Origin of the sequence: Altererythrobacter litoralis, assembly GCF_036324225.1 — a bacterium.
Taxonomy (GTDB): Bacteria; Pseudomonadota; Alphaproteobacteria; order Sphingomonadales; family Sphingomonadaceae; genus Erythrobacter; species Erythrobacter litoralis_A.
This window is the reverse complement of record NZ_JAZDQV010000007.1, coordinates 1-57051: the sequence shown is the minus strand read 5'-3', so window position 1 is coordinate 57051 and position 57051 is coordinate 1. Positions and strand designations below refer to the sequence as shown.

The 57051-nt window shown below is 58.0% G+C and carries 56 protein-coding genes and 1 pseudogene (1 of these 57 only partly in view); 38 read left to right on the top strand and 19 right to left on the bottom strand.

From position 1 onward, the window contains the following. The 4 genes from VRS74_RS08450 to VRS74_RS08435 form a co-directional block, all read left to right on the top strand. Positions 1-602, top strand: the 3' portion of a protein-coding gene (locus tag VRS74_RS08450) for a UDP-2,3-diacylglucosamine diphosphatase (RefSeq protein WP_354144816.1). Its footprint begins 331 nt before the window's first position; only the last 602 of its 933 coding nucleotides appear in the window; the start codon falls outside the window, past its left edge; it ends in the stop codon at positions 600-602. Further along, positions 599-1669 (top strand): glycosyltransferase family 4 protein, encoded by a 1071-nt coding sequence (locus tag VRS74_RS08445; protein ID WP_354144815.1) that lies wholly within the window; start codon positions 599-601, stop codon positions 1667-1669. The genes VRS74_RS08450 and VRS74_RS08445 overlap by 4 nt, the downstream gene beginning before the upstream one ends. A gap of 135 nt (positions 1670-1804) precedes the next feature. After that, positions 1805-2515, top strand: a complete 711-nt coding sequence (locus VRS74_RS08440; protein WP_354144814.1) for a DUF1013 domain-containing protein — start codon at positions 1805-1807, stop codon at positions 2513-2515. Positions 2516-2576: 61 nt separating this feature from the next. Further along, positions 2577-4250 (top strand): long-chain-fatty-acid--CoA ligase, encoded by a 1674-nt coding sequence (locus VRS74_RS08435; RefSeq protein ID WP_354144813.1) that lies wholly within the window; start codon positions 2577-2579, stop codon positions 4248-4250. Between the two features lie 71 nt (positions 4251-4321). Here VRS74_RS08435 and VRS74_RS08430 read toward each other — a convergent pair whose 3' ends face one another. Continuing rightward, the gene (locus VRS74_RS08430) at positions 4322-4732 is read right to left on the bottom strand and encodes a bactofilin family protein (RefSeq protein ID WP_354144812.1); all 411 of its coding nucleotides are present in this window, start codon (positions 4730-4732) and stop codon (positions 4322-4324) included. A 4-nt stretch (positions 4733-4736) separates the two neighbouring features. Further along, complete coding sequence (locus VRS74_RS08425; RefSeq protein WP_354144811.1) at positions 4737-5900, bottom strand: M23 family metallopeptidase; 1164 nt, start codon at positions 5898-5900, stop codon at positions 4737-4739. A 248-nt stretch (positions 5901-6148) separates the two neighbouring features. Here VRS74_RS08425 and VRS74_RS08420 point away from each other — a divergent pair, with 248 nt between their 5' ends. From VRS74_RS08420 to VRS74_RS08370, 11 genes are all read left to right on the top strand, one after another. Further along, entirely contained in the window at positions 6149-7426 is a 1278-nt protein-coding gene (locus VRS74_RS08420) for a glutamate-5-semialdehyde dehydrogenase (RefSeq protein ID WP_354144810.1), read from the top strand. Between the two features lie 34 nt (positions 7427-7460). Further along, positions 7461-8111: a nicotinate-nucleotide adenylyltransferase gene (locus VRS74_RS08415; protein ID WP_354144809.1), complete on the top strand. Its 651-nt coding sequence runs from the start codon at positions 7461-7463 to the stop codon at positions 8109-8111. Positions 8112-8189: 78 nt separating this feature from the next. Beyond that, positions 8190-8615, top strand: coding sequence for a ribosome silencing factor (gene rsfS, locus VRS74_RS08410; protein ID WP_354144808.1), 426 nt, complete (start codon positions 8190-8192; stop codon positions 8613-8615). Between the two features lie 60 nt (positions 8616-8675). Continuing rightward, positions 8676-9098 carry a 23S rRNA (pseudouridine(1915)-N(3))-methyltransferase RlmH gene (locus VRS74_RS08405; protein ID WP_354144807.1) on the top strand — a complete coding sequence of 141 codons (423 nt, stop codon included), beginning with the start codon at positions 8676-8678 and terminating at the stop codon, positions 9096-9098. A gap of 5 nt (positions 9099-9103) precedes the next feature. Next, complete coding sequence (locus VRS74_RS08400; protein WP_354144806.1) at positions 9104-10351, top strand: murein hydrolase activator EnvC family protein; 1248 nt, start codon at positions 9104-9106, stop codon at positions 10349-10351. 113 nt (positions 10352-10464) lie between these two features. Then, the gene (locus tag VRS74_RS08395) at positions 10465-11841 is read left to right on the top strand and encodes a S41 family peptidase (RefSeq protein WP_354144805.1); all 1377 of its coding nucleotides are present in this window, start codon (positions 10465-10467) and stop codon (positions 11839-11841) included. An 18-nt stretch (positions 11842-11859) separates the two neighbouring features. Continuing rightward, complete coding sequence (locus VRS74_RS08390; protein WP_354144804.1) at positions 11860-12348, top strand: disulfide bond formation protein B; 489 nt, start codon at positions 11860-11862, stop codon at positions 12346-12348. 10 nt (positions 12349-12358) lie between these two features. After that, positions 12359-12895: a demethoxyubiquinone hydroxylase family protein gene (locus tag VRS74_RS08385; RefSeq protein ID WP_354144803.1), complete on the top strand. Its 537-nt coding sequence runs from the start codon at positions 12359-12361 to the stop codon at positions 12893-12895. Between the two features lie 94 nt (positions 12896-12989). After that, on the top strand, positions 12990-13571 hold the full coding sequence (locus VRS74_RS08380) for a hypothetical protein (RefSeq protein ID WP_354144802.1): 582 nt from the start codon (positions 12990-12992) through the stop codon (positions 13569-13571). 148 nt (positions 13572-13719) lie between these two features. After that, positions 13720-15234 carry an EAL domain-containing protein gene (locus VRS74_RS08375; RefSeq protein WP_354144801.1) on the top strand — a complete coding sequence of 505 codons (1515 nt, stop codon included), beginning with the start codon at positions 13720-13722 and terminating at the stop codon, positions 15232-15234. Between the two features lie 162 nt (positions 15235-15396). Beyond that, positions 15397-15819 (top strand): PilZ domain-containing protein, encoded by a 423-nt coding sequence (locus VRS74_RS08370; protein WP_354144800.1) that lies wholly within the window; start codon positions 15397-15399, stop codon positions 15817-15819. A 338-nt stretch (positions 15820-16157) separates the two neighbouring features. Here VRS74_RS08370 and VRS74_RS08365 read toward each other — a convergent pair whose 3' ends face one another. From VRS74_RS08365 to nusG, 11 genes are all read right to left on the bottom strand, one after another. Next, positions 16158-17171 (bottom strand): GDP-mannose 4,6-dehydratase, encoded by a 1014-nt coding sequence (locus VRS74_RS08365; protein WP_354144799.1) that lies wholly within the window; start codon positions 17169-17171, stop codon positions 16158-16160. A gap of 698 nt (positions 17172-17869) precedes the next feature. Further along, positions 17870-18424 (bottom strand): hypothetical protein, encoded by a 555-nt coding sequence (locus tag VRS74_RS08360; RefSeq protein ID WP_354144798.1) that lies wholly within the window; start codon positions 18422-18424, stop codon positions 17870-17872. Positions 18425-18672: 248 nt separating this feature from the next. Further along, positions 18673-18972 carry a hypothetical protein gene (locus VRS74_RS08355; protein WP_354144797.1) on the bottom strand — a complete coding sequence of 100 codons (300 nt, stop codon included), beginning with the start codon at positions 18970-18972 and terminating at the stop codon, positions 18673-18675. A gap of 74 nt (positions 18973-19046) precedes the next feature. Continuing rightward, a complete protein-coding gene (locus tag VRS74_RS08350) occupies positions 19047-20261 on the bottom strand; it encodes a hypothetical protein (RefSeq protein WP_354144796.1) in 1215 nt (404 codons plus the stop codon). Then, complete coding sequence (locus VRS74_RS08345; RefSeq protein WP_354144795.1) at positions 20261-22492, bottom strand: GumC family protein; 2232 nt, start codon at positions 22490-22492, stop codon at positions 20261-20263. The genes VRS74_RS08350 and VRS74_RS08345 overlap by 1 nt, the downstream gene beginning before the upstream one ends. A gap of 30 nt (positions 22493-22522) precedes the next feature. Next, a complete protein-coding gene (locus VRS74_RS08340; protein ID WP_354144794.1) occupies positions 22523-23257 on the bottom strand; it encodes a polysaccharide biosynthesis/export family protein in 735 nt (244 codons plus the stop codon). Between the two features lie 7 nt (positions 23258-23264). Then, the gene (locus VRS74_RS08335; RefSeq protein WP_354144924.1) at positions 23265-24662 is read right to left on the bottom strand and encodes an O-antigen ligase family protein; all 1398 of its coding nucleotides are present in this window, start codon (positions 24660-24662) and stop codon (positions 23265-23267) included. Positions 24663-24823: 161 nt separating this feature from the next. Next, positions 24824-25039: a hypothetical protein gene (locus VRS74_RS08330; RefSeq protein WP_354144793.1), complete on the bottom strand. Its 216-nt coding sequence runs from the start codon at positions 25037-25039 to the stop codon at positions 24824-24826. 442 nt (positions 25040-25481) lie between these two features. Next, the gene (locus VRS74_RS08325) at positions 25482-26771 is read right to left on the bottom strand and encodes a sugar transferase (RefSeq protein ID WP_354144792.1); all 1290 of its coding nucleotides are present in this window, start codon (positions 26769-26771) and stop codon (positions 25482-25484) included. An 11-nt stretch (positions 26772-26782) separates the two neighbouring features. Beyond that, entirely contained in the window at positions 26783-27166 is a 384-nt protein-coding gene (locus tag VRS74_RS08320) for a VanZ family protein (RefSeq protein ID WP_354144791.1), read from the bottom strand. Between the two features lie 2 nt (positions 27167-27168). Continuing rightward, on the bottom strand, positions 27169-27708 hold the full coding sequence (gene nusG, locus VRS74_RS08315; protein WP_354144790.1) for a transcription termination/antitermination protein NusG: 540 nt from the start codon (positions 27706-27708) through the stop codon (positions 27169-27171). A 257-nt stretch (positions 27709-27965) separates the two neighbouring features. On the opposite strand from nusG, the gene VRS74_RS08310 reads away from it, so the two are divergent. The 18 genes from VRS74_RS08310 (at position 27966) to VRS74_RS08225 (ending at position 46622) form a co-directional block, all read left to right on the top strand. Continuing rightward, positions 27966-28334, top strand: coding sequence for a MarR family EPS-associated transcriptional regulator (locus tag VRS74_RS08310; RefSeq protein WP_354144789.1), 369 nt, complete (start codon positions 27966-27968; stop codon positions 28332-28334). 13 nt (positions 28335-28347) lie between these two features. After that, positions 28348-29169 (top strand): class I mannose-6-phosphate isomerase, encoded by an 822-nt coding sequence (locus tag VRS74_RS08305; protein ID WP_354144788.1) that lies wholly within the window; start codon positions 28348-28350, stop codon positions 29167-29169. A gap of 3 nt (positions 29170-29172) precedes the next feature. Beyond that, positions 29173-30222, top strand: coding sequence for a mannose-1-phosphate guanylyltransferase/mannose-6-phosphate isomerase (locus tag VRS74_RS08300; protein ID WP_354144787.1), 1050 nt, complete (start codon positions 29173-29175; stop codon positions 30220-30222). Between the two features lie 390 nt (positions 30223-30612). After that, complete coding sequence (locus VRS74_RS08295; protein WP_354144786.1) at positions 30613-31926, top strand: nucleotide sugar dehydrogenase; 1314 nt, start codon at positions 30613-30615, stop codon at positions 31924-31926. Positions 31927-31930: 4 nt separating this feature from the next. Then, complete coding sequence (locus tag VRS74_RS08290) at positions 31931-33163, top strand: glycosyltransferase family 4 protein (protein ID WP_354144785.1); 1233 nt, start codon at positions 31931-31933, stop codon at positions 33161-33163. A gap of 110 nt (positions 33164-33273) precedes the next feature. Then, positions 33274-34293: a UDP-N-acetylglucosamine 4,6-dehydratase (inverting) gene (pseB, locus tag VRS74_RS08285; protein WP_354144784.1), complete on the top strand. Its 1020-nt coding sequence runs from the start codon at positions 33274-33276 to the stop codon at positions 34291-34293. Next, positions 34293-35441, top strand: a complete 1149-nt coding sequence (pseC, locus tag VRS74_RS08280) for a UDP-4-amino-4,6-dideoxy-N-acetyl-beta-L-altrosamine transaminase (RefSeq protein ID WP_354144783.1) — start codon at positions 34293-34295, stop codon at positions 35439-35441. The genes pseB and pseC overlap by 1 nt, the downstream gene beginning before the upstream one ends. Next, positions 35441-36163 carry a pseudaminic acid cytidylyltransferase gene (gene pseF / locus VRS74_RS08275; RefSeq protein WP_354144782.1) on the top strand — a complete coding sequence of 241 codons (723 nt, stop codon included), beginning with the start codon at positions 35441-35443 and terminating at the stop codon, positions 36161-36163. The genes pseC and pseF overlap by 1 nt, the downstream gene beginning before the upstream one ends. Continuing rightward, entirely contained in the window at positions 36144-36767 is a 624-nt protein-coding gene (locus tag VRS74_RS08270; protein WP_354144781.1) for a pseudaminic acid biosynthesis-associated methylase, read from the top strand. Before pseF ends, VRS74_RS08270 begins: the two co-directional genes overlap by 20 nt. Positions 36768-36771: 4 nt before the next feature. Beyond that, positions 36772-37923 (top strand): N-acetyl sugar amidotransferase, encoded by a 1152-nt coding sequence (locus VRS74_RS08265; protein ID WP_354144780.1) that lies wholly within the window; start codon positions 36772-36774, stop codon positions 37921-37923. Between the two features lie 8 nt (positions 37924-37931). Further along, positions 37932-38555 carry an imidazole glycerol phosphate synthase subunit HisH gene (hisH, locus tag VRS74_RS08260; RefSeq protein ID WP_354144779.1) on the top strand — a complete coding sequence of 208 codons (624 nt, stop codon included), beginning with the start codon at positions 37932-37934 and terminating at the stop codon, positions 38553-38555. 16 nt (positions 38556-38571) lie between these two features. Beyond that, positions 38572-39342, top strand: coding sequence for an imidazole glycerol phosphate synthase subunit HisF (hisF, locus tag VRS74_RS08255; protein WP_354144778.1), 771 nt, complete (start codon positions 38572-38574; stop codon positions 39340-39342). Further along, positions 39329-40939 (top strand): UDP-2,4-diacetamido-2,4,6-trideoxy-beta-L-altropyranose hydrolase, encoded by a 1611-nt coding sequence (gene pseG, locus VRS74_RS08250; RefSeq protein WP_354144777.1) that lies wholly within the window; start codon positions 39329-39331, stop codon positions 40937-40939. Before hisF ends, pseG begins: the two co-directional genes overlap by 14 nt. A 26-nt stretch (positions 40940-40965) precedes the next feature. Then, positions 40966-42015 carry a pseudaminic acid synthase gene (pseI, locus tag VRS74_RS08245; protein ID WP_354144776.1) on the top strand — a complete coding sequence of 350 codons (1050 nt, stop codon included), beginning with the start codon at positions 40966-40968 and terminating at the stop codon, positions 42013-42015. Positions 42016-42056: 41 nt separating this feature from the next. Next, positions 42057-42809 (top strand): phytanoyl-CoA dioxygenase family protein, encoded by a 753-nt coding sequence (locus tag VRS74_RS08240; protein ID WP_354144775.1) that lies wholly within the window; start codon positions 42057-42059, stop codon positions 42807-42809. A gap of 78 nt (positions 42810-42887) precedes the next feature. Further along, a complete protein-coding gene (locus tag VRS74_RS08235; RefSeq protein WP_354144774.1) occupies positions 42888-44069 on the top strand; it encodes a hypothetical protein in 1182 nt (393 codons plus the stop codon). Next, positions 44062-45297: a hypothetical protein gene (locus tag VRS74_RS08230; protein WP_354144773.1), complete on the top strand. Its 1236-nt coding sequence runs from the start codon at positions 44062-44064 to the stop codon at positions 45295-45297. The genes VRS74_RS08235 and VRS74_RS08230 overlap by 8 nt, the downstream gene beginning before the upstream one ends. A 2-nt stretch (positions 45298-45299) precedes the next feature. Then, complete coding sequence (locus tag VRS74_RS08225) at positions 45300-46622, top strand: hypothetical protein (RefSeq protein WP_354144772.1); 1323 nt, start codon at positions 45300-45302, stop codon at positions 46620-46622. Between the two features lie 68 nt (positions 46623-46690). Here VRS74_RS08225 and VRS74_RS12670 read toward each other — a convergent pair. After that, positions 46691-46809, bottom strand: a pseudogene (locus tag VRS74_RS12670) (IS630 family transposase); the annotation flags it as partial. 80 nt (positions 46810-46889) lie between these two features. Between VRS74_RS12670 and VRS74_RS08220 the strand changes: the two are divergent. From VRS74_RS08220 to VRS74_RS08210, 3 genes are read left to right on the top strand one after another with little or no spacing between them, the layout of a single operon-like run. Further along, positions 46890-47486 (top strand): sugar transferase, encoded by a 597-nt coding sequence (locus tag VRS74_RS08220; RefSeq protein WP_354144771.1) that lies wholly within the window; start codon positions 46890-46892, stop codon positions 47484-47486. Beyond that, positions 47483-48118 (top strand): acetyltransferase, encoded by a 636-nt coding sequence (locus VRS74_RS08215; RefSeq protein WP_354144770.1) that lies wholly within the window; start codon positions 47483-47485, stop codon positions 48116-48118. The genes VRS74_RS08220 and VRS74_RS08215 overlap by 4 nt, the downstream gene beginning before the upstream one ends. A 30-nt stretch (positions 48119-48148) precedes the next feature. Then, positions 48149-49249, top strand: a complete 1101-nt coding sequence (locus tag VRS74_RS08210) for a DegT/DnrJ/EryC1/StrS family aminotransferase (protein WP_354144769.1) — start codon at positions 48149-48151, stop codon at positions 49247-49249. 67 nt (positions 49250-49316) lie between these two features. Here VRS74_RS08210 and VRS74_RS08205 read toward each other — a convergent pair whose 3' ends face one another. The 3 genes from VRS74_RS08205 to VRS74_RS08195 all read right to left on the bottom strand — a co-directional run bounded on the left by VRS74_RS08205 (position 49317) and on the right by VRS74_RS08195 (position 52807). Beyond that, a complete protein-coding gene (locus VRS74_RS08205) occupies positions 49317-49706 on the bottom strand; it encodes an NUDIX domain-containing protein (protein WP_354144768.1) in 390 nt (129 codons plus the stop codon). A gap of 86 nt (positions 49707-49792) precedes the next feature. Next, positions 49793-51718, bottom strand: coding sequence for a polysaccharide biosynthesis protein (locus tag VRS74_RS08200; RefSeq protein WP_354144767.1), 1926 nt, complete (start codon positions 51716-51718; stop codon positions 49793-49795). 180 nt (positions 51719-51898) lie between these two features. Beyond that, positions 51899-52807 (bottom strand): tyrosine-type recombinase/integrase, encoded by a 909-nt coding sequence (locus tag VRS74_RS08195; RefSeq protein WP_354144766.1) that lies wholly within the window; start codon positions 52805-52807, stop codon positions 51899-51901. A gap of 35 nt (positions 52808-52842) precedes the next feature. On the opposite strand from VRS74_RS08195, the gene VRS74_RS08190 reads away from it, so the two are divergent. After that, positions 52843-53109: a helix-turn-helix domain-containing protein gene (locus tag VRS74_RS08190; RefSeq protein WP_354144765.1), complete on the top strand. Its 267-nt coding sequence runs from the start codon at positions 52843-52845 to the stop codon at positions 53107-53109. On the opposite strand, the gene VRS74_RS08185 is transcribed toward VRS74_RS08190, so the two are convergent. Then, positions 53079-53618, bottom strand: a complete 540-nt coding sequence (locus VRS74_RS08185) for a hypothetical protein (protein WP_354144764.1) — start codon at positions 53616-53618, stop codon at positions 53079-53081. The two genes, VRS74_RS08190 and VRS74_RS08185, sit on opposite strands and share 31 nt — an antisense overlap. Further along, positions 53611-54189: a hypothetical protein gene (locus tag VRS74_RS08180; protein WP_354144763.1), complete on the bottom strand. Its 579-nt coding sequence runs from the start codon at positions 54187-54189 to the stop codon at positions 53611-53613. Before VRS74_RS08180 ends, VRS74_RS08185 begins: the two co-directional genes overlap by 8 nt. A 565-nt stretch (positions 54190-54754) precedes the next feature. Between VRS74_RS08180 and VRS74_RS08175 the strand changes: the two genes are divergently transcribed. Continuing rightward, positions 54755-57051 (top strand): invasin domain 3-containing protein (locus VRS74_RS08175; RefSeq protein WP_354144762.1); only part of this gene is annotated, 2297 nt, incomplete at its 3' end.

Sequence of the window (57051 nt, the reverse complement as noted above, 5' to 3'; positions counted from 1 at the left end):
CGCGGATCGTCTACATTCCCGGCAATCACGACGAGATGTTCCGCCAGTTCACCGGGCTCAGTTTCGGCGGAGTCGAGATCCGCCGCGTCGCGTTCCATGACACCGCCGACGGCCGCCGCCTGATGGTGCTGCATGGAGACGAATTCGATGCGGTGATGCTCGCGCACCGCTGGCTCGCCTTCGTGGGCGACGCGCTCTATCATTTCATCATGGGGCTGAACCACTGGGTCAACCTCGCGCGCCGCAAGCTCGACCTGCCCTATTGGTCGCTGTCGAAGATGGCCAAGCACAAGGTCAAGAACGCGGTCGAATTCATCGGAAGGTACGAACAGGTCGTGGCCAAGGCCGCCGCCGAACGCGGGGTCGACGGCGTCGTCTGCGGCCATATCCACACCGCCGAATTCCGCGAGTTCACCCAGCACGGCAAGTCGATCGAATATTGGAACGACGGCGACTGGGTCGAGGGCTGCAACGCGCTGGTCGAACATTTCGACGGGCGGATGGAGATCCTCCATTGGCCGGACGAAGTGGCGCGCCGCGAGGCCGATGAAGCGCCGGTCGAAGCCGATCCCGAACCCGCCGCGTGCAGGGAAGCGGCATGAACATGCTCTGGTCGCCCGAAGCGCCAACGCGCATCGCAGTCGTCACCGACGCATGGCACCCGCAGATGAATGGCGTGGTGCGCACGCTGGCGACGACGTGCGAGATCCTGCGGCGCTGGGGGCACGAGGTCACGGTTATCTCGCCCGACAATTATCGCTCGATGCCGTGCGCGACCTATCCCGAGATTCGGCTGGCGCTGACGCTACCGGGTTCGGTCGGGCGGCGGCTGGCGCGGCTTGCGCCCGACGCGGTCCATATCGCCACCGAAGGCCCGCTAGGTCTCGCGGCGCGCAATTTCTGCGCCCGGCATGGCGTGCCCTTCACCACCGCCTATCATACGCAGTTTCCCGAGTATCTCGCGCGGCGCACAGGCCTCGCGGCGAAGCATTTCTGGCCCTACATCCGCTGGTTCCACCGCCCCGCGCAGCGCGTGATGGTGGCGACCGAGACGATCCGCCAAGAATTGCGCGAGCAAGGCATCGGGCCGCTCCATCACTGGAGCCGCGGGGTCGATCTCGACTGTTTTTCGCCCGATGCGCCGCCGCCACCCGAATATGCCGGGCTCGAAGGCCCGATCCTGCTTTATGTCGGGCGCGTTGCGGTCGAGAAGAATATCGAGGCATTTCTCGGCTGCCACTATCCGGGCACCAAGGTGGTGGTGGGTGACGGCCCCGCGCGCGCCGATCTCGAGGAGCGCTTCCCCGATGCGCTGTTCCTCGGCAAGCGGACCGGACGCGAGCTCGCCGGCTGCTATGCCGGGGCCGATGTGTTCGTCTTTCCCAGCCGCACCGACACTTTCGGCCTGGTGATGATCGAAGCGCTGGCTTGCGGCACGCCGGTTGCGGCGTTTCCCGTAGCAGGGCCGCTCGACATCGTGACCGACGAGGTCGGCGCGCTGTCCGACAAGCTCTATCGCGCGATCGACGCGGCGCGCTATTGCGATCGCAAGGACTGCGCCGCCTATGGCGCCGGCTTCAGCTGGGAAGCGGCCAGCGCGCAGTTCCTGCAGGGGCTGGCGGCTCTAGAGGAAGAGACCGGACAGCTCGCGGGTGCGCTCCCGGCCTGAGCCCCGGATTCACTCGCGGCGGCCATTCCGCTTGCCGAATCCGCCACTCTCCCCTATCTACCCTGCCATAACGGCCGCTCCGTAAGGGGCGGCCCTTCTATTTTTACGCCCAATTCAATCGATGGGAGCTTCATCATGGCCCAGCCCACTCCGCTGATGCCGCACGCCACCGCCACCTGGCTGGTCGACAACACCGCACTGAGCTTCGAGCAGATCGCAGACTTCTGCGGCCTGCATATCCTCGAAGTGCAGGCGATGGCCGACGATCTCGCCGGCAGCAAGTACACTGGGCGCGATCCGGTGCATTCGGGCGAGCTGACTCAGGCCGAGATCGAGCGCGGACAGGCCGATCCCGAATACCGGCTGCAGATGCAGCAGGCCCCGGTCGAGGTCACCCGCACCAAGGGCCCGCGCTACACCCCGGTGTCGAAGCGGCAGGACAAGCCCGACGGTATCGCGTGGATCCTGCGCAACCACCCCGAAGTGTCGGACGCGCAGGTCTCCAAGCTGATCGGCACGACTCGCAACACCATCACCGCGATCCGCGAGCGGACCCACTGGAACATCCAGAACATCCAGCCCAAGGATCCGGTTACGCTGGGCCTGTGCTCGCAGCGCGAGCTGGACGCCGTGGTCGCCAAGGCCGCCAAGCGCGCCGGCATCCAGGCTGAAGACGTCGTAGGCGGCGATACCCGCAGCGATAAGGAAAAGCTGATCGAGGAACTGCGCGCCGAGCGCAATGCCGCCGAATCCGCCGCCACCGAAGCCGCTCAGGAAGCCGAAGCCGAGGCATGGCTCGCCGCCAAGCGCGCCGCCAAAGCCGACGAGGCAGCGGGCAGCGAATAAGCTACGGCAAAATCTCGGCTTTTCGCTTGTGCACTAGCGGGGGATAGGTCATCCTGCTTACATGGATGTAAGCAGGTCGCACTACTGTCATCCCACCCCGTGGGACACGCATTTCGAGCCGCTCACCCTGCCTGAGCTGTTCGAGCGGGCAGTTGCGTGGCGGGGAAGCGCGCGTTTCCTCAATTTCCTCGGCCGCGACTATTCCTATCGCGATATCCATTTGGAGGCGTGCCGGTTTGCCGCCGGCTTGCGCGATATGGGGATCGGCAGCGGCGACCGGGTGGGCCTGTTCCTGCCCAATGTCCCGATCTACGCCTCTGCCTATTACGGCGCGATGATGGCGGGCGCGGTGGTGGTCAATTTCTCGCCGCTCTACACGATCGAGGAACTCAGCCACCAGGTGGCGGATTCGGGCACAAGGCTGCTGGTGACGCTCGACGTCCCCGAGCTTTACCGTACGGCGCATCAAGTGCTCGAGGAGTCCGCGCTTGAAACGCTGGTGGTCGGCTCGCTGGCGCATATGCTCCCCTGGTACAAGGGGTTGGCGCTCAGCACGCTGGGCCGCAGCAAGATCGCAAAAGTCGACTATGGCCCGGCGGTTCGGCGCTGGAGCGAAGCACTCGCCAAGCCCGGTTCGCCCCGGCCCGAAGTGGCGATCGAGCCCGGCGATCTCGCACTGCTGCAATATACCGGCGGAACCACCGGCGTGCCCAAGGGCGCGATGCTCACCCACGCCAATCTTTCGATCAACGCGCGGCAAGTTACGGCGATCAATCCCTTCGCGAACCCCGAAACCGAAGTATTCATGGGCGCGCTGCCTTTCTTCCATGTTTTCGCCAACACCGCGCTGCTCAACCATGCGGTGGCGAGCGGGGCGTCGATCGCGATGGTGCCGCGGTTCGAGGCCGGGCAAGTGCTGGCGACGATCCAGCGCTATCGCGCAACCGGCTTTCCGGGCGTGCCCACCATGTTCCAGGCGCTGCTCGATCATCCCGATTTCGGACGTACGAATTTCTCCTCGCTCAAAGTCTGCATTTCGGGCGGCGCGCCGATGCCCGCGCCGGTGCATGCAAAGTTCGAGGAATTGAGCGGGGTCCGGCTGGTTGAAGGCTATGGCCTTACCGAAAGTTCGGGCGTGGTGTCGGTCAATCCTTATGAGGGGCTGCGCAAGCGCGGCACCATCGGCCAGGTGCTGCCGGGCACGGAAGTGATCCTGCTCGACAGGGGCGATCCCGCGCAGCTCGCGCCCGAAGGGGAGCCGGGCGAGTTGGCGGTGCACGGGCCGCAAGTGATGCGCGGCTATTGGAACCGGCCTGAAGCTACCGCCGAAGTGCTGATCGAACGCGACGGCAAGATTTGGCTGCGCACCGGCGACGTAGCTGTGATCGATGAGGACGGCTTCCTCAAGATCGTCGACCGGATGAAGGACATGATCGCGGTGGGCGGGTTCAAGGTTTTTCCGAGCCAGGTGGAGGACGTGATCCTCGAACATCCAGCGGTGAAGGAGGCCTTGGTGATCGGCGTGCCGGATCCCTATCGCGGCGAGATGCCGCGCGCCTATATCACACTGTCGGGCGAAGAAAGCGCCAGTGCCGAGCAATTGCGCGACTGGCTCAATGCGCGGGTCGGCAAGCATGAGCGGGTCGACGAAGTGGTGATTCGCGACAGCCTGCCGCGCACGATCATCGGCAAGCTCGACCGCAAGGCGCTTCGCCGCGAAGTGATGGGTGGCTGAAGAAGCAGTGCGCCAAATGAAAAGGGCGCCCTTTGCGGGGCACCCTTCACTCCCGAAACCAGACGGAAAAACTAGCGGACGAGGCCCAGTTTGGGCTCGTCGGCGGAAGCGGGCTTGCCGCCTTCAGGGGCAATCTTGGCCGCATCGGTCACGCGGTTGCGCGCGCCATGGGCGAAGCGCCCGTCAACCTGTGCGCCCTGTTCAATGGTCAGCGCTTCGTAATGCACATCGCCTTCGATCTGCGCGCTGCGCAGGATCACCAGTTCGCGCGCACGGATCGATCCGGTCACCTTTCCGGCAAGCCGGGCGGATTCGGCGGTGATGCCACCGGTGATCTTGCTGCTTTCGCCCTGAACCAGCGAAGCGCAGGCGATGTCGCCTTCGATCGTGCCATCGACATGAAGGTCTGCCGAAGCGCTGATGTCGCCCTTGATGGTGACGTCGCTTCCGATCACGGAAAATGTGGAGCTGTTGCTGGCCATGGGTTTAGCTGGTCCGGTTGGCCGCGTCGGTTCCGCGGGCTTCTTTGAGAACATCTTGCGCTTTCTCCAGGAAGGGGCGCGGATCGACCGCGCGGTCGTTGGTGCGCACTTCGAAATGCAGGTGCGGGCCAGTGGAACGGCCAGTATTGCCGAGAGCGGCAATGACATCGCCTGCCTCGACGCGGTCACCCACCTTGGCCGCGAAACGCGACAGGTGGGCATAACGGGTCATCACGCCATTGCGGTGGCTGACTTCCACGACATTGCCATAGCCGGGCTTGCGGCCGACGAAGCTGACGTGGCCCTTGGCGGCGGCATAAATCGGCGCGCCGATCGGTCCTTTGAAGTCGAGCCCGTAATGCATCGCGCCGCGGCGAGTGAAGGGATCGCGGCGATAGCCGAAGCCCGAAGAAGCCTTGGTCTGGCTGCGGCTGGTCGGGCGAACCTGCGGGATCCCGTCGAGGCTTTCTTCGAGCGCGGCCATGCGCGCGAGGCTCAGGCCGAGCCGTTCGAAGCGCGGGTCGATTTCGCCATTGGCCGATGTGGCGAGGATTTCGAGCGGGCCACCCATCGCCCGCCGTTCGGCGCGGCGCAGCATGGCCTGCGGGTCGAGGCCGAGCTTGCGGATTGCCTGCTCGGCGCGCTTGGCGCGGCGGTCCGCATAGCGGGTCAGCCGTTCTGCGAAAGCGAGCTGGCGGGCTTCGATCTCGGCCAAGCCGCGCGCTTCGGGGAAGAATGCGCCGACCTTGTCGACCGTGGCGGCGGCTTCGCTCGACGAATCGCTGACGGTCTCGTCGGCGACAACGTCTTCGGGCAGCATGGGAACCATTGCCTCGAGGAAATCCTGGCGCTTGCGCAGGTCTTCCTCCACGCCCTTCAGGTCCGCGCCATAGACGTCGAGCCGTTCTTGCGCCGTGGCAACCTTGGCTTCGCGTTCGAGCAGCTGCATGCGATCGGCCTGCGCGCGATATTGCGACCAGGCCATTGCGCCCATCGACACGCCCCAGCCGACCAGCAAGGCCAGTGCCAGGCCGGCGGCAGCCATCTGCACGCGCGAAGAAATCTTGATGAAACGGACCTGGCCCTGCGATCGCATGAAGAATTCGCGATCCGGGAACCAGCGCCGCAGGCGTTCGCCCCATCCGCCAGCGGGAATGAAGTTATGCAATGCGACCCCTCTCGTGGATTACCACTGTCTTGACTCGATTCGCGGGCTAGCAAAGCCGGGGCGGCAGGTCGAATCGACTCATTAATCCGAGGGGCGAGTCGAAGCCAAAGTGCGATGAATCGTTCCATCCGGTGGAAAGATTAAATTTACCACGCGAAAACTTTACCAAGTTCGGGGCAATTTCTCCTCTTCGGACATGCCATTTGGACTATCCTGACAGCTTGGCGCAGCGGTGCTAAAGGGGCCTCATGGCATCGCTTGCAGACACCCGCACTGAAGACCCTGTCGCGCTGGTCGAACGACTGGCGCGCAAGGCGCGCGCCGCGCAGCGCGCGCTCGCTGCGATGCCGGGTGACGCCAAGGCGGCGGCGCTGATGCATGCCGCTGCTGCTTTGCGCGAGGATGCTGAAATTATCCTCGCCGCCAATGCCCGCGACATTGCGGCGGGCGAAGCAAGCGGACTTGCACCTGCCATGCTCGACCGCTTGCGGCTCGATGAAGCGCGGCTTGAAGCCATGGCCGCCGGGGTCGAGGCGGTGGCGCAATTGCCCGATACCGTCGGGCAAGTGATCGACACTGTCGAACGCCCCAACGGCCTCATCCTCAGCCGCATCCGCGTACCGATCGGCACCATCGGAATCATCTACGAAAGCCGTCCCAATGTGACTGCGGACGCCGCGGCGCTGTGTGTGCGCGCCGGGAATGCCGCCTTGCTGCGCGGCGGCAGCGAAGCGGTCCATTCGAACCGGGCGATCCATGCTGCGCTGGTGCGCGGATTGGCCGCGGGAGGTATCCCGCCTGAGGCGGTGCAACTGGTCCCGACGCAGGACCGCGCAGCGGTGGGCGCCATGCTCAAGGCGGCGGGCCTGATCGACATGATCGTGCCGCGCGGGGGCAAGGGGCTGGTCGCACGGGTCCAGGCCGATGCGCGCGTGCCGGTGCTCGCCCATCTCGACGGGATCTGCCACACTTACGTCCATGAAGCGGCCGATCCTGCGATGGCGCGCGAAGTGGTGCTCAACGCCAAGCTGCGCCGCACCGGCATTTGCGGCGCGCTGGAGACGCTGCTGGTCGATTGCCGCTATCCCTTCACAGGCGAACTGGTCGGCGCATTGATCGATGCGGGCTGCGAAGTGCGCGGCGATGCCCGTATCCAGGCGCTCGATCCGCGCGTTCTGCCAGCCAGCGATAATGATTGGGACACTGAATATCTTGCTGCAGTGGCTTCGGCCGCGATGGTCGACGGGCTCGAAGAAGCGATGGCGCATATCGCGCGCCATTCCTCTGCGCATACAGACGCGATCGTCACATCCGACCAGACGGTGGCAGAGCGTTTCCTCGCCGAAGTCGACAGCGCGATCGTGATGCACAATGCTTCCTCGCAATTCGCCGATGGAAGCGAGTTCGGGCTTGGGGCGGAAATCGGCATCGCCACCGGGCGGCTGCATGCGCGCGGCCCGGTCGCACTCGAAGGGCTGACGACCTATAAATGGCAGGTGCGCGGCACCGGCCAGGCGCGCCCGTGACTTTGCCGCAGCGAAAGCCCTGACCCTGCGCGGCATGGTTCCCGTTCGCACCGGACTTCTCGGCGGCAGCTTCAACCCCGCACATAGCGGGCATCGCCGCATCACGCGCTTCGCAATAGACGCACTCGGGCTCGATGAGGTCTGGTGGCTGGTTTCCCCAGGCAATCCGCTCAAGCCCCGGCAAGGCATGGCGCCGCTCGGCGCGCGGCTCAAATCGGCGCACCGGCAGGCACGGTTTGCTCCCATCGTGCCCAGTGCGATCGAGCGCGAACTCGGCACTCGCTACACGGTCGATACCTTGCGCGCGCTCATCAGGCGCTATCCCAAGCGTCGGTTCGTCTGGATCATGGGAGCGGACAATCTGGCGCAATTCCATCGCTGGCGCGACTGGCGCAGCATCGCGCGCATGATGCCGATTGCGGTTGTCGCGAGGCCGGGTTATGATGGCGCTGCCTTGGCGAGCCCCGCCATGGCCTGGTTAAGGCGCTATCGTGTGCCGGTCGCCAGCTTGTTAGACGGGGGCAGATGGAGCGCACCGGCCCTGGTGTTATTGCGTTTTGATCCTGATCCACGCTCGGCCACGGCCATTCGCCGCGCCGATCCGGACTGGGTTTTGCGCTATTCCGGCCACCCACCTCGAGACAGGTTGACCCATCATCTTGTCGCCCAAGAGGAGGGCGCATGAGACGCATTTTCCGCGTTTCCGGCCTTTCCGCGATCCATCGCTTGCATATCCCCACGCACAGGAGAACCGAAACCGCCTATGAACCAGGCGCAAACCCTGTCGGCTGCTGCCGACATCACATCCCAGGCCCCGCGGGCTGTGGCTAAGGCGGGCAAGACCGCTGAGGCGCTGCACGAACTCGTGCTGGGCCAGCTCGATGACGACCAAGCGCAGGAAGTCGTCTCGATCCCGCTTCAGGGAAAGAGTTCGATTGCCGATCACATGGTGATCGCTTCGGGCCGTTCGACCCGCCAGGTCGCGGCCATGGCGCAGAAACTGGCCGAGAAGATCAAGCAGGAAGGCTTCGGCTCGGTCCGCATCGAAGGGTTGCCGACGGCTGACTGGGTCCTGATCGATGCCGGCGACGTCGTCGTCCACCTGTTCCGCCCGGAAGTGCGCAGCTTCTACAATCTCGAGCGGATGTGGGGCTTCGGCGACAGCAACGCTGCCACCGGCACAGCATAGCGATTGAGCCGCGCCGGCGAGGGAAATCGTCCCTGCGCAGCGCGGACGCGAAACCTGACCATGCTTCTCCACGTGATTGCACGCGGCAAGATTGCTCGCTCGCCCGAAGCGGAACTTGTCGCGCGCTATGAGAAGCGGCTGGCATGGCCGGTGAAGCTCACCGAACTTCCCGACAGTGGCGGGCGCATTCCCGATCCGCAGATGCACTGCAAGACGGTGCTGCTAGACGAACGCGGCCGCAACCTGACTTCGGAAGAATTCGCAGACATCCTTGGCCGCTGGCGCGACGACGGCATGCGCGAAGCGCGTTTCGTGCTTGGCGCGGCGGACGGGCACAGCGAAGAAGAGCGCGCCGACGCCGATTTGCTGCTCGCCTTTGGCGCAGCGACCTGGCCGCATTTGCTGGCGCGCGCGATGCTGATGGAACAGCTCTACCGCGCAACGACGATCCTTGCGGGGCACCCCTATCATCGGGCAGGATAGGGCCGATGCCCGCCTTTCGCCTTCTTGCACTGACCGGACTGGTCACCGCGCCAATCGCGATCGGGCTGCTCTTCGCCTGGCCGGTGGCGGGCGCCAGCGACGTGTTGGCTGTAGGAGCGCAATTTGGCGATGCCGGTTCTGCCCGCGAGGCCTATGCGTGCGCCCGGCGCGCTGCCGCAGATGCCGAACGCCGCGCCCAGCGGTTAGACCGCGAAGCGACCAAGGCGCACGAAGCGGCTGATCGCTCGGCGCGTGAGACAGCGGCGCTCGCCGCGCGAATCCAGCAGGCCGAAGCCGATATCCTTGCCGCTCAGGCCCGGCTTGCGCTGATCACCGACCAGCGCCGCGTGCTCGATGCCCGGCTGGCGGAGCAGCAGCAGCCGCTGGTGCGGCTCACCGCTGCGCTGCAGAATATGGCGCGCCGTCCGCTGGTGCTCTCGGCGTTGCAGCCGGGAACGCTCAAGGACACGGTCTATGTCCGCGCCGTGCTTGAGACGACCATGCCCGAAATTCGCGATCGCACGGTGGGCTTGCGCAGCGAACTGGCTCGCGGGCGCGAACTCGAGCAGGAAGCGGGCGAAACCCTGGCCAGCCTGCGCATGGATGAGGGATTGTTGCTGGAGCGGCGGCGCGCTCTCGAAACGCTGGCCGCGCAGCAGCGCCTGGCATTGCGCGAAGTGCGTCAGGTGGCACAGCGCGAAAGCGAACGGGCGCTCGAGTTCGCAGAGAATGCGCGCGACCTCAATTCGCTGGTGGTCGAACTGAGCCGAGCCGGCGCCTTGCGCGCGGAACTCGCAGCACTTCCCGGCCCGCTGGTCCGCCCACCGCGCCCGGGCGCTTCGCAAGTGCTCGATGCCAAGCGATCCAGCCCGACGCCGCGCCCGACTGCGCTGCCGGCATCGCTCCAATTGCCGGTGCAGGGCCGCACTTTGGCCGGCTTCGGTGAAAGCGATGCAGCAGGCCTTCCTGTCACCGGCTTGCGGCTCGCGCCCGGCCCGGGGGCGCAGGTGATCGCACCGGCTGCGGGCCGAGTGGCGTTTGCCGGGCCCTATCGGGGGTATAGCCAGATCGTGATCGTCGAACACGGCAATGGCTTTACCAGTCTCGTTACCGGCCTAGCGAAGGCTGACGTCGCGGCAGGCGACGAAGTGATCGGCGGGAGCCCGATCGGCAGAGCCGCGCGGCGCGACCCGGCGATTACGCTCGAACTGCGGCGCGACGGCCAGCCTGTCAATCCGCTCGACCATATGTGAGTTTGTCTTTTCGCGGCGGACCGCACCGCATCGGGACGCCTCCACGCTCTCATCTGGCATTCAGCCGCGCGGCGTTATAGAATCGTCACCGGAACACAGGAGTAGATCACTTCATGCGAATCGCCGACTTGCTGCGCAGCGCCGCCCTCGTCACCGCCGTCGCGCTCATTCCGGTCACCACTGCCGGCATGGCGCAAGTAGACGGGCGCATTGGTCCGCAATTTGCGAAGTTCTTCGCCGCTTACCAGCAGGTGAAGGCCAATTACGTTGAGCCGGTCGAGGACGAAGTGCTGATCCGCGGCGCGATCAACGGGATGCTGGCAGAGCTGGACCCGCATTCCTCCTATGTTGATGGTAGCGCGCTGCAACGCCTCGAAACACTGATCGACGGCAATTATTCGGGCCTCGGCCTGTCGGTCGTGATGGATGACGGTGCAGTTAAGGTCGTTTCCCCCTTCCGCGGGAGCCCGGCTGAACAGGCAGGCGTCAAGGCGGGTGATTTCATAACCCATCTCGATGGCGAGCTGATCTATGGCGGCGATCTCGATGAAGCGGTGGCGCGCATGCGGGGTCCGGAAGGCACGTCGATCAAGCTGACGATCTATCGCCCCGGCCGCGACGAGCCGCTCGAGCTTTCCGTAACGCGTGGCGTGATCGAGCTCGAGCCGGTCACTTACAAGCTCGAAGCGGGCAAGGTCGGGGTCATCACTGTCAACGAATTCTCGACCAATGTCGGGCGCGACGTATTCACAGCATGGCAGGCATTGCAGCGCGAAGCGGCCGGTCGTGTCAGCGGGCTGGTGCTCGACCTGCGCTCGAACCCGGGCGGATCGCTCGACGAGGCAGTGGCGCTGAGCGATCTGTTCCTGAGCCAAGGCCGCATTGTCAGCCAGCGCGGCCGTGCGCGCGGCGAGAACATCCATTACGATGCGGACGACTGGACCAACTATCGCCACATGACGCGCCAGGAAGGGCAGAAGTTCATGGGCCAGATCGCCGAGAGCGTGCCGCTGATCGTGCTGATTGATGCGGGCTCTGCTTCGGCTTCTGAAATCGTTGCGGGCGCGCTGCAGGATCACCGCCGCGCGCTGGTGATGGGCGATCGCAGCTTTGGCAAGGGCAGCGTGCAATCGCTGCTTCCACTGGGCCGCGATGCCGCGCTCAAGCTTACCACTGCACGCTACTACACCCCCGCTGGGCATTCGGTACAGGAAGGCGGGATCAAACCCGACATCGAAGTTCCGCAGCTGTCCGATCCGGACCTGGAGAAGCGCAACAAGTATGTGATGCGCGAAAGCGACTTGCGCGGCCACCTGGTCAACGAGTTGGGCCTCAAGGACGATGCGCTCGAAGCGGACAAGCAGATCGATCCGCGCTTCCAGTTGACCGCGGCCCAGCTCAAGGATCAGGGCGTCAGCGACTTCCAGCTGCATTATGCGCTTGAGACGTTGCGGCGCACCACGCGCGCAACAGTGGCGCTGCGCCGCTGAATCGGCTAGCCGGGGACTATGAATACACTATCGGGCAGACGCCCAGCAGATCTCATGGCACAAAAATTGGCGTTGGGTGTGCCGGCGCTGTTGCTGGGCGGTGCCTATCTCGCGCAATACGGCTTTGGCCTGTACCCTTGCGAGATGTGCTGGTGGCAGCGTTATCCGCATTTCGGGGCACTGGGGCTGGCGGGCCTGTCGTTTGTGGCGCCGCCGCGCAACCTTTGGGTCGCACTGGCCGGTCTTTCCATCTTTGTTTCGGGAATGATCGGCGGATTTCATGCCGGGGTCGAATATGGTTGGTGGGAGGGGCTCACCGCCTGTTCCACAACCGTTGAGGTCAGCGGCGATCCGCTGGCTGCGATCATGAATGCGCCGTTGATTCGCTGCGATTCCGCGCCGTGGGACCTGTTCGGCATTTCGCTGGCGGGGTGGAATTTCCTGATCTCCTGCGGAGCTGGCATCGCGATCTGTGTGTTGCTGCGCCGCGGCGCGAAAACGACCTGAGGCTGGAAACATGAGTACTGGCAGCATTTCGCGTGATGAACTCCACCGGATGATCCGCGTCGACCAGGCTGGCGAATATGGCGCCACCCGCATTTATGCGGGGCAGTTGGCGGTGCTGGGCAATCGCGGCCCGCACGCGCAGGAAATCCTCCACATGGCCGAGCAAGAGGCCGGCCATCGCGCCCGGTTCGATGCGCTGATGGCCGAGCGCGGGGTTCGGCCCACCGCGTTGCAGCCCTTCTGGTCGGTCGCCGGATATGCGCTGGGCGCCGCGACTGCGTTGATCGGCCCCGAAGCGGCGATGGCCTGCACGGCGGCGGTCGAAGAAGAGATCGACCGGCACTATTCGCAGCAGCTTGACCGGCTCGCAGAGGATGACAGCAACCCCGAGCTGGCGGAAATGATCCATGAATTCCGCGAAGACGAGCGCTCCCATCGCGATGCCGCGCTGGCTGCAGGAGCTGAGCGCGCGCCAGCCTATCCACTGCTGTCGGGCGCGATCCGGCTGGGCTGCCGTGCCGCGATCAGACTGGCCGAGCGAATTTGAGCGTGATCAAGGCGCGCCTTGGTCCGCTTCATATGCTATTCAACCGAAAGGCGCTGTAACTGCGCTTCAAAAGCTACTTGTTCGAGGTATCACCATGCTCCGCCGCACTATCGCCGCTTCGCTTTTCGCCGCCGCTCCCTTGTTTGCGCTGGGGGCGCCTGTCGCTGCGCAGGATGACGCGGGCGACAAGGTCAACATGGTGATCGTCTATGGAGATGACGACTGTCCGACCCCGGCTGATGGCGAAATCACCGTTTGCGCGCGGAAGGAAGAGGGTGAGCGCTATCGTATCCCGGAAAACCTGCGCTTCAGCGACAGCACGCAGAACGTTGCATGGACCGAGCGGGTCGAGCGTTACGAGATGGTTGGGTCCTTCGGCGCCCTGTCCTGCGAACCGGCGGGGGCCGGCGGCTGGACTGGCTGCACCCAGCAGATGATCAACGCCGCCTATGCCGACAAGCGCGAAGGGCAGAACGTTCGCTTCGGTCAGCTGATTGAAGCGGCGCGGGCCGAGCGCCTTTCGAATATCGATGCCGATGCCGCTGCACAGCAGGCGCGGGTCGAGCAGATCGAGCGCGAGTATATGGAGCGGCTTGAGCGTGAGCGGGAACAGGCACTGCCCGGTGAAGAGGCATTGCCGATGCCGCCTGAACAAAGCGAACCCGAAGGCCAGTAGGCCTTCGAGCCAGCTTGTTTTGCTGGATTTGATGCGAATGCCGCGCGGCTGTGTTGGGTCTCGACTGATTTTCGGGCCCGCTTGGTAAACGTCGCGTTTACCAAGCGAAGAGACGTTGGATTTACCAAACCCGATTATCTAAGCCGCCATGGATTTAGGTAAGCACTCTTTGGCGTCTATTCTGGTCGCGGCTGGCACCGCCATGGTGGCGCTGACCGGCCTAGCGGTTGTAGCCGTTACGTCTTCAGCCGATGGCTTGCCTGCAGACGACTGGAAGCAGCTCTCCCTAATGATGTGCAGCTCGAGCTGCGCGACAATCTTTGTTCTCAGCTTGCTACATGCCGATCTAAAAAAATTCTACGCGCAACTTGCAGATCGTGAACGCTTCGCTCGACGGGAGGCCCGGCTTGACGGCTTGACCGAACTGGCAAATCGCAAGGCCCTTTACGAGGATCTCGCAAGTATTACGGAAACCACCTCTTCGGCGGAACCGGGTTGCCTGGCAATCCTTGACCTGGATGAGTTCAAAAACGTCAATGACATGCTGGGGCATGGAATAGGCGACCACTTGTTAATCGAAGTGGCTTCGCGCCTGCGTTGCGCGCTGCCACAAAATAGCTGGGCCTATAGGCTTGGTGGCGATGAATTTGCGATCATCTTCCATGGCTACGGCCTTGGGGAGGCAAAGCAGGCATGCGAGAAAATTCGTGAGGAATTGACAAGGGACTACTTCGTGGCAGGCCTTCATGCTGCAGTGGGCTGCAGCGTTGGGGCCGCTGAGATCAAGGCGGGGGGCTCTCTTTCGGAGGTCATGCGACGATCCGATCTTGCGATGTACGAAGCCAAGTCAGAAGGCAATGGAGTTGCTGTATTCGATGATCGCATGGAACGAGAGTTGAGCAGGAGCACTGAACTTACTGTACGCCTGAGAGAATCTCTCGAGAACAAAGTCGACATATCGACAAAATTTCAGCCCATCTTCAACCGAGAGATGGAGTTGGTGTCGCTCGAGGGACTGTTCCGTTGGTGCGATAGGGAATTTGGCGAGGTTCCGGCCTGCGAGGCAATTCAAATTGCCAAGAAAAGCCGCCTGCTAAATCACATCAGTCTTTTCGTTGCTCAGATTGCCTGTGATCAAGTCGGGCGTCTTGATCGCATCAGGCTATGCCTAAATCTCGAAGTTGTGCAGCTCTTTGATGCTAATTTCATGAAAGAATTGAGCGAGATGATCCACGCCAGTTCAATTGGTGCAGCGCGCGTTCAATTGGAATTCTCCGAGAGAGATCTCGTAGACTACTGGGACAAGATCAAACTCCCGTTGCATGGTTTGGTTGAACAGGGCTTTCTTGTAGCCGTCGATGATTTCGGGTCGAGCAACGCTTCGCTCACTCGCTTGGCAAGCCTTGGCGTATCTGGAGTAAAGCTCGATCCATCTGTGCTCAGGTTCGCTCAAGAATCGGGAAATATCTCGGTTATGAGAGCAAAGACAAACCTCGCGCATAGTTTGGGGATGTCAGTGACGTGCAATGGGATTTCAACCGCGGAGGAAGAGGACATTGCTCACCAGTCCGGGTGCGATTTCCTGCAGGGATATCGCCTTGGTCGGCCCCACCCTCTGGGCGTGTTTGCCGCGCAAACAAAAAGAGCCTTGGCTGCTGCATGATCGTCAGCGCCATGCTTCTTGGCGGTCAGCCATGCGCATTTAGAGCACTTTGACTACTTCCCCACTGTATGTCCGGAGCTCGCCCTTCTCAATTTGGCGCCCTCTAGCCGCTAGGGTTTATTCGAAGCGTCAAGGCGCTATCCAATCTATCACAAATGCCCCATGGCAGGAAAAAGCTCAATTTTCATCGGCTTAAAGCGGACGCGAGGAGCCAGGCCAAGAGGGTGTCAAGAGGTGGGGAGCCAGATCAGGGATGAGGCGCCTGAGGGCGAAGGCGTGCAGCCGCTCGATCGTCGCGGATCTGCGCGCACGGTCACACTTTTCCGGCCAGGCTCGATTGAAACTTCCAAGTTTCGATCGTTTTGCTTGATTAGGAACATCTCTCCATCAGGGCTGATGGCCGCCACTCACGCGCCATTGCTTCGCGGCGAGCCAGCAACGGTACGCTTCAGCGAGACCGGCCAGGTCGAGGGGAAAGTCGTTTGGCAGCGCGATGACCGGACTGGCATCGAGTTTTCAGAGGAAGTCGACGTGTCCAGTCTCCTATTCCGGATCAGTCAAAATGTCGAAGACAAGGGTCGCTAACGTCCGCCTCGACTTGTGATCCGGGAAAGCGCCAATTTTATCGTGCGCGATACGGCGAAGGTGTTTGAAGTCTGAGAAATTTCCCAAAGAGGGTTAAGGGCCTCGGCTAACTGCACCATGTTCATTGCAGGCCTTCAGCCCCGTACAGCCGTCGTTCGCTGGGTTCAGGATGATATGGCCAGCTTCTATTTAATCGATCCGACCCCGTTTCCCGAGCTTGGTCAGTAGACGCTTTTTCATCATGAAGTCGGCAGGACGGTGCCAGGACCGGCTCACCTTGAAATGCGCTGCTCGCTCAAGCTTCAATATTTAAACGCCCACCCTAGGAGAGTGGGTGCCTAAATTTCGTAATAGGCGCGATACCATGCGACGAAGTGCTCGATCCCCTCTTCTATGCCAGTTTCGGGCTTATAGCCGGTCAAGTCGCGCAGCAATCCATTGTCAGCCCAGGTCGCTGGCACATCGCCCTCCTGCATCGGCTTGAAATTCTTCACCGCATCGCGCCCGCAGGCGCGCTCGATTGCCGTGATGAAATCGAGCAGGCGCACCTTCTCGCCATTGCCGATATTGACCACGCGATAGGGTGCCGCTGGCGAAATACTGTCATGCGGTAAGAGCTCGCCCCGTCCTTTCGGCGGGGGAGGGCGTGCGTCGAGCAGCAAACGAATTCCATGAACCAGATCGGTTATAAAAGTAAAATCCCGATACATGTCACCATTGTTGTATAAGTCGATTGGCGAACCCTCGAGTACCCCTTTGGTAAATTTGAAGGGAGCCATGTCGGGTCGACCCCACGGCCCGTAGACGGTAAAGAAGCGAAACATGGTGGTCGGCAATCCCCACAAATGCGCATAGCTGTGCGCCATCGCTTCATTTGCCTTCTTGCTCGCAGCGTAGAGGGATAAGGGGGTGTCGCATTTGTCGAGTTCAGTGAAGGGCATCGTGCTGTTGGCGCCATAGACTGAGCTGGTCGAAGCAATCAGCAGGTGCTCGACCTCCAGTTCGCGCGCCACCTCCAGCACATTGAAGCTGCCGACCAGGTTCGCATCGACATAGGCGCGCGGGTTTTCGAGGCTGTATCGCACGCCCGCCTGCGCCGCGAGGTGGACTATGATGTCGGGGCAAGTGTCGAGCGCCAGTTTCCGCAGTCGTTCGAAATCCTCCAGCATGCCGATTTCGGCGCGGAAGTGCTGGTGCTGCATCAGCATCTGGTGCCGCCGCCGTTTCAGGCGCACGTCGTAATAGTCGGTCATCCCGTCATAGCCGACCACCGCAAAGCCCTCGCCGAGTAGCAGTTTCGAGAGGTGGAAGCCGATGAAGCCAGCCGATCCGGTGACGAGGACTGTTCGCATTGGGAAGCGTTAGCGTTCTCGCTCACGCTTGGCGAGGGGTAGGCGGGCAAGGGCCCGATAGTTTTCGGTGGCGACAGTTATTGAATGGTACGCCTTTCGCGCACTCGGCCTCGGACGGCTAATGAAGCTTGCAAAGGCAACGCCACTGTCCGACTTCAGGAACGTCTACAGTCCCGTCGACATCTTTTCTAAAGGCTTCAATTATGAAAGCATCGGACGGACTTGAGCATTGAATTTATTGCCAATGGAGCGCGCCAGCAACGCACCTTTGGTGAGGGTGAGTAGTCTGCCGTCTCTCGCTCCTTCCAAAAAACTCTTACAAGGAAGGCATCCCAACACGGCCACAAATCACTGATCAATTACCCACTTGGATCGCCTGGGGTCCTTCCTCACGCGCCTGCCGCAGTTTGCGCATGTGCCAACCCAGCCATTGCCGTCATGTTTAACGCGCCTTTTGTCTGGCGAGTGCAGCCCCCTGCTGCATCGCGCAAAACACAAAATCAGACGTAGCATCTACCAGCCCTTACGCGCTTGCCAAGCCCAGCCCGATTGCGAAAGCCAGCAAGTAAAGGACAAGCCCAGTCACAAATTTTCCATCCGTCCGCATGGCTACCTCACTTAGCTTCGCTTTTACGAGCTCAAGCCTTAGCAAGATATTTCAAAAACGAAAGGATAGGTTTTTCGTAAATGCAATAAAATCACGCTCTGCGGGTTGGCGCTATGGCATGAAGGGCCATCTTTATGGCGTAGATCATGCACCAAATGCCAAGAGCGTCGCCGACTACGATGGACAGGTAGTCTGGCATGAGGGCCTTTTCGAAAGCCACAATTTCAAGGCCAACTCTCATTGCCGCCGCATTTGCCGAGGAGCAGGCAACGGACAAGATGAGGAGGTCCTTCGCGCTGACACCTTCCAGGCTGGGGTTAATTTTCAAGGCCCTCGACGCTGCGTCTGCTCCTGCGAATGCCGCACTTATGCTGAGGACTGCGAGGACAATCCTGGCACTGGGATCAACGCCAAAGTCGATGCATACAAACGCGGCGGCAATTATCCATGGCAGGGCCCAATAGCCCACCAAAAGGAATGCAAACAATTTGATGAATGCAGGCGGATAAAATAGCCAAGGATTAAAGGCTATCAGGCCTTGATAGACCCCAAGCCCCTGAAAAAATCTATAAACGGCGACGTATAACAGAGCGAGCGCGATCGATGTGGCAGTTGCCTCTAATGCGCGGCGCTGGTCGATGGCCACAAGCTAGCCCCTCTGAATGGTAACGTTAAAATCTTTGACATTAATTCCCGACGCCGACAAGCAATTTTCGATCATCGAAAGGCCGCTTTCGCTAAATTTGTTTCAGCAACGAGAATTTGCGGGCCACTTTGTCTTCGCCAAGGCTCGATGCCCTCGCCTGAAGTCATTCAAGGAGCATATTGTCATACGCGTAGTTTCATGGAGAAGATTGCGGGTCGGGCTATTTCCGCAACGCCTTGATGCGAATTTCAGCCGATCGCTGAGAAGAGGTCATGCGCTGTGGAGGTAAAGTTCACGCGGCGCTTACGCCTGTCATCATTGTCGACTTGAACGTCAAGCAGGCCCTTTTCCTTAAGGGCCACTAAATTACGATACGACGTTGCCGCAGACTTGCCTTTTGCAAGGTCGTATACGTCTGCCACGGTCAGCGATCCCTTGCGGTCGTAAAGCATCTTAAGTTCGAACAGAAGCCGCTCCTGCTCTCCCGTCAATTCAGACAGGGGAGGAAGGCGGCGCAAACTTACGAGCAAGTTGATGAGTTTCAGCATGCCATCACGCTACACACTTTCCTCCAGGCAGGGCAAACTAATGTATTCTAAAAATGCCAGCTAAATGGATAGGGTCATTTGGCGCTGAATGCAAATTCGGAAATCGAGACCTGTGCCGACTGCTGGCCGTCTGGCCCACTTCCATCAAGCGTGAGGGACAGCATTGTGCACTCCGAAGGCAATGTGATGGAAGACCTATACGTCGCAGCCTTGCCAGAGGCGGGAATGGTTTGATCCCAAACTCGAATTGCGCGTGAATTGTCTGCCCTCACGCATTCTCCCCGCCATGCGATGCGTGCACCACCCTCGCCGTCGAAGGAGACCCTCTGCAGCAATTCATACGCCTTGCCGCCAATGACCGGAAATGTTCGCCTGGCGATCTGGCCGCGAGACAGAGGACGCAGCAACACCTCCACTCCGCCGCCTTGACCAATGCGGCCCTCAATTCCGTCTCCATCTGCGACGTACCAGGCAAGGCCTCTCAGCCTCTTGTCAGCCGTCGCATCATTGAATGCCGCCTCGGCAAATTCGGCCGCATCAAAATTGCTCCAAACTGCCTCAGCCACAGACATGGCCCTGTCCCACTCACCCGCCTCCGCAACGCGGAATATGGACCTCGCCACACTCGCCTCAAATTTTTCGCCTGACACCGACCTTCCGGCAGGCTCAACAACGCTGATCAGGTCATCGATGTCAGCATCACGCGACGCGCGATCCAGAAATCCCGGCATCCACCTCGCCTCGCGCTGCGCGTATGGCGTTATTGCATTGCGCAGCCTGACATCGCCCATTTCGCCCACAAGTATGGGGTGCAGCAGCGGCCCAAGTTGAGGCGTGACAGACACGGCGGCATCATAATGGCGCATGATGTCGCCTGCGTCGTTTCTGGCAGCAGCCCTTTCGAGGAGCCACACCTGCGCCATCGTGTCGCGCCTCGACACGCGGTCGGACAAAGCCATGGCCTCAAGGGCGCGACTGCCGTCGCCCTCCATGTCTGCATTTGCTCCAATGATCCTGAGGGACGAACGGCTCAAGGGATTGCGTGTGAGGGACAGCATCGCATCACGCACGTCTTCCCTGCTCGCGGCGTATTTGCCCGCCTCCTCAATCCTTCTGCTTACAGACGAGGACAATGCCAAAGCATCGCCAGGGCTGCGATCAAGCGCAGCCTGAGGGTCAGACATCCTCAAATTAACGACAAACGCGAACTGATACGCTTGCCACGCCGCAAAAATTGTCAGCAGCGCAATGGTGGCGGCCTTGGCAGGATTGAGGCGCCTCGCCTCCACTATCCCTTTGCCCCCTCATGCTCCTCGCCGTAGCGCTTGCCGTAGCCATAGCCGTAGCCATAGCCGTAGCCGTAGCCGTAGCCGTAGCCGTAGCCATACCCGCTCGATCCGCTTCCGACCTTCGTCAGGATGACGCCGAAGATGTGGGCATTGACCATCTTGATGCGCTTGATCGACGCTCTGATGCCGCGCACGGCTGCCCCAGCAGACTGCACGACGTATACTACGCCTTCAACTGCGCTGGCGATGAGCGGCGCGTCTGTCATGCCCAAAACAGGCGGACTGTCGATGACGATGTGATCAAATTGCTCAAGGCCCTCCCTCACAAATTGGCCCAGCCTGTCGCCGCTCAGCAGCTCTGCCGCGCTTGGCGGAATGGGACCAGCAGCTATGATGGCAACGCCTTGCCTGCCTGTCTCCTGCACCAGCGCAGACCAGTCCCCGTCTCCCGCCAGATAATTGCTGAAGCCCTTCTCATTCGATCGCTCGAAGAAGGAGTGTATCGATGGCGACCTGAGGTCTGCGTCGACCAGCAGCACGCGCTTGCCTGTACGCCCAAGGACACTCGCAAGAGCCATAGCGCTTGAAGACTTGCCCTCGCCCGGGCGCGTACTTGTAACAGCAATCGACTTGGGAAAGCCGTGGCTCGTCGTAAATGCCAGGCTCGACCTGATGGAGAAGTATGCGTCGTAATAATTAGACTTAACGTCTTCTATCTCCTCCGCCACGCTGTCTTCATCAAGCATCGGAGTAAGCCCAAGCAGCGGCAGCTTGAGCAGCGCCTCCACCTGCCCAGGCTCACGCACGCCCTCATCGATCTGCTCGAGGGCGAATGCCACCGCGCCAGCAAGGCCCACGCCCAACAGCAGCGAAATCGCTAAATTGATGAGGAGTACGGGCGATGACGGTGAAGATGGCGCAATCGCCGGCTCGACGATGGCTATGTTGTTGACGCCAACCGTGCCAGCAACGCCGATTTCCTTGTAACGCTGCAGCAGCGCGTCATACAGCTCGCGGTTTGTGTCCGCCTCCCTCTGGAAAATGGCATACTGAATGTTGGCTCTGTTCTGAGCGTCGAGGTCGCGCTTGAGTTCTGCCACCTTGCCCTGCAGCTCTCGCTCGCGCGACAGCGCCTCCTTATACTCCTGCGAACGAGCCTTCGAAATGCGCGACGTTTCTGCTGCAATCGCTGCGTCAATTGCGTCAATTTGCCCCTCAAGCTCGATGACTGCAGGAAATTCTGGAGCAAATTGCACCGACAATTTGGCAAGCTGCGCTGCAGCTGCCGCACGCTGCTGCTTGAGGCTCGACAGCGTTCCGCTGCCCACTGCCTCTGCCGTATTCTCGCCCGCCACGCCCGAACGCGCCTGAGCAGCAATCCTCTGAGACGTCGCATCATTAAGTTCGCGCGCCAGCTGCTCAAGGCTTGCCCCCGTCAGCGTGCGGTTGGCAATGGCCCGCCCATTGGGGTCGCGTATTTGGTCAAGCGTGACGATGCCCGTCTCAGAGCCATACACCACGACTTGCTTTTCTGATTCCTCAAGCCTGTCCTTAAGCGTCGCAAGCCGCTCTTCTAGGAAGTCGCGCGCGTCAGCCGTTGAAGCAAACTGCCTCTCCATGCTGAGGTCGACAAATGCAGAAGCCCACTGATTGGCGATGCGCGAAGACAGATCAGCATCCCTGCTCGTGTAATTGATGTTGACGAGCTTCGACATTCTGATCGGCGAAATTTCTACATTTGCGAGCAGCACACCCACGACGAGGCGCCTGTTTTCCTCATCAATCTGCGCCTCGCTCTTGCCCTCATCTTCGCGCTCAAGGACGCCTGCATCAATTCCATGAGCCTCGAGAAAGTCAGGATTTTCGTACAAATTGAGTTCTGACGCGACGCGCTCTGCCAGCGGCCTCGCCTCCAGCAATTCATACTGCGTTGCGTAAAATTCCATATCTTGCCCGGGCAGCTCTGCATCCAAGCCCTCAACATTGGTAATCTGCTTCTGCTGCCTGTCTATCTGCACCTGCGTCGATGCCGTATAAAGCGGCGCCATCAGCAGCGTGACTGTCACGCCCAAAATGACGCATGCGGCAATGATGCCCGCCATCAGCCATCGCCACCTCACAACAGTGTGCCAATACTGTATCAGTATGGGGGGAAGGTGAAATCCCTCATCCTCGCCCCAGGCATCCTGCTGCCGCTGGCGCTCAAATGCATCACCGCCAAATTCACTCATGTCGCGCGAGGCCATATCGTTGCGAAGCTCTTATCTGTTTCTGTCTAGGAGGATGATGATTGGCGCCAAAAGCGGCGTTGCTGCCAGGAAGTCGCGGAATATGCGCCTGCTATTCGAATTTCCGACGATGACGACGTCGCTGGCGAAGATTTCAGGATCCTTATACTGACCCTTCTCAATCGCTCGAACGTCGTAAAGGGCAGCATAATCCTGCCCCTCAACCGTCCTCAGCACCACCACTTCACCCTTCTTTGAAAATTCCGTCCAACCCTCAGCCGAAGCAATGGCCGTCATAAGCGTCATCTTGCCAACGATGGGGTACACGCCCGCCCTCTTCACTTCTCCGCTGATCGTCACCGTCTGGCTGAAGATTTCCTTCAAATTGACGGTCACTTGCGGGTCCTTGATGAAGCGCCCCCGAAAGCGTTCAGCCATCAAATCGCCCACTTCCCCCGGCGTCTTTCCCGCCACCTCCAAAGTGCCGATGAGAGGAAATGTGATGCGCCCGCTGGCGTCGACCTGAATTTCCTTCTTCGACAACTCCTCACTGCCAAACACGTCGACATTGAGGACGTCAAATGGCCCAACCCTGTAAGCCCTCTCATTGGCAGACAAGTCTGCCACTGTCGGCTCAGGCAAGGAATTGCCTTCCACAACTTCAAGGCCAGGCGCTCCGCCAATTGTGCCCGAAGACGACGCGCAGCCCATCAATGCTAGGGCTGTCGCTGCCGCCGCTGTAGACCTCAACAAGACGTCCATTTTCATGAAGATTTCAGCCTTCCTTCTGCATCCTGCGCGATGATGGGCTCCACGCCCACACCGCCGCAACGGCTAAAAGTGCAGACCCTATCGGAGTTCGCAGGGGATAGTCGCTGGCGCTGGCAAATGCCAGAACAAGAATGACGATGACGCCGCATCTCCTCAAATGCCCCGCCGCGCCCAACTCAGACAATGCCGACCTCGCCGCAGCAGCCCACATCACCAACGCCGCTCCGGCAAGGATCACGCCAGGCAATCCTGCAGTAAGGACAATGTCCAGCCAGTCATTATGCGCCTGATTGAAGTAACTCGGCATGAGGAGGCCGGCCGGCTCGTGTATTTGGTACACGGGCACAAACGTGCCAACGCCTGACCCCCAAGGCATATACTGCGGCAGGAATTCGATGACGCTTTGCCACACGGGCCACCTCAACTCTTCTCCAACGCCGTCCATCCTGTCGACGGCCTCGTCTCGTGCTAGGAAGACTGTCGCAGCCGCCATGCCCGCAGCAATCAAGACGCCCGCCGCCGCCTGCATCAGCCCCCTTAACGCAAATCCCTCACCGCCTTCCCTCCGAGAAAATCTCATGAAGGCGAGGCACGCAAAGGATACTGCTCCCACAACGAGGCCCATCCTCGAACCCGTCACCAAAATGAGCGGAACAAGCGCAGCCATGCCGGCAGCCACCACCAATCTGACGGACCGTGCCTGGCGAGTATACGCAGGCGCACACAACGCTATCGCAGCCAACATCGGAAACATCGCCGCCAGCATTGCAGCCTGATGATTGCGATTGGCAAACAGGCCAGCACTTTCAGAAGACACGCGGTAAAATCGCAAATCCACGCCAGCAGCCTGCGCAACGCCCACAAGCCCGCTCGCCATGCACATGACAGTAACTAAGGCCAGCAGCCTGACGCGGTCTCTTTCATCAAGCTGCACGCCCAAGAGCAAGGCAGCCGCAGGCACGCTTAAGGAGTAAAGCGCATTCTGCGTGCCTTCAGGAAACATGCTCAACGGACGCCAAATCCCTTCAAGGCCCGCAAATCCATCAACTTGCTCAATGATCTCGCGCCCCGGCAGCGACCGCCACACATCAGGCGGCAGCGGCACGAGGTGTAGGGCCGTCAGCAGAATTGCGCACCCCAAAATGATGATGGGAGGCCGAAACGCCCGCCAATGATCTGCATTAAAGCTGAACAGCGCAAATCCCGCCGCCGCAATGGCCAAGGGTCGAAGAAGCATCACGTGCGGCGTGTCGTATCGCGACGTGCCCCCCGTCACGAATACGATCGCGATGAGGGCGGCAAGGACAATGAGCTGCCTGCTCCAATCGCGCGGATTGAAAATCGAGTAAGTGTGCAAGGATTGGGACTTGTTTCTCGAAACCGCCATCAATCCCGCCGCCACATCAAACAATTTTGCCTACGAAAGGCCTCAAACGCATTCGGCTCTGCCGACTGCTCGACCCCCCCAACTCCGCCGCGCAAGGCCAGGCGCGCGATGAAGGGGCCCTTGAAAGTAAAACGGGGCCAAAAGGCCCCGCTTTTTTCTGCAACCTGCAACAACCCTTACGGGCTTACAGGAGCATTGTCTCCGCCTCCCGCGGCAACGACGGCCGCGATGCCAACGGCTGCAGCCACGAGGGCAATGATCAGGCCCGATCCGCCGCCCACTTCGCTTTCGTCTTCAACGGGGGCAACAGCGCGCGCCTTCGAAACTTCTGCCACTGCCGGCATTGCCGCCAGCGACAACACTGCTGCAGCTGCTAGAACCTTCTTGACCATGTCCATTCCTTTTTATTTCAAATCTTATTGCAAATTTGATTCGGTTCTAGCCAAGCCTGCCCGGCGAGGCAACCCCAAAGTGTGATAAGGTGACGCAACTGGACGAGTGTGGCTTTTCTGCCTAAGAAGCCCTGCCAAGCCAAACCGTCTCCAGACTGAGTGAGCAAGCCTTCTACGCTCTGATTATAACATGATGAAACTCCTGATAAAAATGTGGGGCCTCCTCGCCCTCTGCCCAAGGGGCAGGCACCTTCGCAGCAGCTCGCACATCCGCAAGTCTGGCGACACATACACATCCATCTGCCGATCATGCGGCAAGCCCATGATCCGCATAAGCAAGCGGCGCTGGAAGCTGGCCCAGGAAGACTAAGGCGCCGTAAAACATGGAGCCTCACGCTGCCCAGCATCAATCCTCGCCCCTCACGCCTCCATCACGCCCTAATCACTTTGCGCCAATTCCCTGCACAATGACGCGCAGGGTCTTGAGCGCGATGAGGACGTCAAGCCACAGCGACAAATTCTTGACGTAGTAAAAGTCGAGGCGAAGTTTTTGTCGCACGTCTTCCACATCCGCCACATGCCCCTGATTGACCTGCGCCCAACCCGTAATGCCAGGCCTCACAATGTGCCGGTACGCGTAGAAGGCAATTTCCTGGTCATACCAATGCGCAAGCTCCGCAGCCTCAGGCCTTGGACCAATCCAGCTCATTTCGCCCCTGAGGATGTTCCACGCCTGCGGCAGCTCGTCGAGACGCGTCTTTCTTAAAAAACGCCCCACGCGCGTGATCCTGTCGTCACCATCGCGCGTGACTGCGTCATGTCTGCGCGCATCCTCGCTCTCGCTGACGCCTCTCTCTTTCATGGTCCTAAACTTGACCATCTGAAAAAATTCGCCGCGGTGTCCGAGGCGCCTCTGGAAAAACAAAATTGGCCCCCGCCCATCCACCTTGATCATGATGGCTATGACGCCCACGACCGGCAGGATGATGGGAGCAAGCAGCAAGACTGCCGCAATGTCGATTGCTCTTTTGGCTGTCCGGTAAGGCAAATTGGGTATCAGCGACCCCAGTTCGTTTTCTCTGAGGTGGCTGATCCTGACCTCGCCCGTCAGCGCCTCCTCAATGAGGCGGTAGTGATAAACTGGAATGCCTTTTATGGCCGCCTTTGCCAGCATCCTTGCCCAATCATCGGTCTGGTCATGGTGCAAGTCCGCAACGACTGAACCGCTGATGAGTTCGCGATCGATGAGGTCGTCGAGCTCCTGCGGCGATCCCAGCCGCAAGAAGCCCGAATGCTTGAGGATGCGCTCGACATTGCCTGCCGGCACGACAAAATGCCGCACTTTTGGATTAACGTGCCGTATTCTGACCGTCACGAGATAGCTGATTGCAATCGTCGCCGCAGCGCACGGCAGGAGGAGGCTCCACGGCATGCCCGTCCTCAGCATCGCATTGACGCTTAATACGCCTCCAAACATCGCCAGGTTGACGGGCAAGACGTATGACAGCAGGCGCGCCCTCGAATACGCCCTCAGCTGCGTGATGACATACCACACAGCGACATTGGCCGCCGCCAACTGAATGACCCAACCGTCTGCAATCATGTCTGCGGCTGTTATGGACTTGAGCGTCGACCACGCCACCGCCGGCATGACGACGCCTGCAGTGATGTAAAATGCGACTTGCTCTGCCGCGCCCATCCTCTGCACGCGCTTTACTGTCGCAAGCCTCATGGGCGCTCTACTCATGACCTTGCGCGTCCCAAAAATGCTCGCCCCAAAAGCGCATCGAATACACAAACGCCTATCGCAGACGCAGCAATGTCGACTGCCCAATCCTTAAAGCTCGCATCACGCCCCACGCCAGGCATCGCCTGCGCGCACTCAATGGCAAGGCCCAAGGCGGCAAGCAGCAGCACAATCAGCGCGGCACTAGATTTCGGAAACGCCACCCTCGACAGAAGGGCAAGGCTTACAAATGCGCCAGCGTGTAGGAGCGTATCGCTCGGATTTCCTGGCACCTGAGGAGGATGCGGCAAAAGCGCCAAAATGACGCAAAGGATGACGGCACATGCCAGCGCCATCCGCCAAAGCCATGACCCAAGCCGCATAATGCGTGCGCCGGCCACGCCTAAATGGCTCGCCTCAGGCCGGCAATTGGCACCATCGCTCTCGTCGCCTTTCCCATCACGTCTATCAGCAGCCACGCCCTCTCATTTGGTATCAACGCATCAAGGCGGCCAATCATTCCAGCAAATGGCCCATCCTCAATTCTGACGCCGTCTCCCGCCTTCAATTCAAGGCCTGGCATCATCACGCCCTCATCATCGCATCGCGACTTTATGGCCCCTATCAGGCCCGCATCGACCGGCGCAGGCTTTCCACAAAAGGACACCAACCTCGCCACGCCATGCGTCGACTTGATGGCTCTCCATGGCGCGGACGCAGCATCAACTGCAACAAAGAAGTATCCCGCAAAGTATGGACGCATTGACGCCACAAGGCGCGAGCCTTTCCTAGACGTGTATTTCTCCATCGGCATGAAGACGTCAAATCCCTGCACGCAAAGATTGCGAGCAGCAATCTTCCACGAATTGGGCTTCGCCTGCGCAGCAAACCACTCAAGCATTTCGGTCCCCGCCATCATCGTCTTAGCAACTTCCCCAAACAAAGCCTGCGCCTAAGCCGCAAAGACGCCGCCCACGCAAGAAAAATTTCATTTATGAAAAGAACCCTTGCATCAACAATTAAAGACGCTATCGCTCAAATTTGAGCAATGCAATCGCATCTGCACAACATGGTCACTTACAATGGCGGCGGCGAGGGTCTTTCTCGTCCCGTGCGGCAGCCTGCGCCAAATACACGATCGCCTGATCCATTGGCGCACAACAACAAAGGCCTGCCCTCGTGACAGGATCGCGTCATCAGATGCAGGAAGACACGCGCACGCGCGTCTTGCGCCTCATTGCCGACAATCCGCAAATGACACAGCGCGAACTTGCAGACGCCGTCGGCATCAGCACCGGCAGCGTGCACTACCTCCTCAACGCCTTGCTTGAGGCGGGCCTCGTCAAATTCGGCAACTTCAGCGCAAGCCAAGACAAGCGCCGATACGCATACATACTGACGCCTAAGGGCGTTGCGGAAAAGGCCGCCCTCACGCACCGCTTCTTAAAGCGCAAAATGCAAGAGTATGAAGACTTGGCCCGCGAAATCGACGCCTTGGAAGAAGAAATGAGCCAAGAAGGCTCTGCCTCCGGCCAAGCCCTTTCGGGCACGCCAACTCGAAACAGATGACGCCCCAAAGCCGATGAACCCGCACCCAACTCTTTTGCAGCGCAAATGCGTGCCCAAGCCATGGGGCCGCCTGCGCCTGCCTCACCCCTTCGAAGGCGCCGCATCTGAGCAAATTGGCGAAGTCTGGTTCGATGACGCAGGAACGACGCAGGACTTGCTCGTCAAATACCTCTTCACCAGCGACAAACTCTCCATCCAAGTCCACCCATCCGACGATTTGGCGCGCCAGTCAGGCCTTGCCTCAGGCAAGGAAGAATGCTGGATCGTCATTGACGCAGATCCAGGCGCCGCTCTCGGCATCGGCACCAAGGTCCCGCTTTCGCCTCAAGAATTGCGCGCCGCAGCAATCGACGGATCAATCGAGCAATTGATGGACTGGAAGCCCGTCTCGCGCGGCGACTTCTTCTACATCCCGCCAGGCACCGTCCACGCCATCGGCGCAGGCGTGTCGATTATTGAAGTTCAGCAAAATGCCGACGTCACATACCGCCTCTACGACTACGGCCGCCCGCGCGACCTTCACTTGGATGACGGCATCAAAGCCGCAACCGCAAAGCCATACGACGAGCGCATGCACTCCCGCATCGACTTCGCTTGCGAAGCGCGCATCTTTGACGGCCCCAAATTCGGCCTCTGGATCATGTCCGACTGGCCCGCAGACGGCCTGTCTGGCGAAGCTGTGCAGATCATTCCCTTAAGGGGCCAAGTCTCGATCAGGCAAGGCTCTGGCCATGGCGTCACCGCACAAGCCGGCGACTGCGTGCTGTGCCAGCCCCTCGCCCGCCTTCACGCATCACCCGACTTCATTTGCATAATGGCTCAGGCAAAAGTTTAAACAGTGGACACAGTAACACACCCCATCACGCCCATCATCCTGTCTGGAGGCTCTGGAACGCGCCTCTGGCCCCTATCAACGCCAGAGCGCCCCAAGCAATTTCTTGAACTCTACGGCGAGGGCACCATGATTGCTCAGACCATGCTCCGCGTCGCTGACGCGGACACGTTCACGCCCCCCACTCTCATCGGCGCCGCTCACCACGAGGCGCTCTTGAAGGCCTCTTTGTCAGAAGCGGGCATAAGGAACGCCAGCATCATTTTGGAGCCATGCCCTCGCAACACCGCGCCCGCCATCGCCTTGGGCGCCTTGTATGCAGGCAAAGACGCGCTTCTTCTTGTGATGCCAAGCGACCACGTCATCCGCGACAACGAAGCCTTTCTTGCGTCTGTCACGCGCGCCGTGCCCGCAGCCCTTGAAGGCCGCCTCGTCACCTTCGGCATCGAGCCCACATCTGCCGATACGGGCTTTGGCTACATTCGCGCAGGCGATGCATTGGAAGGCGTGCCTGGCGCATTTGATGTCGAAGCCTTCATCGAAAAGCCCGACCACGCAAGGGCACGTCACATGCTGAGTGAAGGCGGCCACTGCTGGAATGCAGGCATCTTCCTCTTCAATTCGGGTGCCTTTCTTGCAGAATTGGAGCGCCACCACCCCCACGTGTTGGAAGCCGCCAAAGCTGCCATCCAGCGCGCCGGCAAGTGGGACAACATAATTGCCCCCCAGGCTGAAAAGTTTGAAGCCTCTCCATCCATCTCCGTCGACTACGCCGTCATGGAATTGTCAGACAAGGTCGCCGTCGTGCCCATGTCTTGCGGATGGTCGGATTTGGGCAGCTGGGACGCGCTTGCAGACATTGGCGACAAGGACGAGGATGGCAACGTCATCATCGGCAACGTTCGCACTGAGGCCTGCTCCGGCAACCTCATCAACGCCTCGGGTCTGCGCGTCAGCGCTGTGGGCATGACTAACACCATCGTCGTCGTCTCTGGCGAGGAAGTCCTCATCATGCCCCGCGGCCAATCCCAATGCGTCAAGGACTTGTCGCAGTGACCTATGCGATTGAACGCTTAAGGCTTTGCGTCTTCGCGCATCTGGCCCGAACACCGGGCACCCACTTTTCGGGACGCGCTATGATAGTTTGCGTTATCGGGGGTTTGGGGGCTCGGTTGCAGAACCGGCTCCTTGGCCGGAAGAGAAATTTCCCAGCTTGCCGTATTTAGCCCGACGGCTCCGGGGCACCGTAATTCATTAGCTCTTTAACCGCCCTTGAGGAACGGCCATGGCTCATTTTTCTAACCAATCTGATCGTCGACAACGCTTCCTACGCCCTGTCGATATAATGGAATGGTTGCCCAAAGGTGACATCGCTGACCAACTTAAGAACTAGCCTTTTGGGCGAAGGCTCTTCAAGGGCGCGGTTAACTAAAAAGGAATTTGAAAATGAGGATCAGCATTTTTGGCATGGGGTATGTTGGCGTGGTAAGTGCAGCTTGCCTGCTCAGGGACGGCCACATAATCACAGGCATAGACCCTGTCCAAAGTAAGGTGGATGATTTAGCAGAAGGACGCTCGCCTATTTCTGAGCACGGCGTTCCTGAAATGCTCGCCACGGGTCACGCCGATGGCCGGTTATTCGCCGCTACAGATCCGTTCGAGGGGGTCAACAATGCAGATTTGATATTCGTGTGCGTAGGCACACCTAGCGACCCTGATGGTGGAATTAATCTTAGTCATGTGATTAGCTGTATGGGCGAAATAGGCAGGGCCTTGAAGCACACAGTTTCGCGCCCTCTAATCGTCTTAAGAAGCACGTCGCTGCCTGGAACTACCGAAGCACTCGTGATCCCCACCCTTGAGAAGGAATCCGGACTCAAGGTGGGGAACGATTTTGACGTGGTTTTCCACCCAGAATTCTTGCGCGAGTCCAGCGCCGTTCGAGACTTCGATGAGCCACCTAAGATCGTTCTCGGCGAGGGGAGGAATGGAGCCGGTGACCGCCTCATGGAAATCTACACCACCAAGTACGAAGCGCCTCGTTGGCGAGTTGGATTGGCGGAGGCAGAGCTGGTTAAATATGCTGACAATCTTTTTCATGCAGTGAAAGTAACGTTCGCCAACGAGCTTGGCGCAATCGCTCGCAGCGTAGGCATAGACGCCCGCCGCGTTGCGGACGTGTTTTGTAGCGACAAGAAGTTGAACATCAGCGCCCGTTACCTACGCCCGGGTTTCGCCTATGGCGGATCGTGCTTGCCGAAAGACCTCAGTGCTATCAACCGCTTCTGCAGCCTCAAAGCCATTGAAACGCCAATGCTTAAAGGAGTTCTGGAGAGCAATGCGGTCCAAATAGATCAGTTCGCCAAGCGAATTCTGAACACTGGCTTTAATACAATCGGAATAGTTGGCTTGGCATTTAAGAGTGGCACAGACGATATGCGAGAAAGTCCTTACCTGAACGTGGCCAAGATACTCTGTGGCGAAGGCAAGGCGTTGCAAGTATTCGATCCCGGAGTCGATATTTCCAGGCTAATTGGTAGCAACCGCGACATGGTCCAGGCAGCCCTTGGGCATCTTGAGCCGTTCATGGTGCCTTCACTTGAAGACCTGAGCAAGTGTGAATTGATATTGATAAACCACCGTATTGTCTCGGCCGACCAAGTAATGGCCTGGCTTGAATCCGGAAAAAAGGTTTTCGATTTGGCTAGTATTGAAGGCGTAGACACAGGGTCTAATAGTTACGAAGGCATTTACTGGTGAATTTATGAAAATACTTTATGTGCACCAATACTTTATAACTCCGGCCCAGCACGGTGGAACTCGTAGTTACGAGTTCGCCAAGCACCTCATGTCAAGGGGCCATGAGGTTACGATGATTACCAGTGGTTTGCAGAATACCGAATTCCCCGTCAAAGCTGGCGACAAAGTAACGGAACACGATTGCGATGGTATTCGCGTCCTCTCAATAGCAGCTGGCTACAATGACGCCCGGAGGGGGACAGGCATGGGTGGCTTTGCCCGAATGCGTAACTTCCTACGCTTTGCCAATCTTGCTACTAAGGTTGGCAAAACAGTCGCCAAACCGGATATTATCCTTTGCTCGCATACGCCGCTAACGGTCGGTCTCACTGGCATCAGGTTGAAAAAGCACTTTGGCGTGCCATTTGTTTTCGAAGTGCGTGATCTCTGGCCCGATGCACTAATTAACATCGGTGCGCTCCGCAACCCGCTGGCAATATGGTTCCTCCGCCGCATGGAGCGCAGGGCGTATGATGGAGCAGATCACATCGTGGCACTTTCGCCGGGGATGAAGTTGGGTGTTTGCAGGCAGGGAGTTGCAGAAGAAAAAGTTTCTGTGATCCCCAACTCCAGTGATCTGGAGCTTTTTCATCCGGATATTGACGGCAGCGAACATCGCGAGCGCCTTGGATTACGCGGCAAATTTACGGCCATATATTTCGGAGCGATGGGTTTGGCAAACGGGCTAGACTACGCTTTGGAAGCAGCAAATATTCTTAAGCGACGTGAAAGAGACGACATCGTGCTCGTTCTGCATGGTGAGGGTGGCATGAAAAGCGATTTGAAGGCGCGCGCCGCACATGCGAATTTGACGAATGTGATTTTCAGCGATTCGCTCCCCTCCAAACAGGAAGTATCTCGCGTCGTTGCGTCCTGTGATGTTTGCATGACAATCTACAAAGCAACAAAAGAGGTTACTTGGTCGCCTAACAAGATGTTCGACGCATTGGCGGCGGGCAAGCCTGTGTTGATAAACGTAGGGCAGTGGTTGGGTGAAACGATTGAAGAGAATGGTTGTGGCATAAGTTGCTCGCCGGAAGATCCAACGGATCTAGCAGATGCACTGGAGAAGCTATCCGCGGACCCTCATCTCCGGGCCCGGATGGGAAGAAACTCTCGCGCCCTGGCAGAGAACGAATTTGACCGAAAAAAGCTTGCGGCGCGCTTAGAAAACGTTCTCGCAGAAACGTTATCGTGAGCGCAATAGATCAAGAACTAAAGAAAAACGTCAGAGAATTTGAGTGTGGCGAAGCAAAAGCAGCTGCAATTCAGGCCCTTGACCATATAAACACCCCCCCGTCTAGATAAATGAAACACAAGGACAAGCTAATGCTTGAAGAAAGCACAATTCTGGTGACCGGTGGCACTGGCTCCTTCGGCAGTGCGTTCGTTCCCATGACGCTGGAAAAATTCAATCCGCGCAAAATAATCATACTGTCGCGAGACGAAATGAAACAATGGGAAATGAGCAAGAAATACGGGAGCGATCCGCGCGTTCGCTTCTTTATCGGGGATGTGCGTGATCGCGACCGACTGCACCGGGCTCTTGACGGTGTCGATTACGTGGTCCACGCCGCTGCGACAAAGATTGTGCCAACTGCAGAATACAATCCCTTTGAATGCGTGAAGACCAACGTTTTTGGTGCGATGAATTTGATAGATGCCTGCATTGACAGGGGCATCAAGAAAGTGGTGGCCCTTTCGACAGACAAAGCATCGAGCCCGGTAAACCTCTATGGGGCTACTAAGCTGGCCTCGGACAAGCTCTTTGTGTCAGGCAATGCATATGCAGGCGAGCACGGCACCACCTTCTCGGTCGTACGATACGGCAATGTGATGGGATCGCGAGGATCGGTCATTCCTTTCTTTATGTCGATCCGAGACGAGGGCGTATTGCCCATCACCGATCCGCGCATGACGCGTTTCATGATCTCGCTAGAGCAGGGTGTTGATTTGGTCTGGCACGCCCTTGCGGACATGCAGGGTGGCGAAATCTACGTGAAGAAGATCCCCTCGATGCGCGTTACCGAAATTGCCAATGTGGTAGCCCCCGGGGCCACCCAGAAAATCGTTGGTATCCGCCCAGGTGAAAAGCTGCACGAACAGATGATCGGGATTGAGGACGCGCCTTATACCTACGAATACCCTGAGCACTTCAAAATCCTACCAGCTATCAACGATTGGGATAGCACCGCTGAGCGCATCCAGGACGGCAAACGTGTCGCTAAAGACTTCACCTACTCCAGCGAAAGCAATCCAGAATGGATGAGCGAGGCGGCCCTAGCTGAGTGGATCGACGCCAATACCGAAAATATCGGAGCGAACTGATGATTCCATACGGCCGCCAAGACATCTCTCAGGAAGACATAGACGCGGTGAACGAGGTTTTGCGCTCGGATTTCCTTACACAGGGGCCGATGGTTCAGCGTTTCGAGGCGGCGGTCGCATCCTGGGCTGGCGCAGCGCGTGGGGTGGCTGTCAACAGTGCGACCTCCGCGTTACATATCGCATGTCTTGCGCTAGATTTGGGCCCTGGCGACCGGCTCTGGACTAGCCCCGTGACCTTTGTAGCCTCAGCCAACTGTGGACTTTATTGTGGCGCGACTGTCGATTTCGTCGATATCGATCCCAGAACGTACAACATGAGTGTCGCAGCGTTGGCCGACAAGTTGGCTGATGCCGAAAAAACAGGCACCTTGCCTAAGGTTATTATCCCGGTGCACATGTGCGGACAATCCTGCGACATGGCTGCGATCGGTGCGTTGGCAGCGTCGTATGGCATACGCGTAATTGAGGATGCGAGTCATGCGATCGGCGGGTACTGGCAAGGGAGCCCAGTTGGCAATTGCGCGCATTGCGACATCACCGTGTTCAGCTTTCACCCGGTCAAGATTATCACAACTGCCGAAGGCGGTCTAGCAACCACAAATGACCCGGAACTGGCCTCCCGCATGGAACGCCTAAGAAGCCACGGCATTACGCGCGAGCCTGACTTGATGACGCATGCCCCGGATGGCCCTTGGTATTACCAGCAGATCGAACTCGGGTTGAATTACCGGATGACCGACATGCAGGCAGCGCTTGGCCTCTCGCAGATGGCACGGCTAGAGCCTTTCGTCGTTCGCAGGCATGCGCTTGCAGAAAGATATGATGCTGCACTTGCGGATCTCCCACTCACTACACCATGGCAGCATCCCGACGCCTATTCAGCCTTCCATCTTTATGTGATCGCACTCGATGATGCTGCACGGCACCGGGCCGTTTTTGAAGGATTGCGTGCAGCTGGAATTGGCGTGAATCTTCATTATATTCCTGTACATCTGCAGCCATACTATCGGGACATGGGCTTTGCCCCCGGTGATTTCCCGACCTCTGAGGCATACTACAGCCGGGCAATTAGTCTGCCGCTCTTTGCCACGATGACGGAGGCGCAACAGGATGAAGTAGTTACGACACTAGAAGGTCTTTTGTCCTGATGCGTCTGGCCATCATACCGGCACGCGGCGGAAGCAAGAGGATTGCACGGAAGAACATCCGCGATTTCTGCGGCCGGCCAATAATAGCCTGGTCAATCACAGCCGCAAAGGAAAGCAAGTGCTTTGACCATGTAGTTGTCTCCACTGATGACGACGAGATCGCGGATATCGCTCGACAAGAAGGGGCCGAGGTACCATTCCGGCGCCCTTCAGAACTCGCAGATGACCTAACGCCCACAATTCCGGTCATCGCGCAGGGGATAGAGGCCTGCGAGGCGCATTATGGAGAGGCTGCCAAGGAGGTTTGCTGTCTTTATGCGACTGCGCCCTTCGTCCGTCCCACCGATTTGAAGGTCGGTTTCGATCTCCTCGAGCTTGGCAAATACAGATACGTTTTTCCTATTACAACATATCCTTTCCCCATCCAACGCGCCCTAAGACGGAAGGATTCAGGGCATGTAGCAATGTTCAGCCCTGAGAACTTTTCTAAGAGATCCCAAGATCTTGAAGAAGCTTGGCACGACGCAGGGCAATTCTATTGGGGAACGGCGCAAAGTTGGCGAGAGGGGCACCCGATCTTCCGCGGATCGGTCTTCGGGATCCCTTTGCCCCGACACCGGGTTCAGGACATCGATACCCCCGAGGATTGGGCGCGCGCCGAACTGCTGTTTAACGCTTTATCATTTTTCAAGGAGAAATCTCATGGCTCCCTTCAAGACTGACCAGGAAAAATTCTGGGCAGGTAAATTTGGCACGGAATATATACAGCGCAATCAAGGTGATCGGCTTCTTGCTTCGAATTTGGCATTTTTCTCCAAGGCGCTTGGCGCCGCACATGAGGTAAGTAGCTGTGTGGAGTTCGGAGCCAATATCGGCATGAACCTCAAGGCCCTTCGCCTTTTGCATCCGGACATGCATCTGTATGGGATCGAGATTAATACCGCAGCCGCGACCCAGCTGGCTCAGGCCATTGGATCCGAGAACTGCATTCAGGGCTCAATCCTTGAGATCACTCCTCCCGAGTGTGATTTAGCTCTTATAAAAGGGGTGCTGATCCACATTAACCCCGATGCTCTGCCCGATGTTTACGACAAGCTGGCTGCCGCGACGCGGCGCTGGCTTTTGGTGGCGGAATATTACAATCCCTCGCCTGTCTCTATTCCATACCGCGACCACGATGATCGCTTGTTCAAGCGTGATTTCGCGGGCGAAATCATGGAACGGCATCCATCTTTTAGGCTAGTGGATTACGGCTTCGCCTATCGGCGCGACCCGCAATTCCCTCAAGACGACATCACCTGGTTCCTTATGGAAAAGAAAGGCTGAGGCGATGATTACCTGGTGCAAGCGCTGCGTTATGCCCGACACTAAGCCCGATCTCCTCCTAGATGATGAGGGCATATGCAATGCATGCCGCAGCTACGAGAGCCGTAGTATTGTCGACTGGGACAAGCGCCGCAGAGAACTGGAGGAGGTGCTTGCGCGCTATCGCAACACCGACGGCTCAAACTGGGATTGCATAGTGCCCGTTTCGGGCGGCAAGGATAGCACCTATCAGGTGATCCGGATGCTGCAGCTCGGCCTTAACCCGCTTTGCGTAACATCGACAACCTGCGACCTGTCGGACATCGGCCGCAAAAATATCGAGAATATCAAGGCGTTGGGTGTGGATTATGTGGAGTTCTCGCCGAACAAGAGGGTGCGCGCGACGCTTAACCGGATTGGCTTAACTGAAGTCGGAGATATCTCCTGGCCCGAACATGTCGGGATCTTCACCATCCCCGTCCGCGCAGCGGTGCAATACCGAGTTCCGCTTATTGTTTGGGGCGAAAATAGCCAGAACGAATATGGCGGCCCTGCGGCGGCGGCGAGTAACAATGTGCTAAACCGGCGCTGGCTCGAAGAGTTTGGCGGACTTTTGGGTATGCGCGTGTCAGATCTAGTGGGCCAGCACGGGCTCGAAGAACGGCACATGATCGCCTATACTTACCCGACCGACGCGCAGCTCTCCGAAGTCGGTGTAACGGGACTGTTCCTAGGCCATTATATCCCTTGGGACGGCCTTTCTAATGCGCTGATCTCGGTCGCCAACGGCTTCACCAGTTATCCCATGACGGTCGAGGGATCTATGGTGAACTACGAAAACCTCGACAATTACCATACTGGGATCCACGACTATTTCAAATTTCTGAAATTCGGCTTCGGCCGTGTAACGGACCTTGCCTGCCTGCATATACGACGCGGGCGCTTGACCCGCCAGGATGGGGCCGACATCGTTAGGCAGCTAGATGGGAAATTCCCATGGAAATATCTTGGTAAGTCGCTCGAGGACATTCTCCACCCCCTCGACATGACGGTCGAGGAATTCATCCGCATCTGTGACCGCTTCACTAACAAGAAGCTCTTCGAGCGGCATTCCGACGGATCGCTGGCTAAGGACGCCGATGGCAACCTTTCGCTTAACCGCGAGGGCTTTTTATGAGAGTTGGAGTGGCGGATTACGGCGTTGGCAATCTCGGCTCGGTCATGCGATCGCTCGAAGAGTTGGGGGCTGACCCCGTTTTGATTTCAAAGGCTGCTGACCTCGAATGGGCCGACCGGATCATCCTGCCTGGTGTTGGCGCCTTCGCCGATTGCATGGAGGCACTTGAGGCAGGCGGTTGGCCTGAGGCAATCTCACAAATGGTGCAAGTCGAGGGCCGTCTCATTTTAGGTATCTGCGCGGGCATGCAGCTTTTGTCGAGCGGCAGTACCGAAGGCGCATCCGATAAAAAAATAGTACCGGGCTTGGGCTACATTCCTGGCCTGGTTCGAAATATTGGCCAGCTAGGCGTGACCAACCGCATCCCTCATATCGGCTGGAACGCGGTTTTGGCGGGGTCGGCCAGCGGCACCTTTTTCGAAGGTATCCCCGATGGCACCGATTTCTATTTCGTCCACTCGTATTCCTTCGTACCTGACGATCCGGCTCATGTCGCGGCCACGGTGCATTACGGCGTGAGTTTGACAGCAGCGGTCCGCAAGGATCACGTCTGGGGCACGCAGTTCCATCCCGAAAAAAGCTCACGCGCGGGATTACGGGTGCTGAAGAATTTCATTGACGCGAAGGTATGAGAGGCAGGTTCGGAACATGCTGAAGGTGCGGGTCATTCCAACGTTGCTCTGGAAAGGGGTTGGACTGGTCAAGGGCGTGAGTTTCGACAGCTGGCGGAGGGTCGGACCGGTTCTGCCGGCGATCAAGGTATACAACCGGCGTGAGGTTGACGAACTGGCGCTGTTCGACATTTTGGCACATTCCAGCGGCGAAGGACCCGACCTCGAATCGATTGTGGATTTCAGTAGCGATTGCTTTGTACCGTTGACTGTTGGCGGCGGAATTACCCGACTGGATCAGGTGCAGCCCCTGTTGCGAGCCGGTGCTGACAAGATAAGCTTAAACACGGCGCTCCACGATAATCCCGCCCTGGCCTCTGAGATTGCCAAGCGTCACGGTGAGCAATGTGTCGTTGCAAGCATCGACGCCCGGGCCGAGGAAGGCACTTGGATCTGCTATAAACGCGCTGGAACCCAACGGACTCGCCGCAAGGCGGCCGATTTCGCGCGCGAGATGGAGGATCGCGGCGTCGGCGAAATACTCATTACCTCAATCGAACGAGATGGCACGATGGAAGGTTACGACTTGGCCCTTATTGAATCCGTAGCCAGCGCTGTGTCTATTCCTATAATTGCCTCCGGCGGAGCCGGAAGCTATCAGCATTTAGTCGAGGCGGTAATACAGGCAGGAGCCTCGGCCGTGGCAGCTGCCAGCATGTTTCATTTTACCGAGCAAACACCCGCGGGCGCCAAAGCTGCGCTGGCTGAGGCGGGCCTTCCGGTTCGTATGTCATATGCCGAGAGCTAAAACTCATTTTATCGTTTTTCGGGCAGATGCATCCATCAAGATTGGCAGCGGTCACGTCATGCGCTGTCTGACTCTAGCCGACGCACTTGCTGCGGAAGGGTGTGTATGCCATTTCCTCTGCCGGGATTTGCCGGGGAACATGATGGCGCGTATCGCGGGGCGAGGGTATGGAGTGACAGCTCTTCCTGCGCCGACCCCAGATGAGGAAAGGTCCCTGAAGAGCGCAGGCCCAGCCTCTCCAGACGCCAGTTGGACGGACGTACCTCTCAAGGACGAGATCGCGCAGAGTCGCGAGGCAATAACCCGTTTGACCCCCGATCGGGTGATCGTCGATCACTACGCGCTAGATGCTCGCTGGGAAACGGAGGCGGTGCCGCGAGGCATTCCGGTCATGGCGATTGACGACCTCGCCGACAGGACGCACGTCTGCGATATTCTGCTTGACCAGAACCTGGGGCGTTCGGAAGCAGATTACGACGGCCTGGTCCCGGGATCAGCCCTGCGTTTGATCGGCCCTAAATTCGCGTTGCTACGCCCTGAATTTGCTGCGGCCCGGCCGGTCAGCCTTGCACGCCGCGAAGAGCCCCATCTGCATCATGTGATGATCTCCATGGGGGGCATGGATGCGGATGATACTACCAGCCAACTGCTTGATGCGCTCACTGTAATGGCAAAAGGTGCCGGACTACCCGAAGGGCTGGAGCTAAGTGTGGTAATGGGCAACATGGCACCGCATTTGAAGTCGGTGCAGGCGCGCGCCGCCTCTATGCCCTGTCCCTGCAACGTTGAAGTGAATGTCGAGGACATGGCCGCGCTTATGAGCAGTGTGGATCTGGCGATCGGTGCCGCTGGCAGTACCTCCTGGGAGCGGTGCTGTCTGGGCTTGCCGTCGCTTCTGCTAGTGCTGGCGGACAATCAACGCCCCAACGCAGACGCGCTCGTCAACAGCGGAGCGGCGATACTTTTAGGAGATAGCCGGCAGGAAGATTGGTCAATGATTCTGCAAGGACATTTGCAAAGAGACGCTACCCATAACCGTCTGCGGGAAATGTCCTTGGCCGCCGCCAAGCTGGCGGATGGCGGGGGAGCCGCCCGAGTTTTGGCTCAAATCCGATTGCGCTGGAACCAAATGCGCCCAGCTGATCTTAACGACATCGATCTCATCTGGAATTGGCGCTACGGCAATCATGCAGAGCGGTTCTATCGCAGCCCCCATGTTCCCGATCTCGGTGCTCATACTTCATGGATGGTAAAGGCGTTATCTGATCCGTTGCGCGATCTGCGTATCTTCTGTCATGCGGGACAGCCGGCGGCTCATATACGTTTCGACATTGCGCCCCAGGATCCTGCTGTCGCTGAAATCAGCATTTGTCTTTCCGGCGATCTACGTGGTCAGGGCATCGGACAACGGGCGCTTGGCATGGCCATCATGGACCCGCCACCGGGCGTGCGGCTTCTTCATGCGGAAGTACATCGAGATAATGTCGCTTCGGTCCGGATCTTCGAGAAGCTGGGCTTTCGCCAAGTTGCAGCCGATGGAGATTTTTATCGAATGAAGTTACGGCTTAATATCTCCAGAAATCAGACGGCAATTTAGTCAATTCCGATGGGGGCACCACATTTATGATACTTGAAATCTCAGGTCGCAGGATCGGTTCTGGCTATTCCCCTTATGTAATTTGCGAACTTTCCGCGAACCATAACGGTGATTTCGATGCTGCCATTCGTCTTATCGAGGCCGCTAAAAAGACCGGTGCCGATGCGATCAAGATACAGACCTACCGGCCGGATACAATCACGCTGAAAAGCGATCGGCCCGAGTTTCGTATTTCGGGAGGCCTCTGGGATGGGTCCACGCTTTATGATCTCTACAAGAAGGCGCATACGCCATGGGAGTGGCACAAGCCGATGTTCGATTATGCGCGTAAGCTTGATATTCCCATATTCTCGACGCCGTTCGACTTCACGGCCGTCGATCTGCTCGAGGATCTAAATGCGCCAGCCTACAAGATAGCCTCCTTCGAAGCGGTCGATTTGGCGCTGATCCGATATGTTGCCTCGACCCGTAAGCCTATGATCATCTCAACCGGCATGGCCGACGCCGACGAGATCGCGGAGGCAATAGAGGCGGCGCGACAGGGCGGCTGCACCCAGTTGGCGATCTTGCATTGCGTCAGCGGCTATCCCGCGCTGGCAGAAGATTACAATCTGATGACGATTCCGGACATGATCGAGCGCTTCGGTCTTGTCACGGGGCTGTCGGATCATACGCTCGACAATACGACTGCGATCGCCAGCGTGGCCCTGGGCGCATCAATTATAGAAAAACATTTTACCCTTGATCGCTCCGGCGGCGGACCGGATGATAGTTTTTCTCTCGAGCCAGCGGAATTCACCCAACTCTGTAACGGCGCCAAAACCGCTTGGGCTGCGATGGGTCAAGTCGACTACAGTCGGAAATCAAGTGAACAGGGCAACGTGATCTTTCGCAGGTCGCTCTATATTGCACAAAATATTCCGGAAGGTAGCCAAATTACTCCGAACAACGTACGCTCCGTCCGCCCTGGGTTCGGTTTAGCCCCCCGACATTACGACGAGGTTATGGGCCGACGCGCCGCGCGTGATCTGAAATTTGGCGAACCGCTCCTTTGGGATTGCCTCCGGGAAGATTAAAATTGCCCCTACTGAGCCTATCATGATCACCGGAGACCAACATGAGTACTATGGTCAATTACGTCAAGGCCGTCGCCGCCTCGGCTTGGATGCATTCCTTAGGCGCCCGCGGCGATCTCCGCAAGTTAAAGGAGAAGACGGCAATGGTCCTGCCCGACGTTCTGCCGAGCGCGTCCTGTCAGGAAATGATCGCGCGGATCGATACGGCCGCGGATGAAAGCGCGCATCCGCGCGTTTGGCGCGATGACGTCGTTTCGGATACCCGGGTACTTGGCTTTGAGCAGGATATACCTGACTTACTGCCGCAACTCGCGGTAGAGCGCCGGATTGCCGCGGCCGACGCCTATACTGGCCGCAAGACGAAAGCCTGGTTTCTGATGGCGAACCGCGTGGTGCCGAGGCGGAACAACCTCGGCTCAGGTGGCGGCCTGCACCGTGATTCACCGTTTTCGCATCAGGTCAAGTATATCTGGTATTTGTCAGATGTAACGACCGAGAACGGCCCGTTCCAGTTCATCCCCGACACCCATTTCAACCTTCTGAAGACTCGCGCGGAATATCCACTGGGCCAGACCCGCTTCGACCGCGTAGCGCATGATATGGTGGAGGTCACGGCCAAGGCTGGGTCGCTGCTGATTTGTGACACCAAGTGCATCCATAGAGGCAAGCCGATCCAAGCTGGCGCGCGCTACGCCGTGACCCTCTACACGCTGCCCACCGAGGACGGCGCTAGAAACCTCTTGCATGGCAGCGGCATAGACCCCGAGCTGGTGGTCCAGCCACGCCCTTCGTGAACGATGCCCGATAAAGCGAGCCGTGGCGCATTGGCAGGGGCCGCAGGCCCCGCCGGGCGTCGAGCTGCTATTCTTCGTATGTCCCGGCTGCTTGTTCTTCGGCTTGTGCCGCTGTTAATGCGGCCCGCCGCGGTCGTGCTGGAAGGTGCACTTCTGAGCGACGGCTATATCCTGATTCTGCTGATGCCGGTGGCGATGATGGCGCTGACCATCTCCTCCATTCCGGTGCATCTTGACTATTTCCGCTCACATGCCGGGATGGCGGGACATATCCGGCTGGGCCAGATATACAGCTCCGCATTCAGCTGGCTGACGCTGGTAAGCCTGATGGTGCTGGCCGGTCTGCTAATGGTGCTGCCACTCGGCTTCAGCCCGCTGCTCATCTCTGCGATCTGCCTGACCTTCCTGATCGAGAAGCTCGCGGACGAAACTTGTCGGACTTTGGAGTTCAGCAAGGCCTTCGTAAAGTGGTTCCTGGTTCAGTCGCTGCGGTCCGGCTGGTTTATCCTACCGGTCGGCGTTAGCCTGACTGGTGCGGATTACGGCGATAGCTTCTTGGCGTTCGCGGGGCTAATCCTGATCCTGATGGCCCTGGCCTTCCTTCGGGTGACCGGGCTACGGCCTCGCCTTGGTCTTGATGGGATGGCGGAAATCCGAACTAACCTGGTCTTTCTCGCAGGCAGCCTCCTCTCCGCTGGCTACGTACAACTGCCTCGACTGCTTGTCGCGAAACTCTTTCCCGAACAGGCCCATGTCTACCTAGCGACGACGCAGCTCTGCCAGGGGGCGTCTCTGATCTTTAGTGTGCAATACCAGATTCCCTACCGCAAAATTATCGCCCGCCGTCCAAAGCTCTTCCAGCGTCGCATGTGGCCGACGATGCGGCGGCTTCTCGTGCCGGTCGTGCTTACAGCAATCCTTTACCTCGCCGGGGATGCCAGCAGCCTGCTTGCCTATCCGTCGCGGGATATCGTCCAAGTTGCGCTACTCTTGCCGATCCTCACCGCGGACACGCTGATGCTCGTTGTTCTAAGCGCGCATCTTGGCTATCTCCAGTGGTTCGTCGGCAAATACTCGGCCTTCATGACCTATCTGATCTGTATCGGAACCGCGGGCCTTTGGGCAGCGCTTCTGGTGAGCAGCGGGCTCTGGCAGGCTCTGTCCCTCTTGGCCGTGCCTGCTCTAACGATACTGACGGGTGCTGTTTGGCTGTTTATCGTTATCATGCGCTATTTTCGAAGGAGCCCGCTCCATGGCTGATGCCACCACGTTCGGCAATCTACCCGTCCGCGATGCGGCCCCCATGTCGCATGTGCAGGCCACCGCCATTGCGCTCGCCCGGCGGAATACGGGGTTGTTTTTGGCTTTCCTTTATCTGCAGGATATCTTTTGGCTGATGGCATCGCGAGTTACCCTCGTTTTTGCCGAACCCATGTATCAGGTGTCGCGATTCGAGTGGCCGATTGCCGGCATGGTCATCATTATCGCGACAACCTTAGCCGGACTTGGCATAGTCTTTGCCAGGCTGATGCGTCCACTACCCAGGATATCAGTCCCGCAATGGATGCTTCGGGCAGTCGTTCTCGTCGCGATAGTATTCAACATCTTAACGACAGTTTTCATAGATAGCGCCGCCCGATATTCATCAGGTGGATTGACCGGAAGCTCGGGCGTTCTCTATAGTGCGGCACAGGCATTGAGCCTCGCAGGTATGGTAGTTTTGCTTCGCGCTCAGAAATGCGGCAGACCATTTTCAAAGCTCTGGATATTTGCCCTTATGGGCAGCATGGCGCTCTCAATTGACGGGCTAGCCAGCGCGCTTACGATCTGCATGTTCGCAGTGATCATCTTCGAAATTCAGTTTCGCCGCTTGGGCCGCGTGATCATTATGGCCCCCTTAGTCTTTGGCTTGCTATGGAGCGGCTTCCAAGCGAAATTTAACGAGATTCCGGCATATCTGACGCCGGAATTTATGATCAGATGGGTGATTGGCCGGCTTTCCATAAGCGCTGAACAGATGTACACATACCAAGCAGGAAACGGTATAATCGGAGAAGAAGTCTCCTATCTAGAGCTCGTCTCCAGAGCGATTTCGGACCGTTTCGATCTGGTCCTGAGGGGACGGACACCAAAGTTTGAATATCCACGCAGCGTCTCCGAAGCCATGTATTTTGACATTACGGGCTCTTTCGGGTCAGGCGCCAGCCCTGGCGCGCTCTTAAGCGCGACCCAAATGGGCCTCTTTTTCTTTCTCCCCCCTTTGGTTTTAAGTTTTCTGTTTATGCAATATTTTCATAGGATGCCGGGAAAGATATCCCTTTTACAAATGTTTGCATATGCCTTTATCTTTAATACGTTGCACTCCAATTTTTCGGAATTTTTAACAATCATTTCTCCGACCCTACTGATCGTTACGCTATTCGTTCTGGCGTGCCTATTCTCGGCCGACAACCGAAATGGGAGCCTGAGAGGTTTGAAAAACTCGTAATTATGGGAAGAGAATCGTCTCTGCCGCAGCGCGTATTGCTCGATTCATTGATCGCAGAAAGTCATGCTTTCAACGGGCAGGAGATACACGCCGACATTGGTCCGGGGATCGCCCGAAAGAGACCTGCCTTTAGGATTATCTTCCCGATCGTGCGGCTGGCATCTCGAAGTCGCCTCGCTAACATGCTGATGGTGGCGGCGGTCGTCCTCGGCTATCGGGTCATTCGGGAGCCGAACGGGGATGCCGAAGTATTTCAATATGGCGTCTCGGACAACAACGTCAGCGCTTTCACGAGGCTGAACGAGTGCCTGGATCTGCGAACCCGCAGCGCAATCTGCATGAACGGGCGTCCGATCCCGCTTGGGGCACGGCTAAAGATAGCCATTTCGATAACGCCCCTGCGGTCGGCCGGTGGCGCGTTGCGCGCGCAAAGACACCCGGACCCGCTGGTGCATCTGCAAAGCGTGCTAGCGGTCGCGGCTTCAGTGATTTTCTCCGTACGGCCCCTGAGCGGCAACCTAAAAGTGGTTTGTATCGCATGTGACCATTCTCCAATAGTCATGGCGCTTCTGGCCGCGGCGCGGCAACAAGGTAAGAGAACCTGCTATGTGCAGCACGCACCGGTCACTGAACATTTCCCGCCCCTCACCTATGACCTGTCGATACTCCATGACCGTGCCTCGGTCGAAGCATACCGGAAGGTTTCAAAAAGGCTGAATGTTCCGTTCAATGATGACGCAGTCACTATCCTGCCGCCCTTTGCCGAGGCATTCCGGGCGCCACAGGTTGATCCACCACCTTACCGGATCGGAATTTGCCTCAGCTTTTTGCCGGATAAGCCTCGGATTAAAGAGCTGGTTGCGTCCCTCTCTGCCCGGAGAGATGTGGCTGGAATCCATCTCAGGCGCCATCCGCGCTGCAGCCATGACTGGAGCGCCATCGCAGGCATGCCCAAAGTATACCTCCGATCGCAGCAAGAGGTTGGCGTTGATTTCTTCGCTGCAGTGGATATTGTCCTCGTGCCCAACAGTGGCGTTGCCATCGAAGCGCTGCATTTTGGAAAGCCAACCTTCTTTACCACAGGTGCCGATGCTTTCCGCGATGACTATTACGGATTTGTCGTCGGCGGTATTTTGCCAGTATTTTCGGCGGAATCCCTTAATGCCCCCACCGATTTTTTCGATGGGGGTTGGAAGGGGCGGTTTCTGTACCATGATGAGACGATGATAGCGGATGTTTATGCGCTTCAAGAGAAAGTCCAAATGTCTTTCATGAAAATATACTGGGAGGCCCGTAAGGCTAGAAACCCTGTGTGCCCCCAATAGGCTCTATTTTTGGCGATTTTTTACATCCCCTGATTTGGGAATGCCTGACAGCCGGCAACCTCGGCCTCGTTGAAGCGAAGCAGCCAGTCCCGGACGATCTGCAGCGTCATGCTAGCAATCCTAGCGGCCTCGCTCCGACTTCCGCCATCAAGATTGCCGCCATTGCCAAGAGGCGTCTGAATTGCCCAAGATCCTTGTTGTTCCGTGCAAAACCACTAACCTCCAATAGCTTGCTATGACGCTCGTAATCATCCAAAGCTGCGGGTAATGATCAAGCGGCTCCTCGATATCGCGCTTTCGGCCACCGGGCTCCTCTTATTGTCTCCAGTGATCCTCTACTTGGCCTGGCGCGTCCAACGCGAGATGGGATCGCCGATCCTGTTCCGCCAAACTCGGCCTGGCATCCATGGCAAGCCGTTTCAGATCATAAAATTCCGCACCATGCTCAATTCAACGGATCAGAATGGGCACCCGCTTCCTGACGCAGATCGCCTTCCGCCTTTCGGACATTTCCTGCGGTCAACCTCGCTTGATGAGCTTCCTGAACTGTGGAATGTCCTGAAGGGCGATATGAGCCTGGTTGGACCTAGGCCACTCTTGGTGGAGTATTTGTCACTCTATTCGACGGAGCAAGCCCGCCGGCACGAATTGCGCCCCGGGTTGACCGGTTGGGCGCAGGTGAATGGGCGAAACGCCCTATCATGGCCGGAGAAATTTGCTTTGGATGTCTGGTATGTAGATAACCGCACGATTTGGCTCGACGTGAAGATCTTGTGGCTGACCACTGAAAAAGTGGTTAGGCGGGACGGGGTAAGCGCCTCAGGCGAAGCCACCATGCCGCGCTTCCTTGGAGAAACGGAGTGAGAATTGTTGGAGTTTATGGCGCGGCGGGCCATGGACGTGAAGTTATGGGCATGCTGCCGAAGGCCGCGGATACGAATTATGTCTTCATTGATGATGATTGCGGGCTAGCGAAAGTCAACGACTACCCATGTTTATCTTGGGTCGAATTTAAAAGAACGGCGGCAAGCGCAAAACATGTCATTTTGGCAATTGGTGACGGGAAGGTGCGCGAGCGCCTATCATTAAAGTGTAAGGAGGCGGGTATAGGATTCATGCCCGCACATGCACAGTCCGCTGTGATACTTAGTGACGTCAGGCTAGGGGAAGGCTCTGTGCTCTGCCCATACTCGATGATTACTTGTAATGTGACGATAGGACGTCAATTCCATGCTAATTACTTCTCGCATGTGTCCCATGACTGCAGGATTGGTGATTTTGTAACCTTAGCTCCCGGAGCAAGATGCAATGGGAATGTTGTTATAGAGGACCACGCGTATATTGGATCTAGCGCCGTGTTGCGTCAGGGCAGGCCAGGTGATCCATTGGTGATCGGAGCGGGTGCTATAGTAGGCATGGGCGCGGTAGTAACCCAAAGCGTTCCTGCCGGAGCAACGGTAGTCGGCAATCCTGCCCGCTTAATGGAGCCCAAATAGGAAATGCGTATTTACCTTTCGCGTCCGCATATGTCTGAACAAGAACAGGCTTACGTCGCTGAAGCGTTTAAGTCGAATTTCGTTGCTCCTCTTGGCCCCCAACTCGATGCATTCGAAGAAAGAGTTTCCGACTACCTTGGCGAAGGCCTGCACTGTGTCGGGCTGTCATCAGGTTCGGCTGCGCTACACCTTGCCTTGCGCATAGCCGGCGTCGGTCCGGGGGACGAGGTCTGGGTTTCTTCGATGACATTCGCCGGGGGAATTTTCCCCGTCAATTACCTTGGTGCAAGACCACGCTTTTTTGATCTCGATCCGGCAAGCTGGACGGTGGACGTCAACATCCTCTCTGACGAATTGGAGAGGGCCGCGCGAGAGGGGCGCTTGCCCCAGGCGATTGTGCCGACCGATCTCTACGGACAGAGTGTTGATCTCAATGCACTGGAGGCACTGGCGAAAAGCCATGGTGTGCGCCTCATTGTCGATTCTGCCGAAAGCCTCGGGGCTACCTATAGAAGTGGGCGTAAAGCCGGCACTGGCGGAGATGCGGCCATCCTCTCCTTCAATGGCAACAAGATTATCACGACATCAGGTGGCGGAATGCTGGTGACGCGTCACAAAGCCTGGGCCGACGAAGCCCGCTTCCTGGCGACACAGGCGCGCGATCCTGCGCCACATTATGAACATTCGACCTATGGCTATAACTATCGTTTGTCGAATATTTGTGCGGCCATCGGTCTGGGACAAATGGCAGTGCTGGATGAGCGGGTTGCCCGACGCAGGACAATCTTTGAGCGATATCGCGATGCTCTGTCGCGCCCGGGAATTTCGTTCATGCCGGAGCCTGAAGGTTTGCGATCAACGCGATGGCTCACTGCGCTCACGATCGATGCTGCCGTTGTTGGAGTAACACGCGAGGATATACGATTGTCGTTGCTCGAACATGAAATTGAGTCACGTCCTCTGTGGAAGCCTATGCATTTGCAGCCTCTTTACGCGGATGCTCCTTATCACGGCTTAGGGGTCGACGAGAGATTGTTTGAGCGAGGCCTATGCCTTCCGTCGGGTAGTGATATGACGGACGATCAGCAGGATGAAGTAATCGAGCGAATTCTTAAGCTAGTAGTTGCTTGAGGGTGTCGCATTCCAACAGTTCGGGTGCCTGGCGCAAACGGATCAACGCTTTCCGATCGTTCGACAATTACCAATATTTTCTGGGCTCTAGCCCATTGGTTATCTCTCTCAGACGCAGCGCAGTGCCTTTCTCGATATCTTTCGGAAGCTCATCGAGACTGAAGTATCCTAGATCGGCGATCTCAGGACTTGGCATCAAGATGGGAAGACGCCCCTCGGCCTCGCAAAGATATGTCAGTACATGATCGCGACTGCTGGCTACCAAATTAAGGTAGATGCCGTGAAACCTTGGCTTTCCCACAAGCAGTAATCCTGTTTCCTGCTGGAGCTCCTTCGCTAAAGCGCCTTCGACAGTCTCATTGACCTCAACCCCTCCGCCAGGAAAATGCCAGCCGGGTGTGTAGGTGTGCCGCACGAGCAGAACCTTCCCATCGCTGGAAAACACCACCGCCCTCACACCGAGCGTCAAACCTCGCGTAAGCCTAAAATATAGGTGTAGTAGCCGGCTCCAGATGCGTCCGAAAAAACCGAGTACGGCCGCCCTCATGCTGGTCTTTCGCTTCTTGCGGCCGGCCTCTCAGCGGTGTCCCCGGCTTGCGAAGCTGACCAGGTCAGGTCGCCGACCTCGTTATCCGTCGGCGCGTAGTCAATCGGCAGTTCTGCCAAGATTAGCCTAGCTTCCGAAAGGTCGAAATTGTCACATGCATGCCGCAGGCGTTTAAGTGCGTCCACGAGATCGCTCATTGGCACAGACGCCTCGGAAGCGGTCATCACGCGAGGGTGCGTGGTTGGCTTGGGATCTGTTCCGATTAGCAGTTCTTCGTAGAGCTTTTCGCCCTTCCTGAGGCCGGTGAAGTGGATGGCAACATCACCATCTTCGTGATCCACTTCATTAGCATGATCGGCGAAGTAAGGCTTGAGGCCTTGAAGCTTCACCATGGTGACCGCAAGATCGGCAATCTTTATGGGCTTGCCCATGTCCAAGACAAATACATCGCCGCCTTGAGCCATAGCCCCCGCCTGAATGACCAGCTGTGACGCCTCTGGTATCGTCATGAAATAACGATTGATTTCAGGGTGCGTTACCATGACCGGGCCGCCAGCCTCGATTTGTGATGTGAACCGAGGGATCACAGATCCCGATGAGCCGAGCACATTACCAAACCTCACCATGGAGTAGACAGTTCTGGTATCTTGTTGGGCAAGGCCTTGGCAAATCAACTCGGCAATGCGCTTCGTGGCGCCCATCACGTTCGTGGGCCGCACTGCCTTGTCGGTAGAAATTAGGATGAAGCGCTCAATACCATTTTTATGCGCCAGTCTTGCTGCAGCCAAGGTTCCGAAGGCGTTGTTGCGGATCCCCTCAACAATGTTTTCCTCAACGATGGGAACATGCTTGTATGCTGCGGCGTGGTAAATTGTTTGGACCTTGAAGGCCTTCATCACAGCATCCAGGCGCGCCTCATCCTGCACCGAGCCTAGGATGGGGATGATCTTGGCACTTCTTTCAAGCCGTTTGACTGTTTCAGAAAGCTCTCCCTCAATGGAGTAGAGGGCAAGCTCAGACATTTCGTAGAGGACAAGCGCTAGGGGGCTCTGGTCCAGGATCTGCCGGCACAGCTCACTTCCGATTGAGCCGCCCGCCCCAGTCACCATCACGACTTTGCCCGTGATGTTGCGCCCAAGCAGTTGCTCATCTGGCGGAACTGGATCCCTCCCGAGAAGCTCCTCAGGCGTGACGTGACGAAGCTGGGATATCTTGGCCTTGCCAGTAATGATGTCGGACAGGCTTGGTATAGTCTTCACCTCGAGCTGGAGCTTCTCCAGCTGAGACAGAATTTCACGGCGCCTGACTGGTCCAATGTTGGGCAGAGCCAGAAGCACCGCGTCAAGCCCAACACTGTTCATCAACTGCGGCAGCGCGCTTGGAGGGTGTACTCTGCAGCCGCCAATCATAAGGCCCTGCAAGCGGCGATCATCGTCGATGAAGGCGATCGGGGCATAATCCCGCCCGTGAAATAGGGAGTTGAGAAGCTCGAGGCCCGCGTCGCCTGCGCCGTAAATCGCGACAGGCCGCTTAGATAGCTGCAGTGGCCCGCGAAAAATTTGCCGCACAAAGAACCTCATCCCGCCGATTGCCAGCAGGGCAAGAGCTGACGTCATAATCGCCACAGATCGCGGGATGCCGGCATCAAAGAAAGCGTTAAGAGCGAGCATACTCAATGCCAGCACGGCAACGCCGCGGCCGATCGCGACAATGATTTTCCCCGTCAAGAAGCGCACGAGGGTCCGGTAAAGGCCGCTCAGCCAGAAGGTTGTGATTGCAGCAGCGCCAGCGAAACCGAAAACCAGCCAGACCTTGGCGCTGCTCGCGAAGGCGACGCTTTCCAAGCGCAGCGTCATCGCAAAGAGAAACAGGCCTAAAAGAAGCGCGCTGTCCGCTGCAACCTGTAGGGCAATTTTGCTCAAGCGATTGAGGCCAGACAAACGCCTAATCAGGTAGTCTATCGAAGGTTTCACTTTTCTCACCGCGTCTGTTACGCTGCCTTGTGACTAGAGGACGCGGACGAGGGCTGCAAGATAATCAGAAGACGTCAATTTCGGCGCTCATTTGGCGGGGTGACCATTGTTCTGTCACCGCGGACAAGGCTAAGCCCACACATTATGCTCGGCCTTTTCGAGATAGCGCGCGAGCACATTAACTGACTTCCAGCCGCCTGCCCTCATAATCGCGGCTGTGTCAAATCCCCGCTTCAGCAGGTCCTGTGCTGCACCCACTCGCATCGAGTGTCCGCTGAATGACGCGACTTGTTCTGGGTGCAGATCGCAGCGCTGCGCCGCCTCCTTGATTACCCGCCGCACTGTCGTTGTCTCCAGACAGCGATTAATGGCCTTGCCCTGGTAGATGGGGCAGAACAGCCACTCGATTTCGGGGCCGCGGTATGCCAGCCACTCCCGAACCAGATCAGCCGTTCGTTTTGACGTGAACGCGATCCTGCCCTCCCCAAAGGGGTCGGCCTTGCTGCGACGGATCAGCACTCTAAGCGTGCCGTCTGTCCGCTCTACGATGTCCTGATTGCGCAAGGCAATGAGCTCTGACCTGCGCGTCAGTAGTTCATAGCCGAGGGCAAGCATTGCCCGGTTGCGCAGGCCCCAAGGGCTGTCGGGCTCACTTTCCAAAAACTTCTCGAGATAATGGCGCGTCAGGCCCTTCGCTTGCCGCGGCCTCACAGCCTGCGCGCGGCGTACTCGCCGAAAAGCAAGATTGATGTCCTCATCATGTGTGGGGTCGGGCAGCCTCAACAGACGATGCACTTTGCGTATGGCATACAGCCTTCGCTGAACGGTCGAGGGCGCCTTGTATTTTCCTTGGTCTTCCAGAAAGCGGCACACAGTTTCGACAGATGCAGGGAAGGCGTCTTTGATGCTATTTTCCACGCACCAGCGCTCGAAGGCCTCGACATCCGCATAGTAACTGCGCATTGTTGCAGGCGCATAAGCGCCATCAAGGCGCTGGAATTCGGAGCGCCAGTCTGTTCTTGTGCCGATGATTTGCATCCGGCCAATATGATACCAAAAGGATCATAAGTAAAGTGTCAGATATAACTGCGGAACAGATTAAGGCAGCGCGCGCCGCACTTGGTTGGACGATTATAGATATTGCCGAGGCGACAAAAATTGGTTCGGCAACCCTTAAACGCTATGAGGCGACGTCAGGCGTACCTCATTCGCGCAAGGGTCATCTGACGAAATTGCGCGCCTACTTCGAAGCCGCAGGCATCGAGTTCGTCGGCACTCCCAACGACGCCCCCGGCATTCGCATACACGCTCAAGGCGGCGATCGAGACAAGGAGCGCTGACGCAGCAGGCGTATGGCGTTGTCGCGCTCTGAACGAAAACGCGCAGCGTAGTAGGACAGCTTCTCCGCCTTCCTCGTCGACGTGGCAGACCCTTTGCCTGCAACGCCATGAAGTGCGTCTGACGTCCATCCCGCGAGCGTCTTTTTGAGATCGACAGCAGGATAAAGCGACGTCGCCATCTCCATGTCGAGCGCGTCCTGCGCCATGGTTACACGCCAGGCAGCAATGAGCGCCTTGCGGATCAAGTGGGCATCCATCGGGTCTTCGCCATCTGCCATCTCGCGAAGATGACTGGCCAGGACAAAGAGCCAGTCGGGCACGTCGACGCCTTCATCAAACCGCCTTTCTACATCCCTTGAGGTCACGCCATGCTTGCGTGAGTTCTGAGACGATATCTTCTTGCCGGCCTCGGTCTTCGGGCCGGCAAGGCGCCTCTTTGCCTGCTGCTTGGCGAGCCAACGAGCGCCCTCTTTAAGCGCCGATCGACGGCGACGCTTACCCTCATCCATCGGCATTTTCGCAAAGCTGCGCGTCAATGATGGCGACCGCGGCCTTCATGTCATCGCGGCGCTTTCTGCCAATCTGATCGATGATCCTGTCGCGCTCCTTTAGGGCAGCAAATTCGAGGCCCATGAAGTCCTCTTCCTTGCGAAGGGATCCCATCGAAACGGTGCCAAGCAGACGAACGATGGGCAGGTTCTCTTCGCTGCCATAAACGCCCGCATCGTCTCCCACGCTGTATTCGTCGTCGAAGACTGCAGCCTTCACGCCTTCGACTTCGAAGGACTGTATGCCGGGATCGTATCGTGAGTGGTCTGACGCCTGACGCCTCAGCGCGACGAGCGTTGCTGCCCTGTGGCACTTCCTCAAAAATTCTATTTTGGCCATGATGACAGCCACGTCATTGACCCACATGGCCTCTACCGCGTCGCGTGGCTGAAAGTGGCGGCACAAGTCATCGAAAAGCTTTTCGCATCTGCCAGCGTCTTGGCCAGGCATCGGAATTCTTTGCTGCGGTGTGAACAGTTGAGCTGCGCTAAATTCTCCAGACACTGCAACTGCATTCTTACTAATGCTCATAGTATTTTAATCCTCAAAATGAGTGTCGCTTCATACCCATTCCCTCCATTGAATTGGGACCAATACACACACCGCCCAATGATTGCAAGTCACTGAAATATATGATGTAATTTCCATAAGAGTGCCAACACAGTGATGCAAAATCATGCCCCCCATTTGGGCAAATTCTATGCACCATCTGCATGCGGGCGAGGCGCGCTCAAAGGCGCTGGCGCAGCAAGGCGCGCACACGATCGGCAATTTTGCAAAACGAACTGCCGCGCGCTCTGGCGGGCCTCATTCTGGAAGCTATCGAGAGGCTATGACTGCCAAAAGGATTTGACCCGGGCTTGCTGGCCTCAGACCTGCCCACCCTTGGTGTAACCTTAGTGTGCCAAATGCCCGATAACGTGCATGATCGACCTTGGAATTCTAGCCAAGGTAGTCCTCTCACATATGAAACTTTTCGTTGGCAATTCTCGACGAACAAATTAGCGCAGCGTCCGCCTACATCTGATAAAACAGCCGCACCATGAGATCAGTCTGCTTCCGCCTACAATTTGCGTTCTTTGCTCTTTTGTCCTCCTTGCTGCTGGGCGCCCCCGCGATTGCCCAAACGACAGTAAGCGCAGGCTTTGAAAACGGCGTAATCGGCGAATACCGAAACGCTGCCCACCAGCCTACAAGGCTGAATACTTTCGCAACGCTCGGCATAACTGGCGCGGTAATTTCTGACACCACGGACGATGGCCGCTTCGGCGGAAGCCAGGGAAACGACTACTCCGTAACGGTCACATTCCAATTCAGTAACGGCTCGACCTCTACTTTCAATGCAGCCGTAAATTGGCGCGATACTCAAGGATCAACTGTCCACGGTATTGGCCTCACAGTATCCGGCGGAGTTGATGACGGCACCTCATACGTCGCTGCAAGCGGACTTCAGAAGACCTATCTTTTGCAATTTGTTAGTAGCACTCGGGCCTATGCCGACACAGCATCTGGAGACAAAGGCGACGTAATTTCAGGAAATGCCGCTACTACTGGACTATTCGATGAATTGAATACGTACGCCACATCAAAGCCCGCATCAATAAATCCGGCCGGTCTAACTTCCATCATAACCGCTTCGCCAGGCAGCATTTTAGCAAACGGAACTTCCACATCTACGGTCACCGTCCAGCTCAAAGACGTCAATGGAAATAATCTATCTGCTGGAGGAAATACCGTCACTTTGTCTACCAATGCCGGCTCGCTATCGGGGGTAATCGACAATGGAAATGGGACGTACACGGCCACGCTGACGTCTTCGACATCAATAGAAACAGCGACGATCACCGGGGTAGTAGACGGCTCGTCAATAGTCGACACGGCATCAGTAGACTTTGTGAGCAACAGCTCTATTTCCGGGACTGTCCGAAACGGCGGCGGTAACGGATTGAGTGGCCGCACAGTCAGACTGCTCAACAATTCCGGTCAAGTGCTACAGACGGTTACGACCGGGTCGGGCGGGGCTTACACGTTTAGCAATGTTGCGCCAGGAACGTATAAAATCGAGTTCGAGTCGTCAGGTAACTACAAGGCTAAGGCCCGATCAGCAGTTGGCAACAACAACAGTCACTTTGTAACATCGATTTCCGTTGCCGACGCCAGCACAGATCTGACCGGCGTAGATGCTGTAGTAATTGACCCGGCAGGAGTGGTTTACGACACTGTCACGCGCCAACCTGTTGCCGGTGCGGTCGTGACTTTCAACTATAACGGCTCACTCGTTCCCAATAGCTCGTTGGACCAAACTCTGGGCGGGCCAAACACCCAAACTACGTCGGCAGACGGCCAGTATAGCTTTGTGCTTAACAGTAGCGCATCTGACGGTGTCTACACACTCAATGTTACAGAACCTTCAGGGTACACCTTCCAGAGCCTCGCAATCCCTGTATCTTCAGGACCTTTTAATCCTGGCCTTGGCGGCGGCATCGTTGCGATCCAGCCACAAGCGACTGCGCCAACTGGTTCTGATGATACGACCTACTACCTAGACTTCTCTTTCGTAGTAGGCGCATCGCCTGCGACAACGTCTAATGGCGTGATTAATAACCACATTCCGCTCGACCCAACTCCTAGCGTAAGCGTTACAAATACGACGGATGCGTCTGAGCCATCGACTAATGGCGTATTTACTGTGAACCTAAGCACTGCCTCTGCGACTGATACGGTGGTTGGCTATTCGGTTGCTGGCACTGCGACAGCGGGTACGGACTACACTGCGCTGTCTGGCGCGGTGACCATTTCGGCGAATACGACGAGTGCGACGATTAGCGTGCCGGTGATCGACGATAGCCTAGTCGAAGGTGGCGAGACGGTTATTATTACGCTGACGGGCGTGACGAGCGGGACAGCATCGCTAAGCTCTACCGCCGCCGATCTTACAGCAACCAACACCATTAGTGATGATGATACGGGGCTGAATGCAGCCCCTGTGTTCACCAATCAGAACGCCGGCAGCGGGACGAGCTACAGCTTCGACTATGCGGAAGGCTCGAGCGCGGGTGACGTGCTTGGCCAGGTGTCTGCGAGCGATGCGGAAGGCGACGCGCTGACGTTTAGCATTACGGGCGGAGATCCGAACAGCTGGTACGCGATCAATGGCTCGACGGGCGAGATTACGCTGACGGCTGCAGGTGCTGCCTCGCTGGCGAATGACTATGAGCAGACGTCGAACACGCAGACGCTGACCGTAACCGTGAGCGACGGGACCAACAGCACGACCGTGCAGGTTGCGCTGAACGAGACCGATGTGAACGACAGTGCCCCTGTGTTCACCAATCAGAACGCCGGCAGCGGGACGAGCTACAGCTTCGACTATGCGGAAGGCTCGAGCGCGGG

Excerpts from the sequence above, each read along its gene's own strand:
- VRS74_RS08445 (WP_354144815.1), top strand. The coding sequence starts at position 599 with ATGAACATGCTCTGGTCGCCCGAAGCGCCAACGCGCATCGCAGTCGTC.
- VRS74_RS08440 (WP_354144814.1), top strand. The coding sequence starts at position 1,805 with ATGGCCCAGCCCACTCCGCTGATGCCGCACGCCACCGCCACCTGGCTG.
- VRS74_RS08435 (WP_354144813.1), top strand. The coding sequence starts at position 2,577 with ATGGATGTAAGCAGGTCGCACTACTGTCATCCCACCCCGTGGGACACG.
- VRS74_RS08430 (WP_354144812.1), bottom strand. The coding sequence starts at position 4,732 with ATGGCCAGCAACAGCTCCACATTTTCCGTGATCGGAAGCGACGTCACC.
- VRS74_RS08420 (WP_354144810.1), top strand. The coding sequence starts at position 6,149 with ATGGCATCGCTTGCAGACACCCGCACTGAAGACCCTGTCGCGCTGGTC.
- VRS74_RS08415 (WP_354144809.1), top strand. The coding sequence starts at position 7,461 with ATGGTTCCCGTTCGCACCGGACTTCTCGGCGGCAGCTTCAACCCCGCA.
- rsfS (WP_354144808.1), top strand. The coding sequence starts at position 8,190 with ATGAACCAGGCGCAAACCCTGTCGGCTGCTGCCGACATCACATCCCAG.
- VRS74_RS08405 (WP_354144807.1), top strand. The coding sequence starts at position 8,676 with ATGCTTCTCCACGTGATTGCACGCGGCAAGATTGCTCGCTCGCCCGAA.
- VRS74_RS08400 (WP_354144806.1), top strand. The coding sequence starts at position 9,104 with ATGCCCGCCTTTCGCCTTCTTGCACTGACCGGACTGGTCACCGCGCCA.
- VRS74_RS08395 (WP_354144805.1), top strand. The coding sequence starts at position 10,465 with ATGCGAATCGCCGACTTGCTGCGCAGCGCCGCCCTCGTCACCGCCGTC.
- VRS74_RS08390 (WP_354144804.1), top strand. The coding sequence starts at position 11,860 with ATGAATACACTATCGGGCAGACGCCCAGCAGATCTCATGGCACAAAAA.
- VRS74_RS08385 (WP_354144803.1), top strand. The coding sequence starts at position 12,359 with ATGAGTACTGGCAGCATTTCGCGTGATGAACTCCACCGGATGATCCGC.
- VRS74_RS08380 (WP_354144802.1), top strand. The coding sequence starts at position 12,990 with ATGCTCCGCCGCACTATCGCCGCTTCGCTTTTCGCCGCCGCTCCCTTG.
- VRS74_RS08375 (WP_354144801.1), top strand. The coding sequence starts at position 13,720 with ATGGATTTAGGTAAGCACTCTTTGGCGTCTATTCTGGTCGCGGCTGGC.
- VRS74_RS08370 (WP_354144800.1), top strand. The coding sequence starts at position 15,397 with ATGGCAGGAAAAAGCTCAATTTTCATCGGCTTAAAGCGGACGCGAGGA.
- VRS74_RS08365 (WP_354144799.1), bottom strand. The coding sequence starts at position 17,171 with ATGCGAACAGTCCTCGTCACCGGATCGGCTGGCTTCATCGGCTTCCAC.
- VRS74_RS08355 (WP_354144797.1), bottom strand. The coding sequence starts at position 18,972 with ATGCTGAAACTCATCAACTTGCTCGTAAGTTTGCGCCGCCTTCCTCCC.
- VRS74_RS08345 (WP_354144795.1), bottom strand. The coding sequence starts at position 22,492 with ATGAGTGAATTTGGCGGTGATGCATTTGAGCGCCAGCGGCAGCAGGAT.
- VRS74_RS08340 (WP_354144794.1), bottom strand. The coding sequence starts at position 23,257 with ATGAAAATGGACGTCTTGTTGAGGTCTACAGCGGCGGCAGCGACAGCC.
- VRS74_RS08330 (WP_354144793.1), bottom strand. The coding sequence starts at position 25,039 with ATGGTCAAGAAGGTTCTAGCAGCTGCAGCAGTGTTGTCGCTGGCGGCA.
- VRS74_RS08325 (WP_354144792.1), bottom strand. The coding sequence starts at position 26,771 with ATGAGGCTTGCGACAGTAAAGCGCGTGCAGAGGATGGGCGCGGCAGAG.
- VRS74_RS08310 (WP_354144789.1), top strand. The coding sequence starts at position 27,966 with ATGCAGGAAGACACGCGCACGCGCGTCTTGCGCCTCATTGCCGACAAT.
- VRS74_RS08305 (WP_354144788.1), top strand. The coding sequence starts at position 28,348 with ATGAACCCGCACCCAACTCTTTTGCAGCGCAAATGCGTGCCCAAGCCA.
- VRS74_RS08295 (WP_354144786.1), top strand. The coding sequence starts at position 30,613 with ATGAGGATCAGCATTTTTGGCATGGGGTATGTTGGCGTGGTAAGTGCA.
- VRS74_RS08290 (WP_354144785.1), top strand. The coding sequence starts at position 31,931 with ATGAAAATACTTTATGTGCACCAATACTTTATAACTCCGGCCCAGCAC.
- pseB (WP_354144784.1), top strand. The coding sequence starts at position 33,274 with ATGAAACACAAGGACAAGCTAATGCTTGAAGAAAGCACAATTCTGGTG.
- pseC (WP_354144783.1), top strand. The coding sequence starts at position 34,293 with ATGATTCCATACGGCCGCCAAGACATCTCTCAGGAAGACATAGACGCG.
- pseF (WP_354144782.1), top strand. The coding sequence starts at position 35,441 with ATGCGTCTGGCCATCATACCGGCACGCGGCGGAAGCAAGAGGATTGCA.
- VRS74_RS08270 (WP_354144781.1), top strand. The coding sequence starts at position 36,144 with ATGGCTCCCTTCAAGACTGACCAGGAAAAATTCTGGGCAGGTAAATTT.
- VRS74_RS08265 (WP_354144780.1), top strand. The coding sequence starts at position 36,772 with ATGATTACCTGGTGCAAGCGCTGCGTTATGCCCGACACTAAGCCCGAT.
- hisF (WP_354144778.1), top strand. The coding sequence starts at position 38,572 with ATGCTGAAGGTGCGGGTCATTCCAACGTTGCTCTGGAAAGGGGTTGGA.
- pseG (WP_354144777.1), top strand. The coding sequence starts at position 39,329 with ATGCCGAGAGCTAAAACTCATTTTATCGTTTTTCGGGCAGATGCATCC.
- pseI (WP_354144776.1), top strand. The coding sequence starts at position 40,966 with ATGATACTTGAAATCTCAGGTCGCAGGATCGGTTCTGGCTATTCCCCT.
- VRS74_RS08240 (WP_354144775.1), top strand. The coding sequence starts at position 42,057 with ATGAGTACTATGGTCAATTACGTCAAGGCCGTCGCCGCCTCGGCTTGG.
- VRS74_RS08235 (WP_354144774.1), top strand. The coding sequence starts at position 42,888 with ATGTCCCGGCTGCTTGTTCTTCGGCTTGTGCCGCTGTTAATGCGGCCC.
- VRS74_RS08230 (WP_354144773.1), top strand. The coding sequence starts at position 44,062 with ATGGCTGATGCCACCACGTTCGGCAATCTACCCGTCCGCGATGCGGCC.
- VRS74_RS08225 (WP_354144772.1), top strand. The coding sequence starts at position 45,300 with ATGGGAAGAGAATCGTCTCTGCCGCAGCGCGTATTGCTCGATTCATTG.
- VRS74_RS08220 (WP_354144771.1), top strand. The coding sequence starts at position 46,890 with ATGATCAAGCGGCTCCTCGATATCGCGCTTTCGGCCACCGGGCTCCTC.
- VRS74_RS08210 (WP_354144769.1), top strand. The coding sequence starts at position 48,149 with ATGTCTGAACAAGAACAGGCTTACGTCGCTGAAGCGTTTAAGTCGAAT.
- VRS74_RS08195 (WP_354144766.1), bottom strand. The coding sequence starts at position 52,807 with ATGCAAATCATCGGCACAAGAACAGACTGGCGCTCCGAATTCCAGCGC.
- VRS74_RS08185 (WP_354144764.1), bottom strand. The coding sequence starts at position 53,618 with ATGGATGAGGGTAAGCGTCGCCGTCGATCGGCGCTTAAAGAGGGCGCT.
- VRS74_RS08180 (WP_354144763.1), bottom strand. The coding sequence starts at position 54,189 with ATGAGCATTAGTAAGAATGCAGTTGCAGTGTCTGGAGAATTTAGCGCA.